General features: G+C 71.1%; 45 protein-coding genes. 26 read left to right on the forward strand and 19 right to left on the reverse strand.

Going from position 1 to position 53,455, the window contains the following annotated elements:
• The first annotated feature begins 88 nt into the window (after positions 1-88).
• The 12 genes from lgt (at position 89) to JW592_RS30445 (ending at position 18,310) form a co-directional block, all read left to right on the forward strand.
• Positions 89-1,042: a prolipoprotein diacylglyceryl transferase gene (lgt, locus tag JW592_RS30390; RefSeq protein WP_209268485.1), complete on the forward strand. Its 954-nt coding sequence runs from the start codon at positions 89-91 to the stop codon at positions 1,040-1,042.
• Between the two features lie 66 nt (positions 1,043-1,108).
• Entirely contained in the window at positions 1,109-4,264 is a 3,156-nt protein-coding gene (locus JW592_RS30395) for a Na+/H+ antiporter subunit A (RefSeq protein WP_209268486.1), read from the forward strand.
• Positions 4,261-4,896 carry a Na(+)/H(+) antiporter subunit C gene (locus JW592_RS30400; RefSeq protein ID WP_209268487.1) on the forward strand — a complete coding sequence of 212 codons (636 nt, stop codon included), beginning with the start codon at positions 4,261-4,263 and terminating at the stop codon, positions 4,894-4,896. Before JW592_RS30395 ends, JW592_RS30400 begins: the two co-directional genes overlap by 4 nt.
• 190 nt (positions 4,897-5,086) lie before the next feature.
• Positions 5,087-6,778 carry a Na+/H+ antiporter subunit D gene (locus tag JW592_RS30405; RefSeq protein ID WP_209268488.1) on the forward strand — a complete coding sequence of 564 codons (1,692 nt, stop codon included), beginning with the start codon at positions 5,087-5,089 and terminating at the stop codon, positions 6,776-6,778.
• Positions 6,775-7,359, forward strand: a complete 585-nt coding sequence (locus tag JW592_RS30410; protein WP_209268489.1) for a Na+/H+ antiporter subunit E — start codon at positions 6,775-6,777, stop codon at positions 7,357-7,359. The genes JW592_RS30405 and JW592_RS30410 overlap by 4 nt, the downstream gene beginning before the upstream one ends.
• Positions 7,350-7,772: an MrpF/PhaF family protein gene (locus tag JW592_RS30415; RefSeq protein ID WP_307805601.1), complete on the forward strand. Its 423-nt coding sequence runs from the start codon at positions 7,350-7,352 to the stop codon at positions 7,770-7,772. The genes JW592_RS30410 and JW592_RS30415 overlap by 10 nt, the downstream gene beginning before the upstream one ends.
• On the forward strand, positions 7,769-8,188 hold the full coding sequence (gene mnhG, locus JW592_RS30420; RefSeq protein ID WP_209268490.1) for a monovalent cation/H(+) antiporter subunit G: 420 nt from the start codon (positions 7,769-7,771) through the stop codon (positions 8,186-8,188). The genes JW592_RS30415 and mnhG overlap by 4 nt, the downstream gene beginning before the upstream one ends.
• Positions 8,189-8,290: 102 nt before the next feature.
• Complete coding sequence (locus JW592_RS30425; protein ID WP_209268491.1) at positions 8,291-9,022, forward strand: VIT1/CCC1 transporter family protein; 732 nt, start codon at positions 8,291-8,293, stop codon at positions 9,020-9,022.
• A gap of 133 nt (positions 9,023-9,155) precedes the next feature.
• Positions 9,156-10,448, forward strand: coding sequence for a cytochrome P450 family protein (locus JW592_RS30430; RefSeq protein WP_372446607.1), 1,293 nt, complete (start codon positions 9,156-9,158; stop codon positions 10,446-10,448).
• Positions 10,449-10,543: 95 nt separating this feature from the next.
• Positions 10,544-11,812 (forward strand): cytochrome P450 family protein, encoded by a 1,269-nt coding sequence (locus tag JW592_RS30435; protein WP_209268525.1) that lies wholly within the window; start codon positions 10,544-10,546, stop codon positions 11,810-11,812.
• Positions 11,813-12,237: 425 nt separating this feature from the next.
• Complete coding sequence (gene gltB / locus JW592_RS30440) at positions 12,238-16,851, forward strand: glutamate synthase large subunit (protein ID WP_209268492.1); 4,614 nt, start codon at positions 12,238-12,240, stop codon at positions 16,849-16,851.
• Positions 16,844-18,310, forward strand: a complete 1,467-nt coding sequence (locus JW592_RS30445) for a glutamate synthase subunit beta (protein WP_209268493.1) — start codon at positions 16,844-16,846, stop codon at positions 18,308-18,310. The genes gltB and JW592_RS30445 overlap by 8 nt, the downstream gene beginning before the upstream one ends.
• Before the next feature lie 207 nt (positions 18,311-18,517).
• Here the strand turns inward: JW592_RS30445 and JW592_RS30450 are convergent, their stop codons facing one another.
• The 4 genes from JW592_RS30450 to JW592_RS30465 all read right to left on the reverse strand — a co-directional run bounded on the left by JW592_RS30450 (position 18,518) and on the right by JW592_RS30465 (position 21,641).
• On the reverse strand, positions 18,518-18,796 hold the full coding sequence (locus JW592_RS30450) for a DUF1540 domain-containing protein (RefSeq protein WP_209268526.1): 279 nt from the start codon (positions 18,794-18,796) through the stop codon (positions 18,518-18,520).
• Positions 18,797-19,193: 397 nt separating this feature from the next.
• Positions 19,194-20,267 (reverse strand): hypothetical protein, encoded by a 1,074-nt coding sequence (locus JW592_RS30455; RefSeq protein WP_307805602.1) that lies wholly within the window; start codon positions 20,265-20,267, stop codon positions 19,194-19,196.
• 20 nt (positions 20,268-20,287) lie between these two features.
• Positions 20,288-20,947, reverse strand: a complete 660-nt coding sequence (locus tag JW592_RS30460; RefSeq protein ID WP_209268494.1) for a hypothetical protein — start codon at positions 20,945-20,947, stop codon at positions 20,288-20,290.
• Between the two features lie 103 nt (positions 20,948-21,050).
• Positions 21,051-21,641, reverse strand: coding sequence for a MarR family winged helix-turn-helix transcriptional regulator (locus tag JW592_RS30465; protein WP_209268495.1), 591 nt, complete (start codon positions 21,639-21,641; stop codon positions 21,051-21,053).
• A gap of 65 nt (positions 21,642-21,706) precedes the next feature.
• On the opposite strand from JW592_RS30465, the gene JW592_RS30470 reads away from it, so the two are divergent.
• On the forward strand, positions 21,707-22,435 hold the full coding sequence (locus JW592_RS30470) for an SDR family NAD(P)-dependent oxidoreductase (protein ID WP_209268496.1): 729 nt from the start codon (positions 21,707-21,709) through the stop codon (positions 22,433-22,435).
• A gap of 396 nt (positions 22,436-22,831) precedes the next feature.
• Here the strand turns inward: JW592_RS30470 and JW592_RS30475 are convergent, their stop codons facing one another.
• The gene (locus tag JW592_RS30475; protein ID WP_209268497.1) at positions 22,832-23,203 is read right to left on the reverse strand and encodes a cupin domain-containing protein; all 372 of its coding nucleotides are present in this window, start codon (positions 23,201-23,203) and stop codon (positions 22,832-22,834) included.
• A gap of 94 nt (positions 23,204-23,297) precedes the next feature.
• Here JW592_RS30475 and JW592_RS30480 point away from each other — a divergent pair, with 94 nt between their 5' ends.
• The 4 genes from JW592_RS30480 (at position 23,298) to JW592_RS30495 (ending at position 27,565) form a co-directional block, all read left to right on the forward strand.
• Positions 23,298-24,128, forward strand: coding sequence for a helix-turn-helix transcriptional regulator (locus JW592_RS30480; RefSeq protein ID WP_209268498.1), 831 nt, complete (start codon positions 23,298-23,300; stop codon positions 24,126-24,128).
• A gap of 222 nt (positions 24,129-24,350) precedes the next feature.
• Positions 24,351-25,625: a serine/threonine protein kinase gene (locus tag JW592_RS30485; protein ID WP_209268499.1), complete on the forward strand. Its 1,275-nt coding sequence runs from the start codon at positions 24,351-24,353 to the stop codon at positions 25,623-25,625.
• Positions 25,626-25,826: 201 nt separating this feature from the next.
• Entirely contained in the window at positions 25,827-26,771 is a 945-nt protein-coding gene (gene dapA / locus JW592_RS30490) for a 4-hydroxy-tetrahydrodipicolinate synthase (RefSeq protein WP_209268500.1), read from the forward strand.
• A 32-nt stretch (positions 26,772-26,803) separates the two neighbouring features.
• Positions 26,804-27,565, forward strand: a complete 762-nt coding sequence (locus JW592_RS30495) for a maleylpyruvate isomerase family mycothiol-dependent enzyme (protein ID WP_307805603.1) — start codon at positions 26,804-26,806, stop codon at positions 27,563-27,565.
• 15 nt (positions 27,566-27,580) lie between these two features.
• Here JW592_RS30495 and JW592_RS30500 read toward each other — a convergent pair whose 3' ends face one another.
• On the reverse strand, positions 27,581-28,420 hold the full coding sequence (locus JW592_RS30500) for an NmrA family NAD(P)-binding protein (RefSeq protein WP_209268502.1): 840 nt from the start codon (positions 28,418-28,420) through the stop codon (positions 27,581-27,583).
• 133 nt (positions 28,421-28,553) lie between these two features.
• Here JW592_RS30500 and JW592_RS30505 point away from each other — a divergent pair, with 133 nt between their 5' ends.
• Entirely contained in the window at positions 28,554-29,141 is a 588-nt protein-coding gene (locus tag JW592_RS30505) for a TetR/AcrR family transcriptional regulator (protein ID WP_209268503.1), read from the forward strand.
• Positions 29,142-29,259: 118 nt separating this feature from the next.
• Here JW592_RS30505 and JW592_RS30510 read toward each other — a convergent pair whose 3' ends face one another.
• Positions 29,260-29,895 (reverse strand): HD domain-containing protein, encoded by a 636-nt coding sequence (locus tag JW592_RS30510; RefSeq protein ID WP_209268504.1) that lies wholly within the window; start codon positions 29,893-29,895, stop codon positions 29,260-29,262.
• Positions 29,896-30,265: 370 nt separating this feature from the next.
• Between JW592_RS30510 and JW592_RS30515 the strand changes: the two genes are divergently transcribed.
• Entirely contained in the window at positions 30,266-31,588 is a 1,323-nt protein-coding gene (locus JW592_RS30515; RefSeq protein WP_209268505.1) for an MFS transporter, read from the forward strand.
• On the opposite strand, the gene JW592_RS30520 is transcribed toward JW592_RS30515, so the two are convergent.
• The 10 genes from JW592_RS30520 to JW592_RS30565 form a co-directional block, all read right to left on the reverse strand.
• Positions 31,536-32,288, reverse strand: a complete 753-nt coding sequence (locus tag JW592_RS30520; RefSeq protein WP_209268506.1) for a maleylpyruvate isomerase family mycothiol-dependent enzyme — start codon at positions 32,286-32,288, stop codon at positions 31,536-31,538. The genes JW592_RS30515 and JW592_RS30520 overlap by 53 nt on opposite strands.
• Positions 32,289-32,520: 232 nt before the next feature.
• Entirely contained in the window at positions 32,521-33,522 is a 1,002-nt protein-coding gene (locus tag JW592_RS30525) for a proline racemase family protein (RefSeq protein ID WP_209268507.1), read from the reverse strand.
• Positions 33,522-34,463, reverse strand: a complete 942-nt coding sequence (locus JW592_RS30530; RefSeq protein WP_209268508.1) for a dihydrodipicolinate synthase family protein — start codon at positions 34,461-34,463, stop codon at positions 33,522-33,524. The genes JW592_RS30525 and JW592_RS30530 overlap by 1 nt, the downstream gene beginning before the upstream one ends.
• Complete coding sequence (locus tag JW592_RS30535) at positions 34,460-36,205, reverse strand: FAD-dependent oxidoreductase (protein ID WP_209268509.1); 1,746 nt, start codon at positions 36,203-36,205, stop codon at positions 34,460-34,462. Before JW592_RS30535 ends, JW592_RS30530 begins: the two co-directional genes overlap by 4 nt.
• Entirely contained in the window at positions 36,202-36,648 is a 447-nt protein-coding gene (locus tag JW592_RS33665) for a (2Fe-2S)-binding protein (RefSeq protein WP_209268510.1), read from the reverse strand. Before JW592_RS33665 ends, JW592_RS30535 begins: the two co-directional genes overlap by 4 nt.
• Positions 36,645-37,964 (reverse strand): NAD(P)/FAD-dependent oxidoreductase, encoded by a 1,320-nt coding sequence (locus JW592_RS30545; RefSeq protein ID WP_209268511.1) that lies wholly within the window; start codon positions 37,962-37,964, stop codon positions 36,645-36,647. The genes JW592_RS33665 and JW592_RS30545 overlap by 4 nt, the downstream gene beginning before the upstream one ends.
• 257 nt (positions 37,965-38,221) lie before the next feature.
• Positions 38,222-38,842: a helix-turn-helix domain-containing protein gene (locus JW592_RS30550; protein WP_209268512.1), complete on the reverse strand. Its 621-nt coding sequence runs from the start codon at positions 38,840-38,842 to the stop codon at positions 38,222-38,224.
• 107 nt (positions 38,843-38,949) lie between these two features.
• Positions 38,950-41,148 carry an ABC transporter permease gene (locus JW592_RS30555; protein ID WP_209268513.1) on the reverse strand — a complete coding sequence of 733 codons (2,199 nt, stop codon included), beginning with the start codon at positions 41,146-41,148 and terminating at the stop codon, positions 38,950-38,952.
• Complete coding sequence (gene modA, locus JW592_RS30560; RefSeq protein ID WP_209268514.1) at positions 41,145-41,927, reverse strand: molybdate ABC transporter substrate-binding protein; 783 nt, start codon at positions 41,925-41,927, stop codon at positions 41,145-41,147. The genes JW592_RS30555 and modA overlap by 4 nt, the downstream gene beginning before the upstream one ends.
• A 136-nt stretch (positions 41,928-42,063) precedes the next feature.
• The gene (locus tag JW592_RS30565) at positions 42,064-42,459 is read right to left on the reverse strand and encodes a TOBE domain-containing protein (protein ID WP_209268515.1); all 396 of its coding nucleotides are present in this window, start codon (positions 42,457-42,459) and stop codon (positions 42,064-42,066) included.
• Positions 42,460-42,668: 209 nt separating this feature from the next.
• Between JW592_RS30565 and JW592_RS30570 the strand changes: the two genes are divergently transcribed.
• The gene (locus JW592_RS30570) at positions 42,669-43,478 is read left to right on the forward strand and encodes an SAM-dependent methyltransferase (protein WP_209268516.1); all 810 of its coding nucleotides are present in this window, start codon (positions 42,669-42,671) and stop codon (positions 43,476-43,478) included.
• Between the two features lie 43 nt (positions 43,479-43,521).
• Here the strand turns inward: JW592_RS30570 and JW592_RS30575 are convergent, their stop codons facing one another.
• On the reverse strand, positions 43,522-44,196 hold the full coding sequence (locus JW592_RS30575) for a response regulator transcription factor (RefSeq protein WP_209268517.1): 675 nt from the start codon (positions 44,194-44,196) through the stop codon (positions 43,522-43,524).
• The gene (locus JW592_RS30580; RefSeq protein ID WP_209268518.1) at positions 44,166-45,341 is read right to left on the reverse strand and encodes a sensor histidine kinase; all 1,176 of its coding nucleotides are present in this window, start codon (positions 45,339-45,341) and stop codon (positions 44,166-44,168) included. The genes JW592_RS30575 and JW592_RS30580 overlap by 31 nt, the downstream gene beginning before the upstream one ends.
• A gap of 110 nt (positions 45,342-45,451) precedes the next feature.
• Between JW592_RS30580 and JW592_RS30585 the strand changes: the two genes are divergently transcribed.
• From JW592_RS30585 to JW592_RS30610, 6 genes are all read left to right on the forward strand, one after another.
• Positions 45,452-46,324 (forward strand): ABC transporter ATP-binding protein, encoded by an 873-nt coding sequence (locus JW592_RS30585; RefSeq protein WP_209268519.1) that lies wholly within the window; start codon positions 45,452-45,454, stop codon positions 46,322-46,324.
• 14 nt (positions 46,325-46,338) lie between these two features.
• Positions 46,339-48,741 carry an ABC transporter permease gene (locus JW592_RS33065; RefSeq protein ID WP_307805604.1) on the forward strand — a complete coding sequence of 801 codons (2,403 nt, stop codon included), beginning with the start codon at positions 46,339-46,341 and terminating at the stop codon, positions 48,739-48,741.
• Positions 48,742-49,043: 302 nt separating this feature from the next.
• On the forward strand, positions 49,044-50,030 hold the full coding sequence (locus tag JW592_RS30595) for a pentapeptide repeat-containing protein (RefSeq protein WP_307805605.1): 987 nt from the start codon (positions 49,044-49,046) through the stop codon (positions 50,028-50,030).
• A 97-nt stretch (positions 50,031-50,127) separates the two neighbouring features.
• Positions 50,128-51,561 carry a tetratricopeptide repeat protein gene (locus JW592_RS30600; RefSeq protein ID WP_209268529.1) on the forward strand — a complete coding sequence of 478 codons (1,434 nt, stop codon included), beginning with the start codon at positions 50,128-50,130 and terminating at the stop codon, positions 51,559-51,561.
• A 339-nt stretch (positions 51,562-51,900) separates the two neighbouring features.
• Positions 51,901-52,896 (forward strand): thiopeptide-type bacteriocin biosynthesis protein, encoded by a 996-nt coding sequence (locus JW592_RS30605; protein ID WP_229377120.1) that lies wholly within the window; start codon positions 51,901-51,903, stop codon positions 52,894-52,896.
• 378 nt (positions 52,897-53,274) lie between these two features.
• On the forward strand, positions 53,275-53,455 hold a 181-nt coding region (locus tag JW592_RS30610), incomplete at its 3' end, for a hypothetical protein (RefSeq protein ID WP_209268522.1).

The following is a 53,455-nucleotide window of genomic DNA, read 5'->3' on the forward strand; positions in this document are numbered from 1 at the left end:
GCTAGCGCGCCCCGCACGATGTGTTGTCCAGCCGTCGTGCGGGCTGAGTTACCGGAGCGGCGGCGGGCAGGGTAGCGTCGGGGGGGCCATGGAGACCCTTGCCTTTATTCCCAGTCCCTCGGCCGGTGAGATTCACCTCGGGCCGCTCCCGCTGCGCGGCTACGCGCTCTGCATCATCCTCGGCGTCTTCGTCGCGGTCTGGCTCGGCGGGCGCCGGTGGGTCGCTCGGGGCGGGCAGCCGGGGACGGTCGCCGACATCGCCGTATGGGCAGTCCCCTTCGGTCTGGTCGGCGGCAGGCTCTACCACGTCATCACCGACTACCAGCTCTACTTCGGCGAGGGCCGCAACCCCGTCGACGCCTTCCGGATCTGGGACGGCGGGCTCGGTATCTGGGGCGCGATCGCGCTGGGCGCGCTCGGCGCCTGGATCGGCTGCCGCCGCCGCGGCATCGCGCTGCCCGCCTACGCGGACGCCGTGGCGCCGGGCATCGTGCTGGCGCAGGCGCTGGGCCGCTGGGGCAACTGGTTCAACCAGGAGTTGTACGGGCGGCCCACCGATCTGCCGTGGGCGCTCAAGATCGACCCGGAGCACCGGCCGGTCGACACCCCCGACGTGGCCACGTACCACCCGACGTTCCTGTACGAGTCGCTGTGGTGCGTCGCCGTCGCGCTGCTGGTGATCTGGGCGGACAGGCGGTTCAAGCTGGGGCACGGCAGGGCGTTCGCGGTCTATGTGGCCGGCTACACGGCGGGGCGCTTCTGGACCGAGTACCTGCGGGTGGACGACGCACACCACGTGCTCGGCATGCGGCTGAACAACTGGACGGCGCTGATCGTCTTCCTCGCCGCGGTGGCCTACATCGTCGTCTCCGCGAAGAAGCGGCCGGGCCGCGAGGAGGTCGTCGAGCCGGAGCCGGGGCCGGATGCCGTCGGCCCGGACGCCGCCTCCGAGGAGGAGGGGACCTCCGAGGAGAAGGCCGAGTCGCTGTCGAAGCCGGAGCCGGAGCCGGCCCGGAAGACAGCCGAAGGACCGGCTTCCTAGCTCCGTAACGGGCGCGGGACAGGCCGCCTGTCCGAATTGCATGGTTATGTATGCAATTCTCGGTGAGTGCTGTGGTTGATCGTCGTCCACTTCGCGGCCGCGTGCTGTGCCGGGCCCCTGGTGCGGTGGCTCGGGCCGCGCGCGTTCCTGCCGCTCGCGCTGGCCCCCGCCGGCGCGGCGGCATGGGCGGCGGCACACTACGGCCACATCGCGGACGGCGGCACGCTCAGTGAGCACACCACCTGGATTCCGGCGCTCGGCGTCGGCATCGCGCTGCGGTGTGACGCGCTCGCGCTGCTGATGGTGCTGATCGCCGGGGGCATCGGCGCCCTGGTGATGATCTACTGCGCGGCCTACTTCGACCGCGGCACCCCACAGCTCGGGAGCTTCGCCGGATCGCTGACCGCGTTCGCCGGGGCGATGCTCGGCCTGGTACTCGCCGACGATCTGATCGTGCTGTACGTGCTGTGGGAGCTCACTTCCGTCTTCTCCTTCCTGCTCATCGGGCACAGCTCGGCGCACCGGACCAACCGCCGGGCCGCGCTCCAGGCGCTGCTGGTCACCACGCTCGGCGGGCTGGTGATGTTCGTCGGCTTCCTGATGCTGGGGCAGGCCGCGGGCACCTACCGCCTCTCCCGGCTGCTCGCCGACCCACCGGGCGGGGGAGCGCTGGTGGCGGGCGCGCTGGTGCTGATTCTCGTGGGGGCGCTGTCCAAGTCCGCCATCTGGCCGTTCAGCTTCTGGCTGCCCGGAGCCATGGCCGCCGCCACGCCGGTCTCCGCCTATCTGCACGCCGCGGCCATGGTCAAGGCCGGGGTCTATCTGATCGCGCGGCTCGCACCCGGCTTCGCCGACGTGGTGCCCTGGCGGGCGCTGGTGCTCGTACTGGGCAGCGTCACCATGCTGCTGGGCGGCTGGCGTGCGCTGCGCGAGACGGATCTGAAGCGGCTGCTGGCCTTCGGAACCGTCAGCCAACTCGGCTTCATCACCGTGCTGGTGGGCGACGGCACCCGGAACGCCGCGCTGGCCGGGGCCGATGTGATCCTGGCGCACGCGCTGTTCAAGGCGCCGCTCTTCCTGGTCGTCGGCGCCATCGACCACCTCACCGGCACCCGCGACCTCGACCGGCTCTCCGGCGTCGGCCGGTCGCTGCCGGGGCTGTGCGCCGTCGCCGTACTCGCCGGACTCTCCATGGCGGGGCTGCCGCCGCTGCTCGGGTTCGTCGGCAAGGAGGCCGCCGTCTCCGCGCTGCCGCAGGTCGGCACGGCCGAGACCTGGGCGCTGGCGGCCGTCGTCGCAGGTGCTGTCCTCACCACCGCCTACACGCTGCGCTTCCTGTGGGGTGCCTTCGCCCGCAAGGAATGCGGAGTGCCACCCCTGGAGCCGGTGACCGTGCCCCCAGGGGCCCGCACCGGAGGGCTGCTGCTGGGGCCGCCGCTGGTGTGCGTCCTGGCCGGGCTCGCGCTGGGCCCCGGCGTGCGGTGGCTCGACCCGCTGCTGAGCCGGTACGCCGACCTCTTCCCCGCCGAGGGCGCCCCTTACCACCTCGCGCTGTGGCACGGCTGGGGCGCCGCGCTGGGCCTCTCGGCCCTCTCCTGGGTGCTGGGTGTTGCCGTCTTCCTCGCCGGGCGGCCGCTGGCGGCGCTCGGCGACCGGCTCGCACGCCTCGACGGCGACCAGGTGTTCGCCCGGGCGCTGTGGGCGCTGGAGCGGATCTCGCTCCAGATCACCGGCCTCGTGCAGCGCGGCTCGCTGCCCGTGTACCTGGGCACGGCCCTCCTCGTGCTGTTCGGCTTCCAGACCGCGCAGCTGGTGGCCGGACAGCCGTGGCCCGACCTCGCCCCGGTGCGCTGGTACGACTCGGTCCCGCAGCTTGTCGTCGCCGCCGGGGTCGCGGGGGTGTCGGTGCTGTGCGTGGCGGCACGGCAGCGGCTGACGGCTGCCGTACTCGCCGGCATCACCGGGTACGGCGCCGGGCTCCTGTACGTCCTGCACGGTGCGCCCGACCTGGCACTGACGCAGTTCGCCGTCGAGACCGTCTCGCTCACCGTCTTCGTCCTGGTGCTGCGCAGGATGCCCGCGCGCTTCCCGGACGGCAGCCGGATGTGGCGGACCCGGCGCGGTACGCAGCTCGTCTTCTCCGTCGCAGCCGGAGGGCTGATCGCCGGGCTCGTCCACCTCGCGCTGGCGGCCCGTACCGGCCCGCCCTCCGGCCCCGAACTGCTCGACGCGACGGCGCACGAGGGTGTCCGCAACGTGGTGGCCACCACCCTGGTGGACCTGCGCGCCTGGGACACCATGGGCGAATCGGGCGTACTCGCCGTCGCCGCCATCGGCGTGACCAGCCTCGTCTATCTGCGGCGCCGTGCCCGGGTGCCCGTCGCACACCCCCTGCCAGGAGCCGAGGAGCCCGGCGCCGGGCAGCCGGGCGGGCCGCCGGTCGCCGGTCCCGGCGCACCGCCCGGAGCCGGGGCCCCCGGCTCGGCGAGCGTCACCCTGGACCGCTCCGCGGGCGCCGGCGCCGGGCCGTCGGACACCGGGCCGGCCGGTGCCGGGCCGGGCCGCACCGGGCCGTCGGACACCGGTTCCCACCGCCCTCCGGGCGGGCGCCTGGACGCCTGGAAGCAGCCCGTACGGCCCGGTGCGCGCGCACCGCACGGTTCGCCCGTCGCCCCCCGCCGCACCTGGCTGACGGCCAGCTCCTCGCTCGCCCCCGAGGGCCGCTCGGTGATGTTCGAGGTGATGGCCCGGCTGGTCTTCCACCCCATTCTGGTGCTCTCCCTCTACCTGCTCTTCTCCGCCGAGAACCAGCCCGGTGGCGGCTTCACAGCGGGGCTGGTCGCCGGGCTCGCGCTGGCGGTGCGCTATCTGGCGGGCGGGCGCCTGGAACTGGCGGCGGCGGCGCCCGTGGACCCCGGCTTCCTGCTCGGTCTGGGCCTGCTGACCATCACGGGTACCGGTCTTGCCGGTCTGTGGCTGGGCGGCAGCGTGCTGGCCTCCGGGAAGGTGACCGGCGAGATGTGGCTGGTCGGCCCGTGGCACGCGGCCAGCCCCGTGCTCTTCGACACCGGTGTCTATCTGCTCGTCCTCGGCGTCGTCCTCGATGTGCTGCGCAGCCTCGGCTCGGAGATCGACCGCCGGCTGGAGCGCGAGCGCGCCCGCGGCGTGGACGCCTCCGGCAGCACGGGCGGCGAGGGCGGTACGGCGGAGGGGCGGCCATGACGACGGGAACGGTCGCACTGGTGGGCTGCGGCGGCGTGCTGTTCGCCTGCGGTACCGCGCTGCTGCTGGCCCGGCCGCTGACCCGCATCCTGCTGGGCGCCGTCCTCATCGGCAACGGCGTCAACCTCCTGGTGCTCGCCACCTCGGGGCCCGACGGCAATGCCGCGCTGCTCTACCCCGGCACGGAGCGGAAGACGATCGCCGACCCGCTGCCACAGGCGTTCATCCTCACCGCCATCGTCATCACCCTGGCGCTGACCGCCTTCCTGGCGACCATGGCCTACCGCGCCTGGCAGCACTCCGGCAACGACGACGTGCCCGACGACATCGAGGACATCCGCGTCGTACGCCGCGCCACCTACGCCGAGGAGCGCGAACGGCTGCGCGCCGCCTACCGCAAGCAGCGCCACGCCTACCGAGCCCTGGCACACGACGAGGAGGAGCGCGAAGCACAGGAGCACACCGTCTACGAGCGGCTCGGCACGGCGCGCGACCGGTACCGCGGGCTGCGTCGGCGCGCCCGCGCCGACGCGCGCGCCTTCCGCGCCCGGCAGGCGCGCGCCGAGGAGACGGCGGAGGACATCGTAGGGGAGGACGACCCGTGGCAGACCATCCTGGGCGCCGACCGATGAGGCCGCGCACTGTCTTTCCGGCGCGCATCTTCTTCCCGCCGCAGCGGCGCGCACCGCATACGCCGTCCGGCGGTCCGCCCGGACGGCGTCCGGGGCAGGCGTCGTCCCGGCCGGCAGCGGCAGTTCGGCACCGCCGGTCCGCGCCGTCGGGCCGCTCGCCGTCGCGGCGGGCAGAGGCGGAGGCCCGGCCATGAGCGCGGCTGCGACGCTGGTGCCGCTGCCCGTGATCCTGCCCCTGTGCGCGGCAGGGCTGAAACTGGCCATCGGAGCGAGGCTCGAACGCGTGCAGCGGTTCATCAGCGCTGCCGTGCTGCTCGCCGTCCTGGTCGTCTCGTTGCTGCTGCTGATCGCCGCCGACCGGCACGGCCCGCAGGTGATGGACGCGGGTGGCTGGGCGCCCCCGGTGGGGATCGTGCTGGTCGCCGACCGGCTCTCCGCGCTGATGCTGGTGATCTCCTCCTCCGTGACGCTGAGCGTGCTCGTCTATTCCGTGGGCCAGGGCATGGCCGACAACGACGACACCACCCCGCTGTCCGTCTTCCACCCCTCCTACCTGGTGCTGGTCGCCGGGGTCTCGGACACCTTCCTGGCCGGGGACCTGTTCAACCTCTACGTCGGCTTCGAGCTGATGCTGACGGCCAGCTATGTGCTGATGACCATCGGCGGAACGCTGGCGCGCATCCGCGCGGGCGCCACGTACGCGATCGTCTCGCTGCTGTCGTCCATGCTGTTCCTGGCGGCCGTGGCCATGGTGTACGCGGCGGCTGGGACCGTCACCATGGCCCAGCTGCCCGCCCGGCTGGACGCGCTGCCGCAGAGCGTGGGCATGGTCATCCAGATCGCGCTGCTCGGCGTCTTCGCGATCAAGGCGGCCGTCTTCCCGCTGGCCGCCTGGCTGCCCGACTCCTACCCCACGGCCCCGGCGCCGGTGACCGCCGTCTTCGCCGGACTGCTGACCAAGGTCGGCATCTACGCCATGCTGCGCACCCAGACGCTGCTCTTCCCCGGGCAGCGCATCGATGCCGTGCTGATGGTCCTGGCGCTGCTGTCGCTGCTCGTCGGCATCCTGGGCGCCGTCGCGCAGACCGACCTGAAGCGGCTGCTGTCCTTCACCCTGGTCAGCCACATGGGGTACATGGTCTTCGGTATCGGCCTCGGCACCCTGGGCGGTATCTCGGGCGCGATGTTCTACGTCGCCCACCACATCACCGTCCAGACCACCCTCTTCCTCGTCGCCGGACTGGTCGAACGCCGCAGCGGAACCACGGACCTGCAGAGCCTGGGCGGTCTGGCGCGCCTCTCCCCGCTGCTGGCGGTGCTGTTCTTCGTACCGGCCCTGAACCTCGCCGGTATCCCGCCGCTCTCCGGCTTCCTGGGCAAGTTCGGGCTGCTGCGGGCCGGGGTGGACGACGGCGGGGTGCTCGCCTACGTACTGGTGGCGGGCGGCACCGTCACCAGCCTGCTCACCCTGTACGCCCTGGCCAAGGCGTGGAACCTGGCGTTCTGGCGCGCCGCCACGCCCGAGATGTGCGCGGCGGGCACGGTGCTGGAGTCGACGGAGGAGGACAGCGTCCAGGAGCCGCCCGGGGCGGGTGCCCAGGGCGCCGCCGCGGCCCGGGGAACGCCGCAGCCGGACGTCGGTGACTGGCCCGCCGGAGGGCTCAGGGTGCTGGTGCCGCGCCGGGTGACGGCCACCTTCGGCGGCCAGGAGATCACCACCACCAGCTCGCTCCCCGTCAGCATGACCGGCGCCACCGCGGCCCTGGTGCTCTTCGGACTGGCCTTCACCGTGCTGGCGGGGCCCCTGTTCGGACTGACCGACCGCGCGGCCGGCGAAATGCTGGCGCGCACCCCCTACGTGGAGGCGGTGATGGACAGATGACAGCCCCTCAGCGGCTCCCCGAGGCCAGCCGGCTGCGGGCCACCCAGTGGCCCATGGTGCTGGGCCTGACCCTGCTGTGGCTGCTGCTGTGGGGCACGCCCACCCCGGCCAACGTCGTGACGGGGGTGCTGGTCGCGCTGCTGGTGGTGCTCGTCTTCCCGCTGCCGCCCATCGAGAAGCAGGCCCGCCTCCACCCGCTGGGCATCATTCGGTTCATCGGCACCTTCGGGCTGGACATGGTCGTCTCCAGCTGGCGGATCGCCCGCTCCATCCTGGCGCCCGGCCGCCCGCGCTGCGCCGTGCTCGCGGTGGAGATGCGCTGTCCCGGCGATCTGATGCTGACCGTCACGGCCGTGGCCGTCACCGCCGTACCAGGCAGCACTGTCCTGGAGGTCGACCGCCGGTCGGGAACCCTCTATCTGCATGTGCTCGGCGGCGACCGGGAGGAGGACCTGGCGCGGGCCCGGCGGGACGCACTGCGACTGGAGACGCGGGTGGTGGAGGCGTTCGGCACCGCGGCCGACGTCACCGCGATCCGCGCTTCCGAGGCGGCCGAGGAGGTGTTCGGCCGGTGGCGGTGACGGCTGCGTCCCACGCGTCGGCCTTCGAGGTGGCCGCGGCCAGGGCGCCGGACTACGAGGTGGCCGCGGTCCAGGGGCCGGCCTTCGAGGTGGCCGCGGCGGTGATCGCGGGGCTGCTGCTCGCCGCCGGGCTGATGGTGACCCTCCGGCTGGTGCGGGGCCCCTCGACGCTGGACCGCGCCGTCGCTCTCGACGCGCTGGTCGCCGTGGTGATGGCCGGGATCGGCCTGCAGTCCGCGGTCCGCAGCAACCCCTTCTACCTGCCCGTTCTCCTCGTCCTCTCCTTCCTCGGCTTCACCGGTTCGGTCGGTGTCGCCCGCTTCATGGCGCTGCGCGACGAGGCCGGGACCGAGAACGTGGACGAGGACGAGGGCACCGGAGAGCCTGGCACGCCCCCCGAGGAGCCGCGATGAGCTGGAGCGGAGTGGCCGATGTGGCAGGAGCCGGCTGCATGCTGGTGGGCGCCGTGCTCTGTCTGCTCGCGGGGATCGGACTGCTGCGGCTGCCGGACGTCCTCAGCCGGATGCACGCCGCGACCAAGCCCCAGTCCTTCGGCCTGCTGCTCGTACTGTTCGGCGCGGGGCTGTGGCTGCGCAGCCCCATCGACCTGTGCACCCTGCTGCTCGTCGCCCTCTTCCAATTGCTGACCTCTCCGGTGGCAGCGCACATGGTGGGCCGCGCCGCCTACCGGACCGGCCGGCTCGACCGGGAGGGGCTGGTCCGCGACGAGCTGGCGGACGTGCTGGGGGCGGCGTCCTCCGGGCGGGGAGCCGAGGGCGGGCAAGGGCCGGGGGAGGGCCCGGAAGGAAACCCCAGGTCAGCGGGGTAAGTACGGCCTTCCTTGCTGGCAGTGCAGCCGCCTTGGTGCCTACGCTTCGAACAGCGGGAGCGTCCCGCGCCTGCAGTTCGAAGCGAAGGAGCCGTACCGGCCATGTCCCCAGCCGGAGTCACCGACCCGACCCACGTCGCACACCGCGACAACCACACCCACCGCGACGTCAACGGCGGTTGGCTGCGGCCCGCCGTCTTCGGTGCGATGGACGGGCTGGTCTCCAATCTCGGTCTGATGACCGGCGTGGCAGGCAGTTCCGCCTCCTCGCAGACCATCGTCATCGCCGGTCTCGCCGGGCTGGCGGCGGGCGCCTTCTCGATGGCGGCGGGCGAGTACACCTCCGTCGCCTCGCAGCGGGAACTCGTGCAGGCCGAACTGGAGATCGAACGGCGGGAGCTGCGGCGCAGCCCCGGCGAGGAGGTCGAGGAACTGGCGGCGCTCTACGAGTCCCGCGGGGTGGACCCCCGCCTGGCCAGGCAGGTCTCCGAGCAGCTGCACCGCGACCCCGAACAGGCGCTGGAGATACACGCCAGGGAGGAGCTGGGCGTCGACCCCGCCGAGCTTCCCTCGCCCACCGTCGCGGCCGTCTCCTCGTTCCTGTCCTTCGCGCTGGGCGCCGTACTGCCCGTGCTGCCCTACCTCTTCGGCGCCACCGCGCTGTGGCCCGCCGTGCTGCTGGCGCTGCTGGGGCTGTTCGTGTGCGGAGCGGTCGTCGCGCGGGTCACCGCACGCTCCTGGTGGTTCAGCGGAACGCGCCAGCTGCTCCTCGGCGCGGCCGCGGCCGCCGTCACCTACGGGCTGGGCGCGCTGTTCGGGGTCGCGGTGGGATAGCCGGGGACCGCTGGGAAACGTTCGGGTGGCCGTCGGCGGCGTGAATCCAGGGGCGGGGGTGCCGATCGTGGCGAAGGTGCCTAGGCTGGGCGGGCGCGAGTGACAGCCAACTGCCGCCACCCCCAGGGGAGTTGTGACCGTGACCAGTCAGCCCCAGCCCGCCGCGGCGGCCGGGTGCCCGGCCCATCCGGGCAGCAGCCGGACCGCTCCAGGTGCCGTGCCGCTCATGGGCCCCCGGTTCCACACCGACCTGGAGGCGGTCTACCGCGACATGCGCCGTGACCACGGCCCCGTCGTCCCGGTGACCCTCCCCGGCGACGTACCCGCCTGGCTGGTCATCGGCTACCACGAACTCTGCCGGGTCACCGCCGACCCGGTGCTCTTCCCCCGCGACCAGGGCCTGTGGAACCAGTGGGAGACCCTCCCCGAGGACTGGCCGCTGCGCCCCATGATCGGCACCCGGCAGCCCTCGGTGTACTTCACCGTGGGCGAGGAGCACCGCCGCCACCTGGCCATGGTCCAGCACGCGCTGGAGAGCGTCGACCACGTCGGGCTGCGCCGTACCACCGAGGAGATAGCCGACCGCCTCATCGACAGCTTCTGCTCCACCGGCGAGTCGGAGATCGTCTCCGCGTACGCCAAACCGCTGCCGCTCCTCACCCTCGCGCGTCTTCTGGGCTTCCCCGACTCCGACGGGCCCGAGCTGATCCGCTCCCTGACCGACATGGCCGACGGCGGCCCCGACGCGCTGGCCGGGTTCGAGCACGCGCTGGCCCTGATGTCGCGGCTGGTCGCCCGCAAACGCGCGGCCCCGAGCGTCGACATGGTCTCCGCCATGCTGGCACACCCCGACGAGTTCACCGACGAGGCATACGTCCTCAACCTGATGGCCGTCACCTCCGCCGGCTTCCTGCCCACGGCCGACTGGATAGGCAACTCGGTGCGCCTCATGCTCACCGACGAGCGGTTCGCCGCCTCGCTGACCGGAGGCCGCCACACCGTTCCCGAGGCCATGAACGAGGTGCTGTGGGAGGACACCCCCACCCAGATACTCGCCGGCCGCTGGGCTGCTCGCGACACCCGGCTGGGCGGCCATGCGATCGCCCGGGGCGACATGCTGCTGCTCGGCCTCGCCGGCGCCAACAGGGACCCGGCAGCGCACGCCACGCGCGGCCCGGACGGCCCGCACCACAGCAACTTCGCGCACTTCGCCTTCAGCCACGGCGAGTACCAGTGCCCCTTCCCGGCGCAGGAGATCGCCGAGGTCATCGCCAGGACCGGCATCGAGGTGCTGCTGGACCGGCTGCCCGACCTCGAACTGGCCGTGGCACCCCGCACGCTCGCCCGCCGTCCCTCGCCGTTTCTGCGCGGTATGACGGTGCTCCCCGTCCGTTTCGCCACCACACCCCCGTACGGAGGACACTGATGACCGGGAACGGCCCCAGCACGGAGAGTGGACCCTGCACGGACAGTGGGCCCGGCACGGAGAGTGTCCCCAGGAGGGTGGGCGGCCCCGGCAGCATGGGCAGCGGCCCCTGCGCCGGCAGCGCGTCCGCGGCGCCCGGCTCCGGGGAATGCCCGATCGTCATCGATCCGCTGGTCGGGGGCCTCGCCGAGGAGACCGAAGCGCTGCGGACCGCCGGCCCGCTGGCCAGGATCGACCTCATGGGCGCCCCGGCCTGGACGGTCACCACGCACGCCGAGGCCCGCAAGCTGCTCACCGACACCCGGCTGGTGAAGGACATCAGCCGCTGGAACCTGTGGCGCAGCGGCGAGATCGACGAGAGCTGGCCGCTGATCGGCATGGTCGACGCGGGCCGCTCCATGTTCACCGTCGACGGCGTCGAGCACCGGCGGCTGCGCGTCAAGACCGCACAGGCCCTCACCCCGCGCAGGCTGGCGGGGATACGGCCCGACATCGAACGGATCACCGGCCGGCTGCTGGACGCGATCGAGGCACGCGCCGCCGAGGCGCCCGAAGAGCCCGTCGACCTGAAATCCGCCTTCGCGCAGCCGCTGCCGATGTCGGTCGTCTGCTCCCTGATGGGCGTCGATCCCGCGCTCGAGCCCCGGCTGCACCGCCTCTACGAGGCGTTCTTCTCGATGCTGACGCCGCAGGACGAGCGGCTCGCCGTCATCCAGGAGCTGGACGAGCTCTACGCGGAGATGGTCCGGGAGAAATCCCTGTCCCCCGGCGACGACCTCACCAGCGCCCTCATCCTCGCCGACGAGGGCGGCGAGCCGCTGACCGCCGAGGAGGTACGGGGAAACCTGGAAGCCATGGTCGCCGCGGGGCACGAGACCACGGTGACCCTGATCCTGTGCGCGGTACGGGCGCTGCTCACCCACCCGGAGCAGCTGCGCCTCGTCCTCGACGGCGAGGTCGGCTGGGAGGCCGTCATCGAGGAGACGCTGCGCTGGGAGTCGCCCTCCACCCACCTGCTGATGCGGTTCGCGACCTCGGACATCGAGGTCGCGGGCGCTGTGGTGCGGGAAGGCGAGGGCGTAGTGATGTCCTACCGGGCCATCGGGCGGGACCGGGCGCAGCACGGTCAGGACGCGGACCGCTTCGATGTACGGCGCCCCGTGCCCGTCCGGCACCTCGCCTTCGGGCACGGCCCGCACATCTGCCCTGGCGCCGGGCTGTCCCGGCTGGAGGCATCGGTCGCCCTCCCGGCGCTGTTCGAGCGGTTTCCCGGGCTCTCGCTGGCCGTCCCGGTCACGGAGATCCGCAACCGTCCGGTGCTCACGCAGAACGAGCTGGAGTCGCTGCCGGTGCGGGTGCGGTAGTGCCGATGAGGGGCTGCCCCTGGCTGTCGTTTGCGGGCTGTGGCTGTGACCTGGGTAATGGCGCACGCGAAGCGCAGGTCGCATGATCGTTGTGTTACCCGGCGGTTTCAGCTCGGGTCGCGCTGGGCAGTAGTCCGTAACGCCGCCGGCAACGACGCCTGCGTGCAGGAGAAAGCCGCTCGTTCACCCGGGGCCACCCACCCCGAACCCTCTGTGCAGGTCCCTTCCGGTCCCATAAGGACCACACCCGCGTCGGCGCGTTGACACAGCCGCGCCCGCGTTCGCATGGTGAGATGAGTCTTCCACTTTCCGGGAAGTCCGCCACCATGTAACCTGCACGAAAATTTCTGCACCACCTTCTTGCCATGTGAGGGCCAACGTCGTCCCTCGGTGCGTACCACTGCCACGAGACGACGGGAGAGCCGATGCGTGCTGTGCCGACAGCGGATTGGGCCGCCCACCGCCCTGCCAAGCAGGGCATGTACGACCCCCGATATGAGCACGACGCCTGTGGTGTCGGCTTCGTGGCGACCCTGACCGGTGAGCCCAGCCACGAGCTGGTCGAAAAGGCGCTGACCGTGCTCCGCAACCTCGAGCACCGGGGCGCCACCGGCTCCGACCCGGACACCGGCGACGGCGCCGGCATCCTGCTGCAGGTCCCCGACGCCTTCCTCCGCGAGAGCGTCCCGTTCGCGCTGCCCGAGCAGGGCTCCTACGCGGTGGGCATCGCCTTCCTGCCCAACGAGGACGAGGACGCCGAGGCCACCTCGGCGGCCGTCTCGCACATCGAGACGCTGGCGTCCGAGGAGGAGCTGACGGTACTCGGCTGGCGCGAGGTGCCCGTCGCGCCCGAGCTGCTTGGCCCCGGCGCCCGCGCCACCATGCCCACCTTCCGGCAGCTGTTCGTCGCCGACCGGGAGGGCAAGCGCAGCGACGTCGCCCTCGACCGGCTGGCGTTCGTCCTGCGCAAGCGCGCCGAGCGCGAGGCCGGCGTGTACTTCCCCTCCCTCTCGTCCCGCACCCTGGTCTACAAGGGCATGCTGACCACCGGGCAGCTGGAGCCGTTCTTCCCGGACCTGTCGGACCGCCGCTTCGCCACCGCCATCGCGCTGGTCCACTCGCGCTTCTCCACCAACACCTTCCCGAGCTGGCCGCTGGCCCACCCGTACCGGTTCGTGGCGCACAACGGTGAGATCAACACCGTGCAGGGCAACCGCAACTGGATGCGGGCCCGCGAGTCGCAGCTGAACTCCAAGCTGTTCGGGGACCACGAGACGCTGGAGCGGATCTTCCCCGTCTGCACCGAGGGCGCCTCCGACTCGGCGACGTTCGACGAGGTCCTGGAGCTGCTGCACCTCGGCGGGCGTTCGCTGCCGCACTCGGTGCTGATGATGGTGCCCGAAGCCTGGGAGAGCGCCGAGTCGCAGGACTCCATGGACCCCGCGCGGCGCGCCTTCTACCAGTACCACTCCAACATGATGGAGCCCTGGGACGGACCCGCCTGCGTCACCTTCACCGACGGCACCCAGGTCGGCGCCGTTCTCGACCGCAACGGACTGCGCCCGGGCCGGTACTGGGTCACCGACGACGGGCTCGTCGTCCTCGCCTCCGAGGTCGGCGTGCTCGACATCGACCCGGCCAAGGTCGTGCGCAAGGGCCGTCTGCAGCCCGGCCGGATGTTCCTGGTGGACACCGCCGAGAAGCGGATCATCGAGGACGACGAGATCAAGTCCCAGCTCGCCGCCGAGCACCCCTACCAGGACTGGCTGGACGCCGGGCTGATCGAGCTGGCCGACCTGCCCGAGCGCGAGCACATCGTGCACACCCACGCCTCGGTCACCCGCCGTCAGCAGACCTTCGGCTACACCGAGGAGGAGCTGCGCGTCCTGCTCGCCCCGATGGCCCGCAGCGGCGCCGAGCCGATCGGCTCGATGGGTACCGACTCGCCCATCGCGGCGCTCTCCGAGCGGCCCCGGCTGATCTTCGACTACTTCACCCAGCTGTTCGCGCAGGTCACCAACCCGCCGCTGGACGCGATCCGCGAGGAACTGGTCACCTCGCTGCACTCGCCGCTGGGCCCGCAGGGCAACCTGCTGGAGCCGACGGCCGCCTCCTGCCGCAGCGTCACCCTGCCGTTCCCCGTCATCGACAACGACGAGCTGGCCAAGCTCATCCACATCAACGCCGACGGCGACCTGCCGGGCTTCAAGTCCGCCACGCTCTCCGGGCTCTACCGCGTCGCCGAAGGAGGGGACGGCCTCGCGGCCCGTATCGAGCAGATCTGTGCGGAGGCCGACACGGCGATCGAGTCGGGGGCCCGGCTCATCGTCCTGTCCGACCGCCACTCGGACGCCGAGCACGCACCGATCCCGTCGCTGCTGCTCACCTCCGCTGTGCACCACCACCTCATCCGCACCAAGCAGCGCACCCAGGTCGGGCTGCTGGTGGAGGCCGGCGACGTCCGCGAGGTGCACCACGTCGCGCTGCTCATCGGCTACGGCGCCGCAGCGGTCAACCCCTACCTGGCCATGGAGTCCGTCGAGGACCTGGTGCGCGCCGGCACCTTCCTGCCCGGTGCCGAGGAGCTGCCGCCCGAGCAGGCCATCCGCAACCTGATCTACGCACTCGGCAAGGGCGTGCTGAAGGTGATGTCCAAGATGGGCATCTCCACCGTCGCCTCCTACCGCGGCGCGCAGGTCTTCGAGGCCGTCGGCCTGGACGAGGAGTTCGTCGACCGCTACTTCCACGGCACCACCACCAAGATCGGCGGCGCCGGCCTCGACGTCGTCGCCGAGGAGGTCGCAGCGCGGCACGCCAAGGCGTACCCGTCCTCCGGCATCGCGCCCGCGCACCGGCTGCTCGACATCGGCGGCGAGTACCAGTGGCGCCGCGAGGGCGAGCCGCACCTGTTCGACCCCGAGACGGTCTTCCGCCTCCAGCACTCCACCCGGCAGCGCCGCTACGACATCTTCAAGCAGTACACCCAGCGGGTGGACGAGCAGTCCGAGCGGCTGATGACACTGCGCGGCCTGTTCTCCCTCAAGAACGAGCGGCCCTCGATCCCGGTCGAGGAGGTCGAGCCCGCGAGCGAGATCGTCAAGCGGTTCTCCACCGGCGCCATGTCCTACGGGTCCATCTCGCAAGAGGCGCACGAGACGCTGGCGATCGCCATGAACCAGCTCGGCGGCAAGTCCAACACCGGCGAGGGCGGCGAGGACCCCGAGCGGCTCTACGACCCGGCCCGGCGCTCCGCGATCAAGCAGGTCGCCTCAGGGCGGTTCGGCGTCACCTCCGAGTACCTCGTCAACGCCGACGACATCCAGATCAAGATGGCGCAGGGCGCCAAGCCCGGCGAGGGCGGCCAGCTCCCGGGCCACAAGGTCTACCCGTGGGTGGCGAAGACCCGGCACTCCACCCCCGGCGTCGGCCTCATCTCGCCGCCGCCGCACCACGACATCTACTCCATCGAGGACCTCGCCCAGCTCATCCACGACCTGAAGAACGCCAACCCGAAGGCCCGCGTCCATGTGAAGCTGGTCTCCGAGGTCGGCGTCGGCACGGTCGCGGCGGGTGTCTCCAAGGCCCACGCGGACGTCGTCCTCATCTCCGGGCACGACGGCGGCACCGGCGCCTCGCCGCTCACCTCGCTCAAGCACGCGGGCGGCCCCTGGGAGCTGGGCCTGGCCGAGACCCAGCAGACGCTGCTGCTCAACGGGCTGCGCGACCGGATCGTCGTACAGACCGACGGCCAGCTCAAGACCGGCCGTGACGTGGTCATCGCAGCCCTGCTCGGCGCCGAGGAGTTCGGCTTCGCCACCGCGCCGCTGGTCGTCTCCGGCTGCGTCATGATGCGCGTCTGCCACCTGGACACCTGCCCGGTCGGTATCGCCACCCAGAACCCGACGCTGCGCGAGCGCTACAGCGGCAAGGCCGAGTACGTCGTCAACTTCTTCGAGTTCATCGCCGAAGAGGTCCGCGAACTCCTCGCCGAGCTGGGCTTCCGCACCCTGGACGAGGCCATCGGGCACGCCGAACTGCTCGACACCTCCCGGGCCGTGAACCACTGGAAGGCCCAGGGCTTCGACCTGGCGCCGCTGCTGCACGTACCCGAACTGCCCGACGGTGCGGTGCTGCACCAGGCGATCCCGCAGGACCACGGCCTGGAGAAGGCGCTCGACAACCAGCTCGTCAAGCTGGCCGCCGACGCGCTGCAGGCCGACACCGCCGAGCAGGCCGAACCCGTCCGCGCCCAGGTCGCGATCCGCAACGTCAACCGGACCGTCGGCACGATGCTCGGACACGAGGTCACCAAGAAGTTCGGCGGCGCCGGACTGCCCGACGACACCATCGACATCACCTTCACCGGCTCCGCCGGCCAGTCGTTCGGCGCCTTCGTGCCGCGGGGCATCACGCTGCGGCTGGAGGGCGACGCCAACGACTACGTCGGCAAGGGCCTCTCCGGCGGCCGGATCGTCGTCCGCCCCGACCGGGGCGCCGACCACCTCGCCGAGTACTCCACCATCGCGGGCAACACCCTCGCCTACGGCGCCACCGGCGGCGAGATCTTCCTGCGCGGCCGGGTCGGGGAACGCTTCTGCGTCCGCAACTCCGGAGCCCTGGTCGTCTCCGAAGGCGTGGGCGACCACGGCTGCGAGTACATGACCGGCGGCACGGCCGTCGTCCTCGGCGGTACGGGGCGCAACTTCGGCGCCGGGATGTCCGGCGGCACCGCCTACGTCATCGACCTGGACCTGGCCAACGTCAACGCCGGGCTGCGCGGCGCCGTCGAAGAGCTGACCGATGACGACAAGGCGTGGCTGCACGAGGCCGTGCGACGCCACCAGGAGGAGACCGGCTCCACCGTGGCCGCCAAGCTCCTCGCCGACTGGGACGGGCCGAACGGAGCGCTCAGCCGCTTCAGCAAGGTCCTGCCCGCCACGTACAAGGCTGTGCTCGCCGCCAAGGACGCCGCCGAGCGAGCGGGGCTCAGTGAGTCCGAGACCCACGAGAAGATGATGGAGGCGGCGACCAATGGCTGACCCCAAGGGCTTCCTGAACACCGACCGCGAGGTCGCCAAGACCCGTCCCGTCCAGGAGCGGGTCAAGGACTGGAACGAGGTCTACGTACCCGGCTCCCTGCTGCCCATCATCAGCAAGCAGGCCGGGCGCTGCATGGACTGCGGCATCCCCTTCTGCCACAACGGCTGCCCGCTGGGGAACCTCATTCCCGAGTGGAACGACTACGCCTATCGCGAGGACTGGGAGGCGGCGTCGGAACGCCTCCACGCCACGAACAACTTCCCGGAGTTCACCGGGCGGCTGTGCCCGGCCCCGTGCGAGTCGGCGTGCGTGCTCGGCATCAACCAGCCGGCCGTCACCATCAAGAACGTCGAGGTCTCCATCATCGACAAGGCGTGGGAGACCGGGAACGTCACCCCGCAGCCCCCGGAGCGGCTGAGCGGCAAGACCGTCGCCGTCATCGGCTCAGGCCCCGCCGGGCTGGCCGCGGCCCAGCAGCTCACCCGCGCGGGCCACACGGTCGCCGTCTACGAACGCGCCGACCGCATCGGCGGGCTGCTGCGCTACGGCATCCCCGAGTTCAAGATGGAGAAGCGGCACATCAACCGCCGTATCGAGCAGATGCGCGCGGAGGGCACCAAGTTCCGCACCGGCGTGGAGATCGGCCGTGACATCGACGCGCGGAAGCTGCGCAAGCGGTACGACGCGGTCGTCATCGCGGCGGGCGCGACCACGGCTCGCGACCTGCCCGTCCCGGGCCGCGAGCTGAACGGCATCCACCAGGCGATGGAGTACCTGCCGCTGTCCAACAAGGTGCAGGAGGGCGACTACGTCGAGCCGCCCATCACCGCCAAGGACAAGCATGTCGTCGTCATCGGCGGCGGCGACACCGGGGCCGACTGCGTCGGCACCGCACACCGGCAGGGCGCGGCTTCCGTCACCCAGCTGGAGATCATGCCCAGGCCGGGCGAGGAGCGGGACCAGGCCCGCCAGCCGTGGCCCACCTTCCCCATGCTCTACAAGGTGACCTCCGCGCACGAGGAGGGCGGCGAGAGGGTCTACTCCGTCAACACCACCCACTTCGAGGGCGATGAGGACGGCAACGTCCAGTGGCTCCACCTGGTCGAGGTGGAGATGGTGGACGGCAAGCTGGAGCCCAAGCCGGGTACGGAGCGGAAGATCCCCGCCCAGTTGGTCACCCTCGCCATGGGCTTCACAGGCGTCGACCGGGAGAACGGCCTGGTCGAGCAGTTCGGCGTCGAGCTCGATGCGCGGGGCAACGTCGCGCGGGACGGCGACTACGCCACGAACGTCGCCGGCGTCTACGTCGCCGGCGACGCCGGCCGGGGCCAGTCGCTGATCGTCTGGGCCATCGCCGAGGGCCGCTCCGCGGCCAAGGCCGTCGACCGCTACCTCACCGGCGAGGCCAGCACCCTCCCCGCGCCGATCCGCCCCACGGACCGTGCGCTGACGGTGTAAGCCCCTTCAACTTCCGTACAAGGGCGTACGGACGACGCGGCGCCTGCCAGTCCCCGACCGGGTCACGGCAGGCGCCGCACGCATGGGCGCGGTTCTGCGCCCGCCTGGATGCCTCCCCGAGCCAGGTCCGGTCCGCTGCGCGCCGGGCCTCGCCCGCGCCGATGTTCCACGCCGACCGTAGTGCAGGCACCACGTCATGACGGCAGCTCAGGCAGGCTCATACGTCATGCAGTCCACCTCGTTCTCGACGTAGCCCACGGTGATCCCGGGCGCACGACACTCGAACTGCTGGTTGTGTCGGCAGTTGGACACCTTGCAGGCGCCAACACGTCCGGTCGTCGCCGGGTCTCCACCCTTCGTGGAGGCAGTGAAGAAGGTGTCGCAGCGCGCGCGGCGGACATCCCCCACCGTAATGGCCAGCGCATGGCAGGCGTGATCCCTATTGTACGCGCAGTCCTCTACCGCACATTCCCGCACGACAGGCATCTCCACTGGGAGCCCTCCTCAAGTCCCTCGCCGTATTTGCCCCGTCAGAAGTGCTCGGCTCGGGGCGCGATTACGCAATGACACTTGCACGCGGCGCCTCCGCTCATCTGCTCACACGGCGAGTCCACAACCAAATGGAGCAACCCTGACCACACCGCCGGCCGAACTCCCGGTACGTTCCCGTGCCAGTCCCGAGCGCGCTCTGCCCTGAAGCAGCAGGAATCAGACAGCCGCAAAGTACTCGCTGTAGCGATGAATGAGTTCTCGAGAACGTATGGCCGGTCACACGTGAATCGGTTCGGCGGGAACCCGGCCTTACTGAGAGCACCCGGCGCTGGTCAGCACAAGAGGGGCTGTCGGCTTACCGGCAGCCCCTCATTTCGATGCTCGGACCAGCTCAGTCGCGGACGATGGACTGGATCTCCTTCACGGTGAGGTTCCTGGTGGTGCTGAAGGTGCCGGAAGGCAGGTCACCACCGGTCCCATCGGAGCCCTTCCAGGAGATGTCCCAGGTGAGCGTCGCCTTCAGCGGGTAGGAGCCGTTCTGGCCGCTGGCCCGCAGATACCTGACGCCGCAGGGCGGGGTGCTGTCCTTCTTCCCCGCCGAATACTCCTCACCCAGCTGGCCGTTCTTGACCACGCACTTTCCGGAGCCGGGATACATCTTGGCATCGTCCGTTCCCGGTTCCAGGGTGAGCGAGGTGGGCTTCGCCGTGGTGGTCGCCGAGAGGTGGGTGCCGTCTTCCAGGTCCAGGGACGCGGTCACGTCCACCGGCTTGAACTTGTCCTTGTCCAGCCATACCCAGGTGTCGAGGTTGACCGTCTGCTTGTCCTCCGGGTTCAGCGAAATGTCGGTTCCCGGAATGGGCAGTTCCTCGTACGCGTACTCCGCGAGGATCTTCGGGCTGACCGCGAGGGGCATGTCCTTGGGCGGCTTGCCCTCCGGCACCCAGATGGCATGCTGGCTGCACTTGTCCGACGCGGGGTCGTCCGCCTTGTTGGGGTTGCGCACCCCCTCCCAGAACATGCCCTTGCCCTGCTGGTCGAGGTTGTAGTTGTCGTACTTGTCGGTCTGGTAGTAGTTGTCGAGGACGTTCTTGGCCTGGCCGAGGAGAGCGTTGGAGAGATCCGTGGCATCGGTTCCGGGATCGAGGATTGGTTTCTCCTCCTTTTCCTCCTTCTTCGGCTTCTTCGGCTTCAGTTCGTCCATCCTCTCCTTGAGCTCCTTGGGAGTCGTCTTGGGCTCGTACCAGCACGCAGGAGCTTCCCAGTCGGGGTCCTTGGGGTTCAGCTTGACGGTGTTCTTGGTCTTGCCACCGCCGCCGGTTATCCGGACGTGGGAGACCTCGGCGTTGACGGAGTTGTTCTTGGCTCCCCCTTGGGTGTCAGTACCGTTGAACCCACCCTTTCCTTTGCCTTCCTCGGCGTAGGCGACTGACGGCTCGGCGAGCAGGAGCATCGCTACCAGCACACCAACTGAGCCTCGGCGGACTATTTCATGCATTGCTTGGCTCCCCGTTGAGAAGTTCCGGAGACGGCCTGCCATACGCCGTCGCTGTTCCGCTTCACATGGAACGACGCGGCGACGTAGTTCTGATCACCCGCGTCGTTCGGCTCAAGCTTCCCGGTTTTGATGACCTTGTTCCGTGCTTTGTGCTCATCGGCACAGAAGGTCACTCGCGCATCATTCTTACCGGTGAACTCGACCTTCTGGTCGTAGTAGCGAGTGACTCCCGCCCAGCTCTTTCCGTTCTTGGAGAAATCCAACATGTATTGGTTCGACGCGAGCAGAGATTTTCCGGTGGCGTAAACTTCCACCTGGTCGACGTCTTTGCCCGTGGTGATTACCCGGTCAACAGCGTTGATCCGCGCCTGGTTGTCCGCCAGGACCTCATCCTTTTTCGGGTCGCCCGTCTTGGCGGCCTCGAACACGTTCTTCGCGTCCTTCGCCAGCTTGATCTCGTCCGGCGCCTTGCGGTCGGAGGCGCTCGAACTGGCCGACGGCGAGGAGGACTTGGCGCTCGGCTTGCCCCCGTCCTTGGCGCCGTCGATCTTGTCGTCCGAGTCGCCGTCGCCCCCGCACGCGCCCAGGAGGAGGGACGCGGCCAGGGCTGCTGCGGTCCACATCGCTGTGCTGGCCTGCTTTTTCATGCGCAAGTTCTCTCAGCTCTCTGTCCGTGGGCGACGGCGGTACGAATCACCCGCAGTTTTGATCACTCAAAGTTACTACAGTGAAAGGAGGGTCGACAGTCCCTCACTCCGGTTCTCCCACTTGAGTCAATCGGTGATCGTTCAACCGTCGTTGAACGTCCTGAAGAAGGACACGCAGCAAGTCGGCGAGCTGGTTCTGCTGTTCCGCAGTGAGACCCGTCAGCAGGTCGGCTTCGCGGGTGAGGACCTGGTCGACGGTGGATTCGACCAGTTCGTGTCCGGCCTTGGTCAGTTCGACCACGACCGAGCGGCGGCGGCTCTCTCCCCCGGACGTGGTCCGGGAGGCACTCCCGGGGCTGCGCGTGACCAGGCCCTCGCGTTCGGCGCGGGCCACCCGCTGGGAGATGGCGCCCGCTGTGATCATCGTGCGTGCCGTCAGCTCGCGGGTGGTGAGCGCATACGGCTCACCCGCGCGCCGCAGCACGCTGAGCAGGTCGAGGGTGGCGGCGTCCACACCCGCGCGGGAGAGCACGCGGCGGCGGTCGTCGCCGAACAGCTTCGCCAGCCGCCACAGCGGGGTGACGATGCCGATCGAGGAGACGGGTGTGCCGGGGCGCTCGCGCTGCCATGCGGCGGCGATGTCCGCCACGGGGTAGTCGGTCGCGCTGTCCAGCGGGTACTGATCGCTTGCCATGACCCCTTCTTTCAGTGTTATGTTTAGGTCTAAATTTAGGTCTGAACGAACACGGAGGACACTGTATGGCACGCGGCATCCTGGTCACCGGCGGTGCGACAGGCATCGGGCTGGCCGTGGCGCGGCACTTCGCGGAACAGGGGGACACAGTCGTCATCACAGGGCGGCGACAGGGCACGCTGGAGACGGCGGCCAAGGAGATCGGCGGACGAGCAGTCGTCTGCGACCACACCGACCCGCAGGCGGTGGAGCGGCTGCTGCCGCAACTGCCCGACCGGCTCGATGTGCTGGTCAACAACGCGGGCGGCAACACCGACTGGGACGTGACCGAGGACGACGAGCTCACCGCGCTGGAGGCGTTCGCGTACCGGTTCCGCGCAAACCTGGACGCCAATCTGCTCAGCGCCGCGTTGACCACCAAGGCGGTGGAGGACCGGCTGGCCGGGGGAGGCGCCGTGATCAGCATCGGTTCCATCGCGGCCGACAAGGGCTCCGGCGCCTACGGCGCGGCAAAAGCGGGCCTCGCCTCATGGAACCTGGGCCTGGCGGGGGAGCTGGGGCCGCGCGACATCACGGCGAACGTCGTCGCACCGGGCTATGTCGCCGACACCGAGTTCTTCCGCGACCAGCTCACGCCCGAACGGCGCGACCACCTCATCGCCTCCACCGCGCTGGGCCGCGCCGGTGCTCCGGAGGACATCGCGGGCGCCGTCGCCTTCCTGGCGTCTCCGGCGGCGCGTGACATCACGGCGCAGGTGCTCAATGTCAACGGCGGGGAACACGGGACCCGCTGACCGGCCGTCCGCCTGTCCGGTGCGCCCTGTCCGCCCCCAACCGCCCCCGGACGCCCGTCCGCGCAGGGAGCGCCGCTCCCTGCGCGGAGCGCCGCCCCGGGCCGGAGCACTGCTCTCGCTGCGGAGTGCCGCTCTGGTTGCGGAGCGCCGTCTCCGGTGAGGAGCGCCGTCTCTGCTTCTCGGAGCGGTGCTCTCGCTGCGGAGCACCGCGCTGGGACACCCGGCCGGCACCCGCTCGGCCGGGTCGGGCCACGGCGGGCCTGGGCGGGGAGCCCTCCTCGGTCGGACAGTTTCCGTGCGCCGAACGTCGCGAACGCGCCCGCATGCGAAGCGAGAAAGCCATCCGCTGTGGCGGACGCCCCCTCAAGGCTGCAGCCTGACGCCACACCCTGCGTGTCAGTTGAGGATCTCGGCCGCCTTGGTCATCGGCCCTCCTGCGTCACCGGTGTTGATCGTCCCCGCCGGTTCGAGCAACAGGATCGCGGTCTCCTCGTCTGCCACGGGGCAGTGCTCGACCCCGCGGGGAACCACGTACAACTCGCCAGGCTCCAGCACCACATCGGCATCCCTGAGCTGGATCGTGAGCCGCCCGCTGATGACCAGGAACAGTTCATCGGTGTCCTCGTGAGTGTGCCAGACGAACTCTCCTTTCAGTTTGGCCAGCTTGACCTCGTAGTCGTTGAGCACAGCCACTTTCTTCTGCGACCACAGCTCGCTGAACTGCGACAGCTTGTCGGCGATGTTGACAGGAACAACGGACTTGGACATACGGCATCCTTCCTCAAGGCGGTCAACTCAGGGCCCTCCGGCCGTGTCACAAACCTGCCGCGCTCGGACTCCGCTGGTCTTGTACGTTCCTGGCATGACCGGAGACCGACCCCGCACGTCCATCAACGCCTGGAGGCCGTCAGTCCCAGGGATCGCCGAGGTCTTCCACGCACACTTCACCGATCACGCGTACCCGGCCCACACCCACGACACGTGGGACCTGATGATCCTCGACGACGGCTCGGTCGACTTCGCACTCGACCGCCACCGCCATGGGGCGACCGGCACCGCCAGCGTCCTCCTGCTGCCACCCGGCGTCCCCCACGACGGTCGGACCGTCACGGCATCAGGCTTCCGCAAGCGCAACCTCTACCTCGACGACTCCGTACTCCCGCAGCGTTGGGCCGGTCGTGCGGCGGACGCTCCAGTCGTCAACGACGGGCTGCTGCGCCATCGGATCCACCAACTGCACGCCACTCTCGCCCATGCTGGAGACGGATTCGAAGCCGAATCCCGCCTCTCGTTCATCCGTGAATGGCTCCACTCCCACCTCGACGCGCTCCAGCCCCGCACACCGGGGCAAGAGGCAAACCGGCTCGCCGCCGAGCTGCGGGAACTACTGGACTCACGGATACACGCTGGCATATCCCTGCGCGAGGCCGCCGCCACCCTGCATGCCCACCCCACACACCTGATCCGCTGCTTCAAGCAGACATATGGCCTGCCGCCACACAGCTACCTCACCGGCAAGCGCATCGATCAGGCACGGCGACTTCTACTCGACGGCCACCGGCCCGCCGAGGTCGCGGCAACCGTGGGATTCCACGACCAAGCCCATCTGAACCGACACTTCACACGCCACGTGGGCACCACACCCGCGCGTTACAGGCGCACTCGCAGCGGCTCTGCCGCAACTTCTCCTTGACCCTGCCTCGGATGCTCACATCCAATCGCCTCTGTAGCCCCCGCCACGCCAACCAACCCGGTGCAGCAACCTGGTGAACCAACCCGGTCAGAGCACTAGATAGGCGATGGCGTGCTTCCGAGTGGCTGACGGAGTGGCGCCCGTGCGCGAAACTGATCCTGCCCGGGCACCTCCGCTCGCGTGCAGGAGAGGCAGCAGTGCTCGAAGCGGGGAGGCGTAGCAGTGCAGGACCAGCTACTAGCGGGCCGTTACCGGTTGGTGCGGGAGCTCGCCGAGGGCGGGATGGGGGAGGTGTGGGAGGCGCAGGACGAGACGCTGGGACGCCCAGTCGCCGTCAAGCTGATCTTCCAGCTCGCCGGCGGCGGAAGTCGCGGCAATCAGGAACGTGTCAGATTCCTGCGTGAGGCTCGGATCACTGCCCAGTTGCAGCATCCCAACATCGTGACCGTCCACGATCTCGGCGAGACCGGCGCGGGGAATGACCGTGTCCCGTTCCTGGTGATGGAGATGGTCCGCGGCGAGGGCCTGGATGCGGTGCTGAGCCGGGGGGCCGCCCCTCTACCGGACGTGGCCCGGTGGGGCGTGCAGATCTGTGAGGCGCTTGACGACGCGCACAGAGCCGGAATCATGCACCGGGACATCAAACCGTCCAACATCTTCGTCACACCGTCCGGCGTCGTGAAGGTCCTCGATTTCGGCATCGCCAAGGCAGCCGATCCCATCGCGACCCGGGTCACGCGGACGGGCTTCATCATGGGCAGTCCCGCGTACATGGCCCCTGAACAGGCGCGCGGCTACCCGGAACCCAGCAGCGACCTGTACGCCCTGGGCTGCCTTCTCTTCGAGCTGATCACGGGCCGGCCGCCGTTTCAGGCCCCCGATGCCATGGGTTACATCACCGCGCACGCCACCCAGCAGCCGCCCACGCCCAGCTCGGTTTCCGAGGATGTCCCGCCCGACTGGGACGACCTCGTGCTGACCTTGCTCGACAAGGACCCCGCCCAGCGGTACTCAGATGCCGCCGCCCTCGGGCGGGCGCTGCGACGGCTCAGCAGTGGCCCGTTGGGTCCGTTCCATATCTGGACGTTCGCCGGCAGATGCCTGGACGTCTGGTATTCCAGCACCGAGGACGGTACGAGGATCGTCCAGCACAGTTGCCACGGTGGGCCGAACCAGCAGTTCACCCTCCACCCGGTCGGTGACGGGCTGTACGAGATCAGGACGTTCGCCGGCAAGTGTCTGGACGTCTGGGGCGCCAGCGCCGAGGACTTCACTCAGATCGTCCAGCACCGCCACCACGGTGGGCCGAACCAGCAGTTCACCCTCCACCCGGTCGGCCAGGGCCTGTTCGAGATCGGGACGTTCGCCGGCAAGCGGCTGGACGTCCATGAGTGCCGCACCGACGACCACACGCCGATCGTCCAGTACGCCGGCCACGGTGGGATCAACCAGCTATTCCGCTTCGTGCTGGTTGGCTCGGAGAACCTGCCTGAGTGACAAGTTCCCTTCGCTGTAGACGTGTTCAAATAGCATCTCGCTTGGCTCGGGCATCGCCCGCACCCTCATCTGCTACCGCAGACTCACCAAACGAGATGACTCCTTATTGCGGAGCGCCGTCCCGGCCATGAAGCGCTGCTTAAGAGTCGCCCTCACGGCAATTAAATGGCGCACCGGTCCGCCGCACCGCACACTCCGGCCATGCCGATCACCACAGGGCCGTTGGGCCGTATCGCAGCAGCCATGGTCACCCCGTTCGACGCCGCCGGGGAGCTCGATGTCGAGGGCGCCCGGCGGCTGGCCGTGCACCTGGTGGACGAGGGCGGGTGTGACGCCCTCGTCCTCAGTGGGACGACGGGCGAGTCGCCGACCACCTCGGACGACGAGAAGAGAGCGCTGGTGCGTGCCGTGGTGGCGGAGGTGGGGGACCGGGCGCGCGTGGTGGCGGGTGTCGGCTCCAGCGACACCCGCCACACCGTCGCGCTGGCCCGGGACGCCGAAGCGGCCGGCGCGGACGGGCTGCTGGTGGTGACGCCGTACTATTCGCGCCCCACCCAGGAGGCGGTGACTCATCATCTGCGTACGGTGGCCGACGCGACCGGGCTCCCGGTGCTGGTCTACGACATCCCGGGCCGTACCGGAACCGCGCTGAGCACTGAGACGCTGTTGCGGCTGGCCGGGCACCCGCGGATCGCGGGCGTCAAGGACTGTGCGTACGACCTGCTCAAGTCCTCCCAGATGATGGCTCGGACGGGGCTGGCGTACTACGCGGGCTGTGACGAGTTCGCACTACCGCTGCGGGCGATCGGCGGGGCCGGGTGTATCAGCACTGTGGCCAATGTCGCGGCACGGCAGGTGTGCGGGGTACTCGACGCGTACGACGCGGGGGAGGGCGACCTGGCGGCGCGTCGCCATCTCGCGCTCGCCCCGCTGACCGAGGCCGTGATGACCGGCCAGCCCGGAACCGTCGCCGCGAAGGCCCTGCTCAACGCGCGCGGTCTGCCGGCGGGCCCGGTGCGCGGACCGCTCCTGGACGCGGACCCCGCGCTGACGGAGCGGCTGCTGAAGCTGCTGGCCGAGGTCGAGGTCGAGGTCGAGGTCGAGGTCGACGCCGAGGCCGGGGCCGAAGTTGGGGTGAGGGGTTAGTGTCGATGCCCGTGATACCTCCTGTTGCTGAAGTGGCCGAGGCGCAACGGGTCCTCCGGGGCGTACTCGCCGAGGTGGACGACGAGCAGGTGCGGGCGCCGTCCCTGCTGCCCGGCTGGTCCCGGGGGCATGTTCTGGCCCATCTGACCGACAACGCCCGGATGTTCGCTCGTCTCGCCGAGCACGCGCTGTGCGGGGAGCGGGTGCCCACCTACGACGGCGGTCAGGCGGAGCGCGACGCGATCATCGAGGACACGGCAGGACGGACGGCTGCCGAACACCGGGCCGCGCTGGCGGAGCACACCGAGGCGCTGATGTCCGTATGGTCCGGGGCCACGGCCGAGGACTGGCAACGGCCCGTCTCCTTCCGGAACGCGGACATCGCCGCGACCGTCTTCGCCCGCTGGCGCGAGGTGTGGATTCACCTGGTCGATCTGGACCTGGGGGTACGCCCTGCTGCCTGGCCCGAGGGGCTGGCCGGCCATGCCCTGGACTTCCTGCTGAGCAGGCTCCCGGACGGCACCTGCCTGGTCGCCACCGACCTCGACCGGCGCTGGCCGACCGGAACGGCGGCCTCAGCGCCGGTCCGCGAGGTGCGCGGAGAGGTACGGGACCTGGCGGCATGGCTGGCCGGCCGCACCCCTGGCACCCCGCCCACCCCGTCGGACGGCCTGCCCGAGCTGGGCCCATGGCCGCCACATCCGCCACACCCACCACAACCCACACGTCCATCACAGCCCACAGGCCCACCGCACCCACCGCATCCGTCCCGGCGACCGGGCTCGGGCGGGTAGCTCTGCCGAGAGCGTTCAGGTCAGTTCCCGCTCCACGAAAGCGCGGAAGCCGCGCGGCGGGCGGCCGGTGACCTGCTGAACGGTGCCGGTGGTGCGGTCCTCGGCGCCACCGGCGATGTCCCGGTCGAGCCCGGCCAGCAGCGCGGCGAACTCGGCGGGCATGGCGGTGGCCAGCCGGTCGCGCAGCTGCTCGTAGGTCAGCCGCCGATGGGTCACCGCGCGGCCCGTCACCTGGCTGAGGACGGCCGCGACGTCGTCGTAGCTCAGTGCCTGGGGGCCGGTGAGGACGAGGTCCGTGTTCGGGGCCCGGGTGCCGGTCAGTGCGTGCGCGGCCACGGCGGCGATGTCGTCGGCGTCCACGAAGGCGACTCGGCCCTCGTCCGTCGCGGTCGGAATGGTCCCGTTCTCCCGGATGCTCCGGGCGTGCGGGTGCTCGCCGGTGAAGTTCTGCATGAACCAGGAGGGACGCAGCACGGCCCACTCCTCGAACAGGCCGGGCAGCGCCTGGTGCACACGCCCCGTGGCCGGGCCGCCTGCCGAGACGGCCGAAGAGCTGAGCAGTACCGCGCGGCGCACTCCCGCACCACCGGCCTCTTCGAGGAAGGGCAGCATGACGTCGGCCGGGTCCGGGTGGCCGATCGGCGGGACCAGATAGACGCGGTCCGTATCGCGCAGCGCCTCGCCATGGCTTGTGGAGTCGTGCCAGTCGAAGCGGACGGGCTCGGTCTCCGGGACGGGGGCGCAGTTCCGGGAGGCGGCTTTGACGCGGTGACCGCCGGCGGCGAGCCGGGCGGCGACGCGGCTGCCGGTGGTGCCGGTCGCCCCGACGACAAGGGTGGTGCCGGTCGTGGTCATCGGCTGCTCCGGGTCATGGGCGTGGGCATGGGTACTCCTGTCCCGTACGATGCGGACCCTGGGTCCGTTTCATGGCGGGACGATACGGACCCCGGGTCCGTTTCGCAATCAGGAGTGGCACGGGAGTGACCGCATGCCCGAGCGCAGACCGCGCAAGGACGCAGCCCGCAACAGGGCGGCCGTCCTCGCGGCAGCCGACGAGCTCTTCGCCCGCTGCGAGAGCCCGGAGGACATCACCATGGCCGATGTCGCGGCGGCGGCAGGCGTAGGCAAAGCGACGCTGTTCCGTGCCTTCGGTGACCGCACCGGGCTGATCCACGCGCTCTACGAAGCGCGCCTGGCACCGCTCAGGGCCGCCACCGAGCAGGGCGAACCGCCGCTGAGTCCGGCTGGCCCGCCGCTGGAACGCGTACCGGCGCTGCTGGACGCCGTACTCTGCTTCAAGTTCGACAACCGCCACCTCGCCCTGGCCCTGGAGGGGACCGGCAGCGGCAGCCCTTACCAGGGGGCGCACTACGAGAGCTTCCACCGCACCCTCACGGGTCTGTTGGGGCAGATCCCCGGATTCGGCGGCGCTGACACCGACTTCATCGCGCACGCACTGCTCGCGGCCACCCGCGCCGATCTCGTGGAACACCTCGTACGCCACGAGGGGGCGGACCGAGAGCAGGCGAGGGCCCGGCTGGCGGACTTCGTTGCCAGGGTGCTGGGCCAGGGCTGAGCGGCCGGCGGCCGTCCTGCCGAGGCTGGCGAGGACGTCCCACCGGGTGTCAGAGGCGCCCTGCCGGGTGTCGGAGTCGCCCCGCCGGATTCCGGAGGAGCGCCCTGCCGGGGATGTCTCAGGGGCGGAGCAGGCCGCGGGCGACGGCGGCCTGTTTGACCTCCTCGTACAGCGCCGTAAGCGTCGGGCTGGCGCTCACCCTGGGGAGCTGGAGGCGGTCGAGTGCCGCGGTGTCGGCGTCCACGTCTGACCAGCCCTGGCCGGTGAGCAGTCGCATCAGCGCCGGGTTGAGGCGGTCCACGCCGCGTACCAGCCGGGCCTCGGGGGTGGCGCCCTCCTCGTACTCCCGCCACAGCGCGAGGAGTTCGGGGCCGAGCGGTTCGGGCAGCGCTCCGAACCGCTCGCGTGCCACTGCGTCCTCCGCGCGGGCCTTCGCGCGAGCCGCAGCGCGGGTCTTCGCGCGGGTCTTCGCGGTGGCGGCGTCGGCGCCGGCCGTCTGCCAGGCCGACGGGTCGCCCGCGTCGATCTCCACCACGTCGTGCATCAGGCACAGCTTCAGCATCCGGCCCAGATCGAGCCGCAGCCCGCTCTCCCGTTCGAACTCCGCGTGCAGCACCCAGCACACCATCGCCAGGTGCCAGGAGTGCTCGGCCACCGATTCGGGCCGGGTGGGGGTGGCGTGGTTGTGCCGTTCCACCTCGCGGAGACGGGCGGTGTAGGAGATGAAGTCGAACAGGGCGCGAGTGTCCGGCATGGCTGCTCTCGTCTCTCGTCTCTCGTCTCGAGTCCTTGTCGGGCCGTAATTGCTTGGACCCCGGCGGCGGGGCCCGTTACAGTGCCCGCATGTCCAGCCCCGAGGCATCCAGACTCTAGCCACCGGCTGCCCGGTGGCTGTTTCGCGCTCACTGCCCCTTCCGGGGACTCCTTCCCGTCTGCGCCGATCGCCATCGGAGCGCCGTGCCACGGGCCGTTCGCGGTAGTGCTGCCGCGTGCCCGGCTGGACGGATTCTCCGCCTGACACCTGCCCCCGCATCCCCCCGTGGGGCCTCTCGGGCCTGCCCTGTCGCCGGGCGCTGCTCGCGCGCCTGCCGCTGTCCTTTCCGAGTAGGATTGCGGAGTTTTTCATGCCATTTGTGCTGTACGTCCTCGCGCTGGCGGTGTTCGCGCAGGGGACGTCGGAGTTCATGCTGTCCGGGCTCGTTCCGGACCTCGCCGCGGAGCTGGCGGTGTCCGTCTCGGCAGCCGGGTCGCTGACCTCGGCGTTCGCCGTAGGGATGATCGTGGGAGCGCCGCTGATGGCGGTGCTGAGCAGGCGCTGGAACAGACGGCGGGCGCTGCTGGGGTTCCTGTGCGCGTTTGTGCTGGTGCACGCGGTGGGCGCGGTGACCACGAGTTTCACGGTGCTGCTCGCCACGCGCGTGGCGGGCGCGCTGGCCAACGCCGGGTTCCTCGCCGTCGCGCTGACCGCAGCCGCCGGAATGGTGCCGCCCGACGCCAAGGGGCGGGCCACCTCCGTGCTGTTGGGCGGGGTCACCCTCGCCTGTGTGGCCGGGGTTCCCGCCGGGGCCCTGCTGGGACAGGCGTGGGGCTGGCGCTCGGCGTTCTGGGCGGTGGCGCTGGTGTCGCTGCCGGCCCTCTTCGCCCTCCTCCGGTCGCTGCCCGGCCCGCAGGACGCTCGGGCGCAGGCGCAGGCGCAGGCGCAGGCGCAGGAACAGGAACAGGAACAGCGACAGCACACGCGGGAGCAGGCGCAGGCGCGGCACACCGGGCCGGAACCGGGCAGCGTCCGCGGCGAGTTGCGGGCGCTGCGCGCCCCCCGGCTGCTGGTGACGCTCCTGCTGGGCGCCCTGGTCAACGGCGCCACCTTCTGCACGTTCACCTACCTCGCCCCGCTGATCACGGACGTCGCGGGCTTCCCCGACGGCTGGGTGCCGGTGCTGCTGGCGCTGTTCGGCCTCGGCTCCTTCCTCGGCGTGACGGCGGCGGGCCGGGTGGCGGACACCCACCCGCTGCGGCTGCTGGCCGCGGGCGGCAGCGCGCTGCTCGGCGGCTGGGTGCTCTTCGCGCTGACGGCGGGCCACCAGATCGCGGCCATCCTGTTGGTCCTCGTGCAGGGCACCCTGTCCTTCGCCGTCGGGTCGACACTGATCTCCCAGGCCCTGTACGCGGCGACCAGCGCGCCGACCCTGTCCGGCGGATACGCGACGGCCGCACTCAACGTCGGTGCCGCGCTGGGGCCGTGGGCCGGGGGCGTCGCCCTCAGTGCGGGGCTCGGCTACCGTGCCCCGCTGTGGGTGAGCGCGCTGCTGGTGGCACTCGCCCTGACGGTGGGCGGCGCCGCGTGGGCCGTCGCCACCCGGCGCACACCTGTCGGCGCACCCGCCGCCTCCGCGGCTACGGCTGGAACACCTCCCGCCACCGGTGCGCCACCTTCGCGTCCCCGGTGAGCTTCAGTTCCGTCAGCGGCATCCGGTTCCACAGCACGAGGTAGAGGTCGCCGGCCGCTCCCTCGTACTCGCAGTCAGGGGCGGTCGGCGGCTGGGCGGCGCGCTCGGCCCGTGCCGGCTCCCCGAGGAAGACGCTCCAGGCCGCGCCGGGCACGTCCGTGGCCCGGATGTGCACCGTGCGCGGCTCGGCGGCGAAGCCCTCCGGGGTGCCTCTGCGCGGATAGAAGCCGCACAGCACTTCGTCGACTCCATCGGCGGCGAACTCGGGGTTCAACGGGGAGACCTGCGCGCCCAGCGCCATCTCGGCGTCCACCCGGTGCACAGCCGTCTCGTGCGCCTGCCGCCGTGCCCAGAAGGCGAGCGGGGAGGGCGCGGGTATGAACGTCCAGGCCGACAGGTCCTCCGGCGCCGACTCCAGCGCCTCGACCAGCAGCCCGTGTCCCTCCCGCAGCCAGGGCCCGAGCTCCTTGTCGGGCAGCTGTGCCACCCCGGGGCGCTCAGGGGGCCTCACCGGCTCCTCGCGGGCCTCCCGCACGAACTCGGCCGCCCAGCGGTGCACCGTACCGAGGTGGGTGGCCAGGTCGCGTACGGTCCAGTCGGGGCAGGAGGGCACGGGGGCTGCGGCATCAGCCCGTTCGACGGCGTCCGCGAAGAGGCCGCCTTCACGGCGCAGGGTGTCGATGAACTCGGAGATCTCCATGACACGGAGCCTACGGTTCAGGTGACGCCGCTCCCAGCGCGATTCGGCGGCCACCCGGCGAGGTTCGGACATTCCCATCGGACACCCTTCGTGGGTCTGTTCGATGCCGCCTCCTGCCCGCGGGCAAGCCCTGCCACCGGTGCCGGCACGACAACGCCGGAGGCACACTCGCCGTGGACCGGAAGCGTGCGCGGTACGCGACACCACGGCCCGGCGGCGCCGGAGGGCGGAGTCAGAGGGTGAAGCCGTGCGGGAACGGGTCCCGGGGATCGAGCAGATAGGTTGCCATGCCGGTGATCCAGGCGCGCCCGGAGAACTCGGGCACCACCGCCGGCAACCCGCCCACCTCGCTGGCCTCCAGCAGTCGGCCCGTGAACCGGGTACCGATGAACGACTCGTTGACGAACTCCGTACGCAGCGGCAGTTCGCCGCGCGCGTGCAGCTGAGCCATCCGGGCACAGGTGCCGGTGCCGCAGGGCGAGCGGTCGAACCAGCCGGGGTGGATCGCCATGGCGTTGCGCGAGTGCTGCCCGTCCGAGCCCGGCGCCAGGAACTGCACATGCTTGCAGCCTCCGATGGCCGGGTCGGCCGGGTGGACGGGCCGGTTCCGCTCGTTGACGGCATCCATGATCGCGAGTCCGGCGCCGAGGATGTCGTCCTTCCGTGACCGGTCGAACGGCAGCCCCAGCTGGTCCAGTTCGACGATCGCGTAGAAGTTGCCGCCGTACGCCATGTCGTAGCCGACCTTGCCCAGGCCCGGGACCTCGACGGTGGCGCCGAGCTCCAGCGCGAACGCGTCCACGTTCCGCAGCGTTACTTTTTCGGCCATACCGTCCCGTACGGTGACCCGGGCCTCCACCAGGCCCGCCGGGGTGTCCAGCCGTACCGTGGTCTCCGGCTCGGTCACCTCCACCATGCCTGTCTCCACCAGCACGGTCGCCACCCCGACAGTGCCGTGCCCGCACATCGGCAGGAACCCGCTCACCTCGATGTAGAGCACACCCCAGTCGGCGTCCGGGCGGGTCGGCGGCTGCAGGAGGGCCCCACTCATCGCCGGATGCCCGCGCGGCTCGTCCACCAGGAACCTGCGCAGCTCGTCCAGGTGCTCGACGGCGTGGCGGCGGCGCTCGGCCATCGTCTCGCCGGGGATCGGCGGCACGCCCCCGGTGACCACCCGGGTCGGCATGCCCTCGGTGTGCGAGTCGACGGCGCTGAGCGAGCGGACCGAGCGCATCAGGCGGCCCCCCGCTCCGCGAGGGCGGAGATCGCCCGCGCCATATCGGCCTCTACCTGCTTCCGCATCGCCGGAGTCAGCGGCCCGCGTGGCGGTCGGCAGGGGCCGCCGAACCGGCCGACCTGCTCCATACCGAGCTTGATCGCCTGTACGAACTCGGTACGCGAGTCCCAGCGGAAGGCCGCCACCAGCGGTTCGTACAGCGCCCGCGCCTCGGTCGTCTTCCCCGCGGTCGCCAGCTCGAACAAACGTGCCGACTCGGCGGGGAAGACGTTGGGGAACCCGGCGAACCAGCCGGTCGCGCCCATCAGCAGACTCTCCAGCACCACGTCGTCGGCGCCGCTGATGACCTCCAGGCCGCTTCCGGCGGTCCGCTCCTTGATCTCCAGCACCCGGCGCACATCGCCGGAGAACTCCTTGACGGCCACGACATTGTCGATCTGCGCGATCTCCGCGAGCAGGTCCGGCGTCAGATCGACCTTGGTGTCCAGCGGGTTGTTGTAGACCATCACCGGAAGACCGACGGAGGCGACGGCGGTGAAGTGCGCCAGTATCTCGCCCCTGTTGGCGCGGTACATCGTCGGCGGCAGACACAGCACCCCGTCCGCGCCGTCCTCGGCCGCCGCCTCGGCCCAGTGCCGAGCCTGGTGCGAGCCGACCCCGTGCACGCCGACGACGACCGTGCCCGCGTCACCCACCGCCTCGATCGCCGTACGGGCCACGGCGCGGCGCTCGTCGTCCGTCAGCGACGAGTACTCGCCCAGCGAGCCGTTGGGTCCCACCCCGTCGCAGCCGCTGTCCACCAGCCAGCGGCAGTGCTCGGCGTAGCGGTCGTAGTCCACGGCCAGACCCGCGGGCGCGGAGGGGTCCTCGCGGTACGGGAGCGCTGTCGCCACCACCACGCCGCCGAGGCCGGGGGCGGCCTGATTGCTCTCGCTCATGAATCGCTCTCCTGTTCGCTGTCGGGGTGGGATTGTTCGCCTTCGATGTGGGTCGGTTCGCCTCGGCTGCGAGTCTGTTCGTCTTCGGTGCGGGTCTGGTCGCTGGCGCTGGGCCTCTGTTTGCTGTCGCTGGGGATCTGGTCGCTGGCGTCGCCGAGCTGTTCGCCTTCGGGCAGGTGCTGTTCGTCGTCGATGAGGGCCGCGGCGGGGGACGCCAGTTCGCCCAGCCGGATCGGCTGGGCGATCGGCCTGCGGTGCGGGGTGGCGGCGGGCAGGCCATCTGCGGGCCGCTCGGCCGGTCCGTCTGCGGCCCGCCCCGCGAACCGGTCGCGGAGTTCGGTGACGGTCGGGCCGCAGATCCGGGCCTGGCACGGCCCGAGCCCGGCCCGGGTGCCGAGCTTGGCGACGCGCGGCGCCGACTCGGCCGCGCTGGTGAACGCCTCGCACAGCGCCCGGTAATCGGTCTCCTCGCAGCGGCAGACGACCGTGTCCAGGCGCAGCCAGCCCGGCCATCCAGCGCCGACGGGGTGCGCTCGGGCGAGCCGCCGCGCGAAGGCACGCCCCTGGTCCCGGCTGCGCCGCAGTACCCGCAGTGGCTGTACGGAAGGGGCGCCTCCGGCAGCGGTCCAACCGGCGACCGCTCCCTCGGCGCACGCGGCCGGAGCCCCGGCGATCCCGGTGATCTCCCCGGCGGCGAAGACGCAGGGCACGCTGGTGCGCTGTTCGTCGTCGACGGCCACGAACTCCCCGGTTCCCCCGCGGCCGGGCTGTTCGCCGCGCAGCGCGCACCCCGCCGCCACCGGGAGCTCAAGCTGAGGACTGAAGCCGTGGCCGACGCACAGCGCGTCCACCGTGACCGTGCGCTCCGTCCCCGGTACCACCGACCAGTCCGGGCGCAGCCGCGCGGTGACGATCTCCTCCACCCGGCCCGCACCCCGCGCCTCGACGACGGCGCGGCCCAGCCGGTACGGCACCCGGTGGCGCGCCAACGCGGCGGCGCAGTCCTTGAGTTCGGCCGCCTTGCCCAGTTGCGAGGCCAGCTCCCACGGGCGGCCGCTCCAGCCACGGGCCACGGTGCCGGGAGTGCCGGCCTCCAGCACCTCCCGTACCCGGGAACCCGCCTCCAGCAGCGAGGCAGCCACGGGCAGCAGGAACGGACCACTGCCCGCCACCACCACGCGGTCACCGACGACCACCCGCTCGCCCTTCGCCAGCGCCTGAGCGGCTCCCGCGGAGTAGACGCCCGGCAACTGCCAGCCGGGGAAGGGGAGCACCCGGTCGTGCGCCCCGGTTGCCAGCACCAGCGCGTCCGCGTCCAGCGTGCGCCGCGTACGGCCGGAGCCGTCCACCGGTCCGCCGCACAGCAGATGCAGCCGCGGCGGTGCGCCGACGGACCGCTTTCGGGCCTGGTCGGGACGCTCCTGGAGCCGACCGGGGCGTTCGGTGCCTTCCCCGTCCTGGTCGGGGCGCTCCAGGGCCCAGACGGAGGTCTCCGGGAGCCAGGTGCAGCGCGGGTGTGCCAGCACTTGACGGCGGCGGCGCTCGAACGCGGACCAGCCGTGCTGGAGTTCACCGGGGCGCTCGGCGGCGTACGCCTCGGGCAGCGTGCGGTGGTACTGGCCCCCGGGCTGCTCGGCGGAGTCGATCAGCGTCACCCGGGCGCCCGCCGCGAGCGCCGCGTGCGCGGCGGCCAGCCCGGCAGGTCCCGCGCCGACGACGGCGACATGGCGGGCGGCGGTCATTTCTCCCCCTCGGCCCGGGCTCCGGACCGGGAGTCGTGGCCGGGGCCGGAACCGTGGCCATAGCCGTGATCGGGGTCGTGGCCGTGATCGGGGCCGGGGTCGGGGCCGGGTTGGGGGCCCGGGCGGGGGTCGGTCCTACCGGGGTGTGCGCGTGACTGGGAGCGGACCACGTCGCCGTCCACCGCTCGTCGCCGGCAGGCCCGTACGTCGCGGTCCTCATTGACGGTCACCAGGCAGTCGAAGCACACGCCGATACCGCAGAACACCCCCCGTCCGGCGCCGGACGGGCCGGTGCGCCAGGCTGTCCGGCCGGAGGCGAGCAGCACGCCGGCCAGCGTCTGCCCCTCGATACCGTCGGCAGGTTCGCCGTCGACGGTGATCCGCAGTGGCCGGTCCCGGCGGCCTGTGGAGTCGCTTCCGGCGGGTACGAGTCTCGGGCTCATGTCCCCTCCTGGTTCTGCTCCGGCTCCTGCTCCTCGCCCCGGTGCTGCTGCTCCTGGGGCCCGGTGTCCTGCTGCAGGGGTCCGGTGTCCCGCTGTCGGGGTTCCGCCGTGGGGCTGGGGGCCCAGCCGTGCTCCGAGCCGGGTCCGAGCACGGCTGGGCGGTCCACCCGGAACGGATGGGTGTCGATTTCGGGCGGCTCCTCCAGCACGAGATTCCGCAGCAGCCGTCCGGTGCCGACCGACAGCCCGATTCCGGCCCCTTCATGACCGCTCGCGTGCCACAGCCCGGCCAGCCGGGGGTCCGGCCCTATGACCGGCAGATGGTCGGGCACGTACGGCCGGAATCCGCCGTACGCCCGCATCACCGGCACACCGGCCAGGGAAGGGAAGAGCCGCAGCGCCTTGGCGGCGACGGCCGACAGGACCTCAGGGCGCAGCCGGTCGTCGAAGCCGACCCGGCGCCGCGAGGAGCCGATCAGCACGCTGCCCGCCCGGGTGGACTCGACCACGGCGGAGGTCTGCAGCTCCTCCTCACTACTGCCGACGGCGCCGACATAGTCCGCGTCGTAGACCTTGTGGAAGACCGTCGGCGGGAGCGGCGTCGTCACCAGGACGTCGCCTCGGCGGGGTTCGACGGCGACGGGCGCCCCGAGCCGGGCGGCGAGCGCCCCGGACCAGGGGCCGGCCGCGTTGACGAACAGGTCGGCCTCCAGCAGTCCGAGGGGCGTGCGGACACCGGTCAGCCGGCCGCTCCGGGCGACCCCGGCCAGCACCTCCTCGCCGGTGCGCAGTACGGCGCCGGCCGCCAGCGCGTCGGTCAGCAGGGCGGCGGCCGCACCGGCGGGCTGCACCTGGGCGTCCTCGGGGTAGTGGACGGCCGCGGTGTGCGCGGGGGTGACGAAGGGCTCCGCCGCGCGGAGGGCGTCCGCCGTCAGGGCCTCGGCCCGCACCTGCACCTCACGCTGGGCGGCGGCGAACTCTGTGAGCCCGTGCGCGCCCTCCTCCGTGGTGGCGACGACGATGCCGCCCTTGGCGTGCCACTCGACGGCTTCGACGCGCCGCGCGGCGGTGGGGGAGCGGTCGGCGATCGCGGACAGCACCTCGGGCCAAAGGCGCCGGGACAGCTGGGCGAGCCGGAGTTCGGGCCCGGGGGCCTTGTCGGAGACCAGGACGTTGCCTTCGCCGTGCGAGGTGGTGGCCGCACCCGGGCCGCCGCGGTCGAGAACGGTCACCTCCAGCCCCGCCAGGGCCAGTTCGCGAGCGCAGGCCGCTCCGACGATACCGGCGCCGAGTACGACGACCCGTGTTCCGTTCATCGAACTCCCCTCGCCGTCATTCGTTCGGTGAAGCGAACGTTGGGGACGTTATGCGAGGGCTTGGGGAGTGTCAATGGTTCCGCGCGGCCGGTGGTGGCGGGTGGCCGACGGTTCCGGGCGGTCGGCGGCTCCGGGTGGTCGGCGGCTCCGGGTGGTCGGCGGCTCCGGGTGGTCGGCGATACGGGCGGGTGGCTGTTCCGGGCGGCTGCCGGTTCCGGGCTGTCGGCCGGTTCCGGGCGGTCGGCGCCGTGAGCCGGTCATGCACCGCAGGGAGCGCCCTCGCCGGGGATCTGGTGCGGAGAACCGGCGTCCAGCCGCTGGTCGGACCGGTACTGGAGGAGCAGGACCGAGCGTACGGTTCCCTCCGGGGCGGCATAGCTGTGCGGCAGCGTGGCGTCGAAACCCACGTAGTCCCCGGCCTCCAACTCCACCTCGTGGCCGTCCACCGTCACTGTCAGCCGCCCGGCCTGCACTACGGTGTGCTCGATGCCCACATGACCCAGTGAGTCGCGCCGTTCACCGGCCCTGACCTGCTGGTCGTACACCTCGAAGACCGCCTGACCCGACTCGATCCGGCGCAGCGGGCGCAGGTCGATGCCCTCGCCGCTGAGCACCTCGACGTCTCGGGCCCGCACCACACGAAGACCCGTCGGCTGCTGGGCGTCCAGCAGGTCGGAGATCGGCACTTCCAGGACGCGCGAGAGGCTGAAGACCGTCTCGATGGTGGGGTTCCCCGCACCGGACTCCAACTGGGACAGCGTCGCCTTGCCGATCTTCGAGCGACGGGACAGCTCGGAGATCGACAGCCCGCGCCGGGACCGCACCCGCTTCAGATTGAGCGCCAGCATCCCCCGGATCGACCCCTCAGGACCGCTCACGGTCCCTCCCTTCCCCTCGCGACGTCTTGTTCCGTCTCGTTCGTTATAGCGAACGAAGTGATGGCGTGCTGGCTCATTATCCCGAACGGCGTAAGAGACGCGGTTGATCATCTCTCCACGAGGGTGATCTCCGTGGCCTTGACGCTGGTGAACACCTCGGCGCCGTCCGTCAGCCCGAGCTCGGCGGCGGCCTCCGTGGTGATCTCGGCGACCAGGTCCGGCCCCTTCCCGTCCAGGGAGGTGACGAGTACCCGCAGCCGACTGCCGACAGCCGCGATCTCCCGCACCGTCCCCGGCCACACATTGCGCGGACTGCCGTGCGGGCGTTCGCGGTGGACGGCGACCGCCTCCGGAGCGATGACCGCCAGCACGGCGGTCCCCTCCGCCACCGGGTCGGCGACCACCAGACTGCCCCCGTCGTCGAGGACGAGCACGCCGCTCCCCGTCGTCCCCGTCCCCTTCCCCTTCCCTGCCCCCGTCGCCGTGCCCGCGAGCGCGTTGCGCCCGAGCATCCGCGCAACCCATGCGGAGCGGGGGTGCCGGGTGACCTCGGCGGGCGGAGCGTCCTGCAGCGCCCGGCCGTCCTCCAGCACCAGAACCCGGTCGGCCAGCGAAACCGCCTCCACCGGGTCGTGCGTGACCAGCAGACACGCACCGCCGAACCCGGAAAGATGGCCGCGCAGCGTGTGCCGTACCTGCGCGCGGGTCGTCTGGTCGAGCGCCGCCAGCGGCTCGTCGAGCAGCAGTAGCCGGGGCCGCGCCGCCAGCGCCCGCGCCAGTGCCACTCGCCCGGCCTGGCCGCCGGAGAGCTGCCCCGGTCTGCGGTGGGCCAGGTGCCCGACTCCCAGCCGGGCCAGCCACTCCCCGGCCTGCCGGCGCGCCTCGGTACGGCCCACGCCCTGTGCGCGCAGCCCGTAGGCCGTGTTCGCCAGGGCGCTCAGATGGGGAAAGAGGGCGCCGTCCTGAGGGACCCACGCGACACCGCGCCGGTGCGGCGGAAGCGAGCCGACCTCCTCGTCTCCGAGCAGCACTTCGGCGCGAGCGCGTGGGGTGAGGTCTAGGAGGGCGCGCAGCAGAGTCGTCTTACCCGCCCCGTTGGGGCCAACGACAGCCACCGTGGTGCCGGGCGCGACATCCAAGGTGAGTTCGGTGGCCCCGGTGACACGGGCATGCAGCGGCCATTTGTCGCCGGGGGCGGGGGCAGGGGTGGTGAAGGAATCGGCGATGTCCGTTCCACGGGCGTCGGCTCCATGGGCGTCGACGGAAGCTTTCGCGGGCACTTTCACCGGAGCGGGTGGGGTGGGTAGGGCGAGTGGGGCAGCTGGAGCGGTGGGAGCAACCGCGGCGGTCGGAGTCACAGGCGTGGTCGGGGCCACCAGGGTGGTCGGGGCCACCGGGGTGGTCGGGGCGGTCGGAGCGGCGGCTCCGGCGGCTTCTGCCGGTGGGATCGGCTCAGCGGCGCCGACAGCCGGGGCCGCCCGGTCCCGGGTGCGCCCGCTGCCCGTCCACCGGCCGCGCAGCCCGACCAGCACCGCCATGGCGATGACGAGCAGCAGCAGCGAGACCGATGTCGCCGCCTCCGGCTGGTCCTGGAGCAGCAGATACACCTGGAGCGGCAAGGTCTGGGTGGTGCCAGGCAGGTTGCCCGCAAAGGTGATCGTCGCCCCGAACTCACCCAGCGCCCGGGCCCAGGTGAGCGCCGCGCCCGCCGCCAACCCGGGCGCGACCAGCGGCAACGTCACCGTCCAGAACACCCGCAGCGGTCCGGCGCCGAGCGAGGCCGCCGTCTCCTCATAGGCGGGCCGCAGCCCGGCCAGCGTTCCCTCGAGGCTGATCACCAGGAACGGCATCGCCACGAACGTTGCCGCGACCACCGCGCCCGAGGTGTGGAACGGCAGCACGATGCCGAAGGCGCCCTCCAGCCATGGCCCCAGCAGGCCACGCCGCCCGAAGCCCAGCAGCAGCGCCACGCCCCCCACGGTGGGCGGCAGCACCATCGGCAACAGCACCAGGGAGCGCACCACCGCCTTGCCTGGAAAGCTCACCCTCGCCAGCAGCCAGGCCAGCGGCACGCCGAGGACCAGCGACAGCGCGAGTGCGCCGAAGGACACCAGCAGCGAGAGCTTCACCGCCTCGGTGACACCCTCACTGCCCAGATGCGCGCCCAGCTCCCCCCACTCCGTACGCACCAGGACACCGAGCAATGGCAGCAGCAGAAACGCGATCGCGAGCAGAGCCGGCATCGCCAGCGCGAGTGGTGTGCCGAGCCGGGTGCGGGCCCTCACGGCGCGGTACCGACGCGTCATGGGCGCTGGAAACCGGCCTTGCGCAGCAGCTTCTCCGCCTTCGGACTGCTGAGCCACTTCACGAACGAGGCTGCCCCCTGCTGATGCTCGGACCGTTTCAGGACGGCGGCCGGATATGAGGCGATGGCGTTCTCATCGTCCGGGATCTTCACAGCGTCAACCTTGTCGGGCGCCGTGGCGGCGTCGGTCTTGTAGACGAGACCCGCGTCCGCCTCGCCCAGCTCCACCTTGCTGAGCACCGCCCGTACGTTCGGCTCCTGCGAGACCGGCTTGACCTCCAGTTTCTGGGCGTCCAGCACCTGCTTGCCGTAGCGCCCGACCGGTACCTGGGGAGCTGCCAGCACCACCTTGAGCCCGCTGTCGGTCAGGTCGTCCAGCCCGTCGACATGCTTCGGGTTGCTCTTGCCGACGGCGATCACCAGCCGGTTCTTGGCTATGACGGCCGGCCTTCCCGTCTCAGCCTTGAGGCTGTCCATGGTCGTGGTGTCCGCCGTGGCGACCACGTCAGCAGGCACCCCCTGTTTCACCTGTGCGGCCACCGTCTGCGACCCGGCGAAGGAGAACTTCACCTTCGTGTCCGGGTGCTCCTTCTCGTACGCCTTGCCCGCCGCCTGGAAAACATCGGTGAGGGAAGCGGCGCCGAGTACGGTCAGCTCGGTCTTTCCCCCCTTGCCCGCACTGTCCCCGCCGTCACTTCCACAGGCGGCCAGCGGCACGAGAACGGCAACGGTCGCAAGCGCGGCAAGCCCCCGGCGAGCGGTCAGAAGGTGCGTTGGCATGGGGCGGAACTCCTGAGCAGGGACGAGGGACAGGGCGGAACATGGGCGGCGCGGAACGAGCCCGGGCCGGGATGAGCGAGACGGGACGGAAGGTGGCGGACTCGGACCCGGGCCGGGCCGGAGTCCGGTCAAAGGCTCATGTTCGATCGATATGGACATTTGTCGACTTCACTCGGGCTGTGGCCTGCATTCCGACCTCCAGCCCCAGCTCCTCCACGGCCTCCCGGGTCAACAGCGAGACCAGCCGGTGCGGCCCCGCCTGGATCTCCACCTGCGCTGCCACATCGCCGAGCTTGACCGCCGTGACGATGCCGGGGAACGCGTTGCGCGCCGAGGTGTAGGAGGTCTCCTCGTCGTCGGCGGCGTGCTGACCGATCTCGACCGAGAAGGCGGCCAGAGCCCGCCCGTCGATCAGTCGGCGCCCGCTCTCATCGCGGTGGGTGGCGACCCGGCCGGCGTCGGCCCAACGCCTGGCCGTGTCCGGACTGACGCCGAGCAGCCGCGCGGCCTGCCCGATGGTGTACGACTGCATGTGCGACAACGTATGAGGTATGGCCTCGCATCTGCAATGCTCTACCGCTCTCTCTATAGCATCTGCCAGGACGGGCTGGAGGAAGCGCCAAGCTGCCTGTCTCCCCCACGCGGGGTCGTACGCGGCGCTGCACTGCCTGAGCACCGACCACGCCGCCTAAACTCGGCCCACAGTTCCTGGGCGCGGCTTCGAGTGGAGAGGGCACCAATGTGAGCGAGCGCAGCGATCCCCCAGGGGAGACGCCCCCGGTCGCCCACGTCGCACACAACGCCAGGGTGTGGAACTACTGGCTCGGCGGCAAGGACTACTACGACATCGACCAGCAGGTCGGCGACCACGTCACCAGCATGTTCCCCAGCATTCGCGAGGTCGCCCGCGCGGATCGCACATTCCTCGGCCACGCGGTGCGGTTCCTGGCGGGCGAGGCCGGAGTCCGGCAGTTCCTCGACATCGGCACCGGCTTGCCCACCGTCGAGAACACCCACCAGGTGGCCCAGCGGGTGGCCCCCACCTCGCGGATCGTCTACGTCGACAACGACCCCACCGTCCTGGCCCATGCCCGAGCCCTCCTCGCCGGCTCCCCGGAGGGGGAGACGGACTACATCGACGCAGACGCCCACCAGCCCCAAGCCATCCTCGACGCCGCCGCCGACACCCTCGACTTCACCGAGCCCGTCGCCGTCATACTGCTGGGGATCCTCAACTTCATCGCCGATACGAGGGAGGCGACCGAGATCGTGGAAACCCTGATGGCGGCCGCGCCCTCCGGCAGCTACCTGGTACTCACCCACCCCACTCTCGAACTCGGCGGCGACGGCAACGTCGAGGCAATGCGCTTCTGGAACGAGAACGCCGCCCCGCCCATCACCGCCCGCACCGGCGCCGAGGTTGCCCGCTTCTTCCAAGGGCTGGAGCTGCTGGAGCCCGGCATCGTCTCCTGCGCCCGCTGGCGGCCGGGGTACGAGGCGGAGGACGAGAAGACCGTGGCCCAGTTCGGCGCCGTGGCCCGCAAGCCCTGACCCCTTCTCACCCTTACTCTCCTTCCCGCTCCGCATTCTGTCCTCATGAACCCTCCCCTCGCAGGTACGTCAGCACGGCGACCACCCGGCGGTTGACGTCCGGGTTGTCAGCCGGCAGGTCCAGCTTGAGCAGGATCCCCGCGATGTGCTTGGCGACGGCCGCCTCCGTCACCACCAGACGCCGGGCGATGGCGGAGTTCGAATGCCCCTCCGCCATCAACGCCAGCACCTCCCGTTCCCGGGGAGTGAGCCGTTCCAGCGGCCCGCGGCGACGGGCGAGGAGCTGGCCTACCACATGCGGGTCCACCACCGTGGTGCCTCTGGCGACGCGATCGAGGGCATCCATGAACTCCCCGACATCACCCACCCGTTCCTTGAGCAGATACCCCATGCCCGCCCGCTTCCCGCCGTGCTCCATCAACTCCTCGGCGAAGGTCTGCTCGACATACTGACTCAGTACCAGCACTGCGAGCTCTGGCTGCTCCGCCTGCAGGGAACGCGCCGCACGCAGGCCCTCGTCGGTGAAGTCCGGCGGCATCCGCACATCCGCCACCACCAGTTCGGGCCGGTGCACCCGTACCGCCGCGAGCAGCGAGTCCCCGTCGCCCACCGCCGCCGCCACGGAGTGACCGAAACGCTGGAGCAGTTGAACCATCCCCTCGCGCAGCAGCACCCCGTCCTCAGCGATCACGATCCGGAGAGGACGCTCGGTGTGCATGGGATCTCCGCTCTCACCCGAGTGGGTCCACCCTGTGGGCTGGACAGGAACATTCTTCCGTCGGCCGCGGCGACCCGGTCGACCAGCCCGGTGAGGCCCGAGCCCGCCTCGGTATCGGCACCGCCGACGCCGTCGTCCATCACCTCCATATGCAACACCCCTTCCTTCACTCGCGCCCTCACCCGGCAGTGCTCCGCCCCGCTGTGCTTCGCCGCGTTGGTCAGCGCCTCGGACGTCACGAAGAACGCGGTGGTCTCGGCTGTCTCCGACAGACGGCCCGGCAGTTCGATGTCCAGGTCGACAGGTATGGGTGAGCGGCCCGCTATGTCGCGTACCGCCGCGTGCAGGCCCCGTTCGCTGAGGACCTGGGGGTGCACGTTGTGGATCAACTCCCGCAACTCGGCCAGAGCCTCCTTCGCCAGTGCATGCGCCTCGCCGACCTCCTTGGCCGCGACGGTACCCGCCGGCACTTCCAAGGCGGCCAGCCCCAGCCGCACGTTGAGCGCCACCAGCCGCTGCTGTGCCCCGTCGTGCAGGTCGCGTTCGATGCGGCGGCGCTCGGTCTCGAAAGCGTCCACCAGCCGGGCCCGGGAGCGGACGACCTCACGCAGCTCCCCCTCCACGGGCGCCAGCACCGAGCGGGTGACCGCGCCACGGACGCCCGCCCAGGCGCCTATCGGATAAGTCGCGACGATAAGCAGCGCCGCCCCGGCTATCGGACCGGTGACCTTCTCCCAGCCCGTCGCCGTCGGCTGGAGTGGAGAGAGGAGCAGCACTCCGGGAATACCGAGCGAGACCAGCGCCACTGCCAGATCGGCCCACGCCACTGCCAGAACCGAGACGGCGCCGTACCCGTACGATCTACGGCCCGCAGGCGGGAGCGGAGAATCGGGCTCCACCAGGCCGAGACGCCACCGCTCCAGCGGGCCGGCCAGCGCGGCACCGAAGGCTATGGCCAGCACCGAGCACAGCACGCCCGCCACTCTTCCGAACGGCGCGGCCAGCGCGGCCGCGACGGTCAGATACACCACGGCCGCCAGCCCGCCGCCGGACAGCAGATAGGCCAGCGAACGCCATGGCCAGGCAGTGAGTGGAAACCGCAACGGCGCATGGCCGAGAGATTCCAGGACGGTTCGAGAGATCACGGAACGACCGTAGCCGGGCGGCATGGGCCCGAGCAGTAGTGCCAGGTGTAGTCCTGATACTCGTCCAGGCACTGCTGCGGGGGAGGCCGCCCGCGGCGTTCCCTTGAGCCATGACCACGGAACAGACCACATCGCCGGCCACCGGCTCGGCGGACCGGGCACAGGCCGGACGCACTGTATCGCCGACGCCGGTAGAACTGCGCGCGGTGGAGAAGCGGTACGGAGAAGGAGAAAGGTCCGTCACCGCCCTGCGCGGCGTGACCCTCAGCTTCGAGAGCGGCACGATGACCGCTGTCATGGGCCCTTCCGGCTCGGGCAAGTCCACGTTGCTGCACTGCGCGGCCGGTATAGAGAGGCCGACCCGGGGTAACGTGCTGATCGACGGCGTGGAGCTGGGCGCCTTGGACGAGCATGCGTTGACGGTGCTCCGCCGCGAGCGAATCGGCTTCGTCTTCCAGTCCTTCAACCTCGTCTCCGCGCTGACAGCTGCCCAGAACGTCGAGCTGCCCTTGCGGCTGGCCGGTCGTCGTGCCGGGCCGGGAGAAGTGGCCGCCGCTCTGAGACGGTTCGGCCTCGGCGACCGGGCGGGACACCGGCCCGGTGAGCTGTCGGGCGGTCAGCAGCAACGGGTCGCGCTGGCCCGGGCGGTCATCACCCAACCAGCAGTGCTGTTCGCCGATGAACCGACCGGCGCGCTGGACACCCACACCTCACAAGGCGTCCTTCGACTGCTGCGCCAACTGGTCGATGAGCACGGACAATCGATCATCATGGTCACCCACGATCCAGCGGCCGCCTCGTACGCGGACCGGGTGGTGCTGCTCGCTGATGGCAGGCCCGTCAGCGAACTTCACGGTCACGAGGGGCCGGAGGCGATAGCGGCACGCATGGCCGCGCTGGAGACGTCCGCGACCGGGAGCGCCACACCTCCCCAACCCGCATCCGGGCCGATTGACGAGGGGCGAGAGGCGGTGCGGTCGTGATCAGCCTTGCGAGCGTGCGCAGCCGCTGGCCGGCGTTCCTCGGATCGTTCGTCGCCGTTGCGCTCGGCGTCGCCGTCGTGACGATGAGCGCACTGATGCTGATGTCCGGTGGCACCGGCGTACCCGAACGGCTGGCCGGAGCCCCGGTGGTGGTGCGGGCGCCGACGGGGGAACAGGTGGGTGGCCAGTTCGCGGAACCGCCACCCTGGGCGCCGGGACGCGCCGCGGAACTGAGAGAGCAGTTGGCGCGGCTTCCCGGGGTGCGCGCTGCCGTCGCCGACCGCTCCTTCTACGCGCAACTGTCCGGTACCGAGCAGAAGAAAGGAGAACGACAAGGTCACGGCTGGTCCTCGGTGGCCCTCGGCTCATACGGTCTGCACGAGGGGCAGGCGCCCACAAGACACGACGAACTCGCTCTCGACCGTGCCTATGGGCACCGGCCCGGAGACCGGGTCACCGTGCTCACGGCCGACGGTCCTCACCGTTTCACCGTCTCCGGCACACTGGACGGGCCCGGTTTCTACACCACCGATGAGCGTGCGGCAGAACTCGTCGGCGGGATACGCGTCATCGGACTCAGCCTTGAGCGGGGCTCCTCCGTCGGCCAGGTGGCGTCCGCCGCTGAGCGGGCGGTGACGGGCACGGGCGGTGGAGGCGAGGTCCTCACCGGAGCGGCCCGTGATTCCATGGCTCTGCAGCAAGACGAGATGACGCGGTGGATCGGCGCGCAGGTGCTCACCGCCATGGCTGCGCTCTCGGCCTTTGTGACCGTCTTCATCGTCTCGTCCACGTTCGCGTTCACCGTGGCGCAGCGGCGGCGTGAGTTCGGGCTGCTGCGGACCATCGGCGCCACACCGAAACAGGTGCGTCGCACGGTGTGTGCCGAGGCGGTGACCGTGGGGGCGTTCGGTGCCACCCTGGGGGCGGTGCTGGGGCTGGCGCTTGCCCCCTCGGTGGCCGGGGTGCTGGTGGACGCGGGTCTGCAGCCGGAGGGCTTCGTGGTACGGCCCCGCTGGTGGGTACCGTGCGCCGCGCTCGCCCTGGGCACCGCTGTCGCCCTGGCGGGGGCGTGGACGGCCGCGCGACGCGCGGCGCGGGTGGCGCCGCTTGAGGCGATGCGGGAGGCGGCGGTCGATGAGCGGCCCATGACCCGTCGGCGCTGGGCGGCCGGGCTGGTGGTGACCGCGGTCGGACTGGGCTGCGCTGTCGGCACGGCCTTTGCCGACAGCGACACCATGGTGCTGCTCGGGCTGGGCACGGCCACAGGACTGACGGCTGGGCTCACGCTGCTCATACCGGCGCTGGTGCGGCCTGTCGTCGGAGCGCTCACCCGTCCACTGGTCCGCCGTCCGGGAGCCACGCCGCTGCTCGTACGCGAGAACATGCGGACAGCGGTGCGCCGCACCTCCGCCACGGTCGCCCCGGTGCTGGCCACCGTTGCCTTCGCCGTGCTCATCACCAGCACGGTGCAGACGACGCAGACCGCGGATACCGACCGCCAGGCGGCCACCGTGCAGGCGCGGTCCGCACTGGCGCCGGCGGACACTCCCGGCCTCAGTAGCGCCGCGACGGAGAGAGCCGGTCTGACACGGAACGCGATGCTGTCCACCACGGTCTACGAGGGGCGCGGGAAGTCGGCGTTGAGAGCGGTGGGGGTCGGTGCGGGCTTCGCACGGCTGTACAGCCACCCTGCGCCACGGGCGGGCAGTGTGATGGTGACGCAGTCGGTCGCCGCTGCGCATGGGTGGCGGCCGGGGCGGAGCGCGACGGTGATCTTCGAGGACGGTCGCAAGGAGCGGCTGCGGGTGACGGCGGTGCTGGGCGATGAGGAGGTGCCGTATCAACTGGTTCTCCCACGTGCGGTGGTTCGGGCGCACGATCCGTCGGCTCTCGCAGATGTCGCCTACCGAACGGACGGGGAGGAGTTGCCTCAGCTCGGCAGCGTGCTGGGGGCGCGGGAGGTTTCGGTGGCGAGCTATGTCTCGTCGGCCGACGACGAGGAGGACCGGCTGGTATGGATCTTCACGCTGATGCTGGTGGCCATGACGGCTGGGTACACCGCAATAGCCGTGGCCTCCACCCTGCTGACGGCCACTGCTGACCGGGCCCGGGATTTGCGGATTCTGCGGCTCTCAGGGGCCACGTGCCGTCAGGCGGTGCGGGTGGTTGCGGGGGAGACGGTCTGTGCGGTCGCTCTGGGGGCCGCGATGGGGATGGTAGTAGTCATGCCGGCGCTGCTGGGGATGGTCCATGGGCTGAGGGAAAGCCTGGGCGTACCGGTGGAGGCCGCCGTCGCCTGGCCGTGGGTGGCGGGTGCCGTGGGCGGCTGCCTGGTCCTGGGACTGGTGGCCAGCGTCGTTCCGGTCTACACCCTGTTGCGGGGGCCGGCCGGGAGACCGGAGGCGCGCGTGGCATAGCTCCCTGTCGTCTCCCCTCCCCCGACGGATCGCCTGCCACGGGACGTCCGCCCTGGCCGGGAGCGTGCCGGAGGGGGACCCCCCCGAGGTGGGAGGCCGGGCTGGGGGCAGACGGGACAGGCGGTGCGGGCTGGGCAGGCGGGCTGGGCCGGGGCTGCGGAGCAGCCGGAAGATGCAGGAAGCGGGGCGAGGGCGAATGGGGGAGAGGCAACGGCGGAGGGGCAGAGGAGAGCGGTGAGAGTGCGGGTCGCGCGTGGGTGTGGAAGAGCGCGGGTGGTTTTGGGGCGGGTTAGGTTGGGTGGGTGAGTGAGACGAGAGGGCGGGGGAGTGCGGAGCGGCTGCGGGCCGACTGTGGGAATTGTGCGGGGCTGTGCTGTGTGGCGTTGCCGTTCACAGCGTCCGCGGACTTCCCCGTCGACAAGCCGGCTGGGAAGCGGTGCGGGAATCTGACCCCCGACAATCGGTGCTCGATCCACGCGAGGCTGCGGGAGAGCGGCTACACAGGATGCTCGGTCTTCGACTGCTTCGGGGCCGGTCAGCGGGTGACAGCGAGGGACGGGTTGACGCCGGGGCCGGAGATGTTCGCTGTCTTCCAGGTGACCAGACAACTGCACGAGCTGCTGTGGCTGCTGGCGGAGGCCGACGCCACCGGACACGGCGGGGAGGCCCGTGCCCTGAGTGGGCGGATCGACGCGCTGGTCGCCGGCGATGCCGATGTGCTGCGCGGTGTGGATGTGGCCGAGTGGCGGGCGCGGGTGGGGCCCGTGTTGGAGGGAGTCAGTGAGCGGGTGCGGCGGGGCCTTGGTGGGCGCGATCTGCGGCGTGCCGATCTGATGGGCGCAGGGCTGCGCGGGGAGCGGCTGCGGGGCGCCTCGTTGCGGGGAGCGTTGCTGATCGCGGCCGATCTGCGGGGTGCCGATCTGCGCCAGGCGGATCTGCTCGGAGCGGATCTGCGGGATGCGGATCTGCGGGGAGCCGACCTGTCGGGCTCGCTCTTTGTGACCCAGCCGCAGCTGAACGCCGCTCATGGTGATGCGACCACCACTGTTCCCGACACGCTGAGCCGCCCCGCTCACTGGCTGACCGGGGCCTCGTCCGGGCAGCATGAGGCGGCGCGGCAGGCGCGGGGTGAGCCGCGTGGGAAGGCCACCCCGGTCGGCGGTGGCGGCGTCGGCGGGAGGAGCGGCAATGAGCAGCGCACCGGGCGTGGAGGACGCGGCAAACGGAACGGAGGCGGCGCGGGTGCCCGCAAGGACACCGGCCGACGGGGGCGCCGCAGCAGTCCATGAGACGGCCTCCGGCGGCGGTGCCGCGTCGAGCCGAGGGGCGGCGATCAGGGACGCGCGAGGTGCGGGACGTCGGCGGCAGGATCGGCACGGGCTGGAGATGAGCGGGCTCGGCGGCGACGAGGGGGGTGCGGAGGCGGCGGCGTGGTATGAGAGTGCGGTCGACTCGATGCTCTTCTTCCGGTGCGATGTGGCCGAGTCGTTGGGTGCGATGCGGCGGGTGGCGCCGGGTGCGCCGCTGGGGCAGGCGTTCGCGGTGTATCTGGGTCTGCTGGGTACCGAGCGGGCTCAGGCGGTGGCGGCCGGCGAGGAGTTCGCGCGTTTCCGGGCAGATGCGGATTACACCGCATTCACCGAGCGCGAGCGGGCCCATCTGTGTGCCGCGTCCGTCTGGCTGGGCGGGGACATCGAGCGGGCCGGTGCGCTGCTGCGCGAGGTCAATGTCGGCTGGCCCCATGACACGCTGGCGCTGGCCGTCGGGCACCAGATCGACTTCTTCACGGGGAACGCCGACTCGCTGCGCGACCGGATCGCCGGGGCATTGACGGCCTGGGACGAGGACGATGCGCATTACGGGCCGCTGCTGGGCATGTTCGGCTTCGGCTTGGAGGAAACGGGCCACTATGCGCGGGCCGAAGAGGTCGCCAGGGCAGCGGTTGAGCGGCAGCCGTGCGATGTGTGGGGCATTCACGCGGTGGTGCACACCCTGGAGATGCGGGGCAGGTTCGCGGACGGCATCCGCTACCTCGACGCGCGCACCCGGGACTGGGGCGCCAACAACATGATGGCGGTGCACAACTGGTGGCACTACGGCCTCTACGCGCTGGAGGCCGGGGAGACGGGCCGGGTGCTGGAGATCTACGACGCGACGCTCGATCCCGCTTCGTCCTCCGGCCTGGCCCTCGAACTGCTGGACGCGGCCGCACTGCTGTGGCGGCTGTATCTGGACGGTGATGAGGCACTGCGGGCGGTCGGGGACCGCTGGGGACCGCTCGCCGATGCCTGGGCGGCGCGTGACGACGGCCCGCACTACGCGTTCAACGACACGCACGCCGTGATGGCCTACCTCGGTGCCGGACGGGTGCGCGAGGCGGAGGCGTTGGTGGCCGACCGCGCGGAGTGGGCGGCGCGCCCGCACCCCGGCGTCACCAACCACGTCATGACGGCGGAGATCGGGCTGCCCGTCTGCCGGGCGCTGATCGCTTTCGCTCAGGGGCGGTACGGGGAGACGGTCGATCTGCTGCTGCCGTTGCGCGGGCGGCTGCAGACCTTCGGTGGCAGCCATGCGCAGCGCGACGCGGTGCAGCGCACGCTGGTGGAGGCGGCGCTGCGCGCTCGACGGTTCGATTTGGCCCGTACGTTGCTGAGTGAGCGGCTGAGCCTGCGCCCCACCAGTCCGTACAACTGGCTCGCGCACGCTCGCCTCGCCGGCGAGTTGGGACAGGCGGCTCTTGCCGCCACCGCTCGCGAGAAGGCCACAGCGCTCGCCGCCCCCGGTAAGAGCGCACTGGACGGCGCCCGCGCCCCCTTGTGAACCCGGCAGCCGCCTGGTAAATACCATCCCGGGTGAGATTCCTGCCCACTTCCCCCGCCACGTGCACTCGGCGAAGTCCTGAAGGCCGCGAAATCGGTCAAGCCGGCGACCTCATGCAGCCCCGTCGATTCATGAACCACTGGCGGCTCGTAAACCTTGCCGGTTCCCTGCCGTTCGGTGGCTGCTGCCCGGGCGCTCGGGGTGCGTCCGACTGTGCACCGGCGCACAACTGCCGGTTGTATGAAGAGTCCAGGGCGGTTGTTGGGCGATCGAATGACGGGCAAGCCCTCTTCATGGCGTGATTGCGGGCAGCGTAATCACCGGCGAAAGGGGCGTGAATTGCCCGAGGGTTGGTATTTGCTGCGCCCGCCCTATGCCCGGTCCGCCGTCGCGGAGCGGTTGCGGGAGATGCGGTCGCGTGGCCGGGCGGCCCTGGTGGCGGGCGTCACTGCGGGACTCGCCGCCGCGCGGGATGCACGGGCGGAGACGCCCTGGGCCCAGGTCAATCTGGTGGTGGAGCAGGAGGAGCGGGCGCGCGCGGGCTTCTGCGCAGAACTGGGCGTCGTGGCCCGGGAATTCCTCGGTGCCGACCGGGCACGGAATTTCTTCTTCATGAACAAGAGCCCCGGAATGCGGGTGCGCTTTGAGGCGTCCGCCCCGGACGGTGACACCGAGCTGCGCGCCGAGTTGCTGCGGCGGTTCGCGCGGTGCGAGGGGGCGCGGATGCGGCCGGTGTGCGTGGTGTACGAGCCCGAGCACTACCTCTTCGGTGGTCCGGCGTCGATGCCGTACGTGCACGACCTGTTCACCCTCGATTCCTTCGCCTGGCTGGACCACCATGTGCACCACCCGGGCCGTGATGGCCAATTTCTGGGGTGGCGCTTCTCGCTGTTGTTGCTGCGGGAACTGTTCGTCGGGCTGGGCATCGTCGGCTGGGAGCACCGCGGGGTGTGGCACGCCATGCGCAGGGAGGCCGGACGGGGCCTCAGGGGCGCGGCGGCGAAGATCGACCCGGCGGCACGGGAACAGGCGACCGCGGGCATCATCGCGTACTGGCGTACACCTCGCGAAGAGGCCCTGCGCGCCTTTCCCGAGGAGCGCCGCACCGCCCTGACCCGGCACGCCGAGGCGGTCCACCAGGCGGCCGTCCGCTGGCGGCAGGGGTATTTCGAGGCGGGAGAGGCGACCGTCGGCCCGCGCACGGCCGCCGCCTTCTTCACCGTCTTCCACTGGAACCGGGGGCGGCTGTCCTGGGCACGCCAGAGCCTGCTGACCGACGCGCTGGCAGCCGAGGGAGGTGTCCCGCATGCGGCCACCACGCCACCTCGAGGCTGAGACCGTCCCCAGGCGCGAGCGCGAGCGGGAGCGCGGCCGTGGTCGCGGCCCGATGTCCGGGGGCCCGCCTGAAGCCCCGCGCTCGGGGGGAACCATCGTGCTGTCGCCGACCTCACCGTGCTGCCCGCTCCCGACGCGCCGCAGCCCGTCGCGTCGGACGGGCAGCCAGGCGCGGCGGCCCAGCTGCTGCGCCTGTCCTGTGACCGTTCGGCCGAGGAGAGCTGGCAGAACGCGCGTACGCCGCCTGGTGCGGCACCCACAGCCTCTCCGCACCGTGCCGGACGGGTGGCGCGGCGCCGTGGCGGCTGCCACAACGGCAGTGAAAAGAACGAGAAGAAAGAACGAAGCGAGAAGAAGGAAAAGGGAAGGAAGGGAGCCATGCCCGCCACGACCGAAGCCGTTGAAACCATCCGGACCACCGACGCCGTCGAAGCGGTCGCCCTCGACCTCGACACTCTCATCGCCGAGCTCGACACCCGGGTCAGCACCCACGAGCTGCCCGAGGGCCGGATGCACACGGAAGCGTGCAGCGGCCTCTGCACCGTAGCGATCTGCAACA

The organism is Streptomyces spirodelae, from assembly GCF_017676385.1.
In the GTDB taxonomy this organism is placed as follows: domain Bacteria; phylum Actinomycetota; class Actinomycetes; order Streptomycetales; family Streptomycetaceae; genus Streptomyces; species Streptomyces spirodelae.

Bases quoted from the DNA above. Each gene is read 5' to 3' on its own strand.
- JW592_RS30600 (WP_209268529.1), top strand. From the start codon at position 50,128: ATGAGCGGGCTCGGCGGCGACGAGGGGGGTGCGGAGGCGGCGGCGTGG.
- JW592_RS30520 (WP_209268506.1), bottom strand. From the start codon at position 32,288: ATGGAGATCTCCGAGTTCATCGACACCCTGCGCCGTGAAGGCGGCCTC.
- JW592_RS30425 (WP_209268491.1), top strand. From the start codon at position 8,291: ATGTCCCCAGCCGGAGTCACCGACCCGACCCACGTCGCACACCGCGAC.
- JW592_RS30535 (WP_209268509.1), bottom strand. From the start codon at position 36,205: ATGACCGCCGCCCGCCATGTCGCCGTCGTCGGCGCGGGACCTGCCGGG.
- JW592_RS30460 (WP_209268494.1), bottom strand. From the start codon at position 20,947: ATGAAAAAGCAGGCCAGCACAGCGATGTGGACCGCAGCAGCCCTGGCC.
- JW592_RS30435 (WP_209268525.1), top strand. From the start codon at position 10,544: ATGGGCAGCGGCCCCTGCGCCGGCAGCGCGTCCGCGGCGCCCGGCTCC.
- JW592_RS30565 (WP_209268515.1), bottom strand. From the start codon at position 42,459: ATGCAGTCGTACACCATCGGGCAGGCCGCGCGGCTGCTCGGCGTCAGT.
- JW592_RS30505 (WP_209268503.1), top strand. From the start codon at position 28,554: ATGCCCGAGCGCAGACCGCGCAAGGACGCAGCCCGCAACAGGGCGGCC.
- JW592_RS30445 (WP_209268493.1), top strand. From the start codon at position 16,844: ATGGCTGACCCCAAGGGCTTCCTGAACACCGACCGCGAGGTCGCCAAG.
- JW592_RS30545 (WP_209268511.1), bottom strand. From the start codon at position 37,964: ATGAACGGAACACGGGTCGTCGTACTCGGCGCCGGTATCGTCGGAGCG.
- JW592_RS30530 (WP_209268508.1), bottom strand. From the start codon at position 34,463: ATGAGCGAGAGCAATCAGGCCGCCCCCGGCCTCGGCGGCGTGGTGGTG.
- JW592_RS30480 (WP_209268498.1), top strand. From the start codon at position 23,298: ATGACCGGAGACCGACCCCGCACGTCCATCAACGCCTGGAGGCCGTCA.
- JW592_RS30585 (WP_209268519.1), top strand. From the start codon at position 45,452: ATGACCACGGAACAGACCACATCGCCGGCCACCGGCTCGGCGGACCGG.
- JW592_RS30410 (WP_209268489.1), top strand. From the start codon at position 6,775: ATGACAGCCCCTCAGCGGCTCCCCGAGGCCAGCCGGCTGCGGGCCACC.
- JW592_RS30555 (WP_209268513.1), bottom strand. From the start codon at position 41,148: ATGACGCGTCGGTACCGCGCCGTGAGGGCCCGCACCCGGCTCGGCACA.
- JW592_RS30475 (WP_209268497.1), bottom strand. From the start codon at position 23,203: ATGTCCAAGTCCGTTGTTCCTGTCAACATCGCCGACAAGCTGTCGCAG.
- JW592_RS30470 (WP_209268496.1), top strand. From the start codon at position 21,707: ATGGCACGCGGCATCCTGGTCACCGGCGGTGCGACAGGCATCGGGCTG.
- JW592_RS30405 (WP_209268488.1), top strand. From the start codon at position 5,087: ATGAGCGCGGCTGCGACGCTGGTGCCGCTGCCCGTGATCCTGCCCCTG.
- JW592_RS30510 (WP_209268504.1), bottom strand. From the start codon at position 29,895: ATGCCGGACACTCGCGCCCTGTTCGACTTCATCTCCTACACCGCCCGT.
- JW592_RS30450 (WP_209268526.1), bottom strand. From the start codon at position 18,796: ATGCCTGTCGTGCGGGAATGTGCGGTAGAGGACTGCGCGTACAATAGG.
- lgt (WP_209268485.1), top strand. From the start codon at position 89: ATGGAGACCCTTGCCTTTATTCCCAGTCCCTCGGCCGGTGAGATTCAC.
- JW592_RS30575 (WP_209268517.1), bottom strand. From the start codon at position 44,196: ATGCACACCGAGCGTCCTCTCCGGATCGTGATCGCTGAGGACGGGGTG.
- JW592_RS33665 (WP_209268510.1), bottom strand. From the start codon at position 36,648: ATGAGCCCGAGACTCGTACCCGCCGGAAGCGACTCCACAGGCCGCCGG.
- mnhG (WP_209268490.1), top strand. From the start codon at position 7,769: ATGAGCTGGAGCGGAGTGGCCGATGTGGCAGGAGCCGGCTGCATGCTG.
- gltB (WP_209268492.1), top strand. From the start codon at position 12,238: ATGCGTGCTGTGCCGACAGCGGATTGGGCCGCCCACCGCCCTGCCAAG.
- JW592_RS30400 (WP_209268487.1), top strand. From the start codon at position 4,261: ATGACGACGGGAACGGTCGCACTGGTGGGCTGCGGCGGCGTGCTGTTC.
- JW592_RS30465 (WP_209268495.1), bottom strand. From the start codon at position 21,641: ATGGCAAGCGATCAGTACCCGCTGGACAGCGCGACCGACTACCCCGTG.
- modA (WP_209268514.1), bottom strand. From the start codon at position 41,927: ATGCCAACGCACCTTCTGACCGCTCGCCGGGGGCTTGCCGCGCTTGCG.
- dapA (WP_209268500.1), top strand. From the start codon at position 25,827: ATGCCGATCACCACAGGGCCGTTGGGCCGTATCGCAGCAGCCATGGTC.
- JW592_RS30525 (WP_209268507.1), bottom strand. From the start codon at position 33,522: ATGCGCTCGGTCCGCTCGCTCAGCGCCGTCGACTCGCACACCGAGGGC.
- JW592_RS30515 (WP_209268505.1), top strand. From the start codon at position 30,266: ATGCCATTTGTGCTGTACGTCCTCGCGCTGGCGGTGTTCGCGCAGGGG.
- JW592_RS30500 (WP_209268502.1), bottom strand. From the start codon at position 28,420: ATGACCACGACCGGCACCACCCTTGTCGTCGGGGCGACCGGCACCACC.